Consider the following 49,391-nt stretch of genomic DNA (forward strand, 5'->3'; position numbering starts at 1 on the left):
TTCAGCTGGAGTTGTTGCAGGATTTGCGCGCCGGCCTCAAGCAGAATGATTTTTGCCTGTATTACCAGCCGAAGTTTGACGCCATCAGCGGCCTGCCGATTGGTGCCGAAGCGTTGGTGCGCTGGATGCATCCGCAAAAGGGTATTTTGTTGCCGGACAAGTTCATTGGTCTGGCGGAAAAGACTGGCCTGATCATTCCCATCGGCGAGTGGGTGCTGAACGAAGCCTGTCGACAGATGCGCGTGTGGTTTGAGATGGGTTACACCCATTGGCGTGTGGCGGTAAATCTGTCCGCGCTGCAGTTCTGTCATGCCAATCTGGTGGATATCGTTGCCCAGGCCCTGAGCCGTCATCAATTGCCGCCCAACAGCCTGACCCTGGAAATCACCGAATCCACCGCCATGAACGACGCCGACGCCAGCATGACGGTGTTGCAGCAGTTGTCGGACATGGGCGTCGATTTGTCCATCGACGACTTCGGCACCGGCTACTCAAGCCTGATGTACCTCAAGCGCTTGCCCGCCAACGAGCTTAAAATCGACCGTGGTTTTGTCCGGGATCTGGAGCATGACAGCGATGACGCGGCCATCGTGTCGGCCATTGTCGCCCTCGGCCAGGCGCTGAACCTGCGTATCGTGGCAGAAGGCGTCGAGACTGATCGGCAGCAGAATTTCCTGACCCGGCTGGGCTGCGATTCCCTGCAAGGTTTTTTGCTGGGGCATCCGCTGCCCGCTGCGCAGTTCATCGCCGATATCCACGCCGCCGAAGCGCGCAAGTTTCAGACGGTCCAGACTGAGAAGTAAGTACGTTGCTGGTGGTGGCGTTTATCGTTGATCGCTGGCAGGATCATGGTTTGCGCCTTCCTGCCGGGTTCGTCAGGGCAGCAGGCACTCATAATCGGTTGTTGGACACGTCACGAGAAGATAATGGACAAAATTCTGCTCATCACTGGAGCTTCACGGGGTATCGGTGCCGCCACGGCCTTGCTTGCCGCTGCTCAGGGTTACCGAATCTGCATTAATTACCTGTCCGATCACACGGCGGCCGATCGCATTTGCGGCCAGGTTCGGGAGTTGGGCGCGCAGGCAATCACGGTTCAGGCCGATGTCAGCAATGAAGATGAAATCATCCGTCTGTTCAGTCGCGTCGATGCGGATCTGGGGCGCGTCACGCATCTGGTCAACAACGCCGCAACCGTCGCCCATGCGTCTCGCGTCGAAGAGATGTCCGAGTTTCGCTTGCTGAAAATGATGATGACTAATGTGGTCGGGCCAATGCTGTGCAGCAAACATGCCTTGTTGCGCATGTCGCCGCGCCATGGCGGCAAGGGTGGCAGCATTGTTAATGTCTCATCGGCCGCGTCCCGCCTGGGTTCTGCGGGTGAATACGTTGACTACGCCGCGTCCAAGGGCGCACTGGACACCTTCACCATCGGTTTGTCCAAGGAAGTGGCGGGCGAGGGGATTCGGGTCAATGCCGTTCGACCGGGTTTCATCTTTACCGATTTTCACGCCCTCAGCGGCGACCCGTTTCGGGTCAGCAAGCTGGAGCCGGGTATTCCCATGGGCCGTGGCGGTGCCGCTGAAGAGGTCGCCGAGGCGATTGTCTGGCTGCTCTCGGAAAAAGCCTCCTATGCCACCGGCACCTTGATTGATCTGGCGGGTGGACGCTAAGCAGGATCAGTTGCCGAGCATCGAACGGATTATCCGGCCCAGGGTTTCCATGGCTTTTTCCGCTGCATCGTTCCACGGGCTGCCGTAGTTGAGGCGTATGCAATTCGCAAAGCGCTGGGTCGGCGAGAATATCGGTCCGGGTGCGATGCTGATGCCTTGGGCCAGCGCAACCTTGAAAACTTGCAGCGAGTCCACGGATTCGGGCAACTCAAGCCACAGAAAGTAACCGCCCACCGGCTGGCTGACCCGGGTTTGCGCCGGGAAATAACGGCCGATGGCCGCGAGCATGGCGCGTTGCTGATCTTCCAGGGCGTAACGCAGCTTACGCAGATGGCGATCGTAGCCGCCGTGTTCGAGATAATCGGCAATGGCCGCCTGCGCCGGCATCGAAGCGCACAGCGATGTCATCAATTTAAGCCTTTCGATTTTCTGCGCATACCGTCCCGCAGCGACCCAGCCGATTCTGTAGCCGGGGGCGAGGCTCTTGGCGAACGATCCGCAATGCATCACCAGCCCGTCGGTATCGAAGGCCTTGGCCGGTTTCGGCGCATGCGGCCCGTAATACAACTCGGCATACACGTCATCTTCAATCAGTGGCACCTGATGCTCGCGCAGCAGCTCGACCAAGTGCCGTTTGCGCGCCTCCGGCATCAAGGCGCCGCTGGGATTCTGGAAGCTGGTCATGCACCAGACGGCCTTGACCGGATAGCGTTCCAGGGTTTGCGCCAGAATGCCCAGGTCGATGCCGTCGCGGGGGTGCACCGCAATCTCCACAGCCTTGAGCTTCAAGCGTTCCAGCACTTGCAGGCAGGCGTAGAACGCTGGCGCTTCGATTGCCACCAGATCGCCTGGCTCGGTGACGGCTTGCAGGCACAGGTTCAGCGCCTCAAGTGCTCCGTTGGTGATCAGCAGCTCTTCCATGGGCAGCATCAGGCCGCCGACCGTACCGTTGACCAAATAGCGAAGGGCGATTTGCCGACGCAATTGCGGATGCCCCGGCGACATGTCGGTGACGACCATGCGGGGGTCCATATCCCGGCTGGCACTGGCCAGGGAGCGGGACAGGCGTTGCAGCGGAAACAGCAGCGGGCTGGGGAACGCCGAGCCGAACGGCACGGTGTTCGGGTCCTTGATGGAATCCAGCACCGAGAACACCAGTTCGCTGACGTCTACCTCCGTGGACTCGCTGACCTGCGGCTCCTTGAGCGTCTGCGCGGGCTGCACGAGCACGCTGGGATTGACGAAGTAACCCGAGCGCGGTCGGGCGCGAATCAGGCCCCGGCGCTCCAGCAGGTAATAGGCCTGGAACACCGTCGAGGGACTGATGCCGTGGGCCTGGCTGGCATAACGCACCGATGGCACCCGCGCACCGGGCGCGAGGACGCCGCTGCGAATCAACTCGGCAATATCGTCGGCGTACTTCTCGTAACGCTTCATGGTGTCTCGCGGGCTGGAAGGCGTGCAAAGCATACGCTACTCGATCAACGGTTCAGAGGTGCAACGAAGCGACTGGTCGCCAGGCTGCGGATTTCAGGCTGATCCTGATCGACCACCTCGAAGGCAAGGGGCTGGGAACTGCTGCTGGGGCGTTCGGCCAGCATGGCGACGGACACCGGCAAGTCGATGATTTCCCCGGCGGCCAGGCTCAGGTCGGTCTTGCCATGCAACTCGAAGCCCGGACTGTCGGCGAGCCCCAGCCGATAATGCTGCGTGTGCTGGGTCTTGTTGATGATCTTCAGGCTGTAGATATTCTCGATCTGGCCTTGGCTGTTTTCCCGAAACAGGCCGCGATCCTTGCTGACGTCCAGCGACACCATGGGCCGTTCAATCAGTGCCATGGCCAGGGCGCCGATCATCAGCAGCAGCGCCGCGCAATAACCCAGCAGCCGAGGGCGCAGCAGTCGAGTGGTGCCACCTTGCAACACTCGCTCGGAGGCGTAACGCACCAGGCCGCGCTCGTAGCCCATTTTGTCCATGATCGAATCGCAGGCGTCGATACACGCAGCACAGCCGATGCATTCCATCTGCAAGCCGTCGCGGATATCGATGCCAGTGGGGCAAACCTGAACGCAGACCTGACAATCGATGCAGTCGCCCAGACCCAGCGCCAGCGGATCGGTTTCGCGCTTGCGCGGTCCGCGCTGCTCGCCGCGCGCCGCATCATAGGCAACGGTCAACGTGTCCTGGTCGAACATCACGCTCTGAAAGCGCGCATAGGGACACATATGCAGACACACCGCTTCACGCAGCCAGCCTGCATTGATATAGGTGGCGGCCGCAAAGAACGCCACCCAGAACAGGCTGACCCCGCCGATTTCCAGGGTCAGCAATTGCTCTGCCAGCGGGCGGATCGGCGTGAAGTAGCCGACAAAAGTCAGGCCGGTCAGCACGCTGATCAGCAGCCACAGCGTGTGTTTGGCCGAGCGGCGCAGCAGCTTGTTGACGCCCCAGGGCGCAGCCTCAAGCTTGATCCGTTGGTGACGTTCGCCTTCGGTCAGCTTTTCGCACCACATGAAGATCCATGTCCAGGAACTCTGCGGACAGGTGTAACCACACCAGACCCGTCCGGCAAACACGGTGATCGCAAACAGGCCGAATGCACAGATGATCAGCAGCGCCGACAGCAGGATGAAATCCTGTGGCCAGAAGGTGGCGCCGAAGATATGAAACTTGCTCTCGGCCAGATCCCACAACACTGCCTGCCGATTACCCCATTGCAGCCAGACCGTGCCGAAGAACAGCAGGAAAAGCAGCCCCGTGCCACTCAAACGCAGGGAGCGGAACAGGCCGGTAAAGCTGCGGGTCTGAATCTGCTGGCTGGAGGGTGACCGGGATCTGGAATGAACCGGTTGGCCAGGCTCAATGCTCTGTACAGGGATTCTCTCGCTCATGCCGGGTGCTCATCTACCGTTAATCAGGTGACGAGACTATGGACGCTGCCCTGTAATCAAAACAGATTCAGCTCCTCAATAAAAAACCGTATCAGATGGCGTTTTGAGCAATGTTTACGGGATTGCCAGTAAAGCGACAGACAGCGTGATCTGGGTCAATCCGCCGACTGCCGCGCTGTGCTGGATCAAATGACGGTCGTGGGATCTTCAGTGTCGCGGTCGACAGTGTGGTGGCGCAGATCCTTGGCCTTGTAGATGGTCAGAGCATCTGCTTCAGCCTCGGTGATTGGCACTTTGACCCCCGCGATTTCGGCTTCGGACATATGTGTCGCGTCATTGGTGGTAATCGCGATATCGACCACCCGGCTGCTATGCCGAACGCCGTCGATTTCCGCAGAGCAGTGCTCGTTGGTGCTATCAAATTCCAGTGGCATGGTGAACTCCTTCGAAATGAGGCCTACTGGATTTACGACCACTGGCTGCAGGCAACGTTCTGAAAGCTGTGCCAGCACTCCGGGCGACGGTCGGTGTCTATTGGATTGCCAATTCGGCCGTTTTTCAGATACGGCACGCCCCTACAACTCGGCGCTGTCATGTTCACTACTAAATGCAGGAGCTCTAATGGATCACCCGTGGTGGCACGAAGTCGGCGTCACATTGCAGCAGGAATTCTCTGACATCACCGATGCGTCGCAGCTGACCCGGGTCACGGTCAGGTTGTTGATTGCCGCGTTGCTGGGCGGGATTCTCGGTTTTGAGCGCGAGCAGAAGGGCAAGGCCGCCGGGGTTCGCACGCATATGCTGGTGGCGATGGGGGCTGCGTTGTTTGTTTTGGCCCCGCGTCTGGCGGGTGCTGACGATGCGGCAATGAGCCGGATTATTCAGGGGATTGTGGCTGGCATTGGTTTTCTTGGCGCGGGCACGATTTTGAAGGGGCGCGAGCAAAGCGTGGCCCAGGTCAAAGGGCTGACCACCGCAGCGGGTCTGTGGATGACCGCCGCGATTGGCATCGCGGCGGGTATGGGACGTGAAGCCACTGCGGTGCTGAGCACCATATTGGCCTGGGGCATTCTCAGCCTGATGCCGGCGATTGTCGCCAGGCTCGACCCGCCGGAGAAAAATCCCGACAAGGATGACGGCTCGGAGAAACCCTGACAGCTGCTGTTCTACTCAGGAAAGTCTTCGCCCAGAATCGCCGGCGGCTCTTCTGCTGGCGGATCGCCCACAGGCGTCGGGATCACCGGTGGCATGGTGGGTGGCGGATCTTCATCGGGCTTGGGGACCGGCAGTGCAGGATCATCAATCATCGGATCGGGCGTTTCTGGCGGGATCGGAATGCTCATGGGCTTCACCTTCCTGTGGGATGCGCTGTGGAGTGTGGCGTGCACGACCGCCCCGTCAGGCGGTCGTGTCAGGCTCGAAGGTTTGGACAACGTGCTGTTGCCGATGACTCCACGTTTGTCTGCGTTGTGGCTACGCTCAAATGCGCCAGTGCTCGGTCCGCTTGAAAGCTCTTTGAACTTTTAACCTGCCGCACCGCTCGGAAACTAGGCGACCGGATCACACGAGTCAGTAAGAATTGCTCCGGTTGCCAAATTTTTGTCCAGCAGCCCGCTTCGGGCTGTACGCAACCTTTATTGCATGGATTCGCACAGGAGCGTCCCTGGGGCGTGAGGAGTGATGCTCGATGAATGTGACTGCCGATCAGCCATTTGGTCCGGATTCCCTGGCCACCGATACCCAACACCCGGCTCGACCTATTACCCTGACCCAAGCCTTGCAATTGCCGCGCATCGTGATCGAAAACACGACGCCGGTGATCGACGGTGGGCAGTTCGCCGCCAAAGCAATCGCTGGCCAGCCAGTTCCCGTCACCAGCAAGGTATTCGCTGACGGGCACGACAAGCTGGCGGTTAAAATTCGCTGGCGCGCGGCCGATGAAGTGCAATGGCACACCGCGTCAATGCGCGAGTTGGTCAATGACAACTGGGTCGGTGAGTTCACCCCGACCTCTGTCAAAACCCATGTCTTCCGCCTGGAAGCCTGGATCGACCAGTTCGGCAGCTATCGCTACGAGCTGGAGAAGAAATTCAGCGCGGGCGTTTCAATCGAACTTGAGTTGATTGAAGGCAGAATTCATCTGGAACACGCTGCTGAGCGCAGCACCGGCGAGCTGCAAAAGCAGCTGCACGCTACGTTGGGCGAGCTGGAAAAGGCCGAAGCGGAAGAAAAGGTCGCGGTGCTGCTGCACAGTGAAACCGCAGCGCTGATGAACCAGGCGGATAATCAGACCTTTCTGAGTCGCAGCGTCGAGTATCCGCTGGATGTGGAGCGTGAGCTGGCACAGTTTGCCAGTTGGTACGAACTGTTTCCGCGCTCGATCACTGATAGCCCCGAGCGCCACGGCACGTTCAACGATGTTCACTCGCGCTTGCCTACCATCCGCGACATGGGCTTCGACGTGCTGTATTTCCCACCGATCCATCCGATTGGCCGGGCGCATCGCAAGGGTCCGAACAATTCGCTGACTGCCGGGCCGGATGATCCGGGCAGCCCGTATGCGATTGGTAGCGAGGAGGGCGGTCACGACGCCATTCACCCGCAACTGGGTACTCGTGAAGATTTCCGCAACCTGGTTGCAGCTGCTGCCGAGCACGGCCTGGAGATCGCGCTGGACTTCGCCATCCAGTGTTCCCAGGATCACCCGTGGCTCAAGCAACATCCGGGCTGGTTCACCTGGCGTCCGGACGGCACGATCCGTTATGCGGAAAACCCGCCGAAAAAATATCAGGACATCGTCAACGTTGATTTCTATGCGCCTGACGCGATCCCAAGCTTGTGGCTGGAGCTGCGTGACGTGGTTCTGGGCTGGGTCAAGGAAGGGGTGAAGATCTTCCGTGTCGACAATCCGCACACCAAACCGCTGCCGTTCTGGCAATGGATGATTGCCGACATTCGCAGTCAGCATCCGGAAGTCATGTTCCTCGCCGAGGCGTTTACCAAGCCGGGCATGATGGCGCGCCTGGGCAAGGTCGGTTATTCGCAGAGTTACACCTATTTCACCTGGCGCAACACCAAGGCGGAATTGACTGAGTACCTGACCGAGCTCAACGAGTCGCCCTGGCGCGAATGCTATCGTCCGAACTTCTTCGTCAATACGCCGGACATCAACCCGCCGTTCCTGCAGCAATCGGGACGTGCCGGCTTTCTGATCAGGGCGGCGCTGGCGACCATGGGCTCCGGTTTGTGGGGCATGTATTCCGGTTTCGAGCTGTGCGAAGCCGCGCCGGTGCCGGGCAAGGAAGAGTATCTGGACTCGGAGAAATATCAGCTGCGTCCGCGAGACTTCACTGCGCCGGGCAATATCATCCCCGAAATTGCCCAGCTCAATCGTATCCGCCGCCAGAATCCAGCGTTGCAGACCCACTTGGGCCTGAAGATCTACAACGTCTGGAACGACAATATTCTGTATTTCGGCAAGCGCAGCGCTGATGGCAGCAACTTCATTCTGGTTGCCATCAACCTTGATCCGTTCAATGTCCAGGAAGGCCAATTCGAACTGCCGCTGTGGGAAATGGGCCTGCCCGACGATGCCGCGACCTCCGGTGAAGATTTGATGACCGGGCATCGCTGGACCTGGTACGGCAAAAACCAGTTCACGCGTCTTGACCCGGCCTACCAGCCTTTCGGCATCTGGCGTATCCAGTCAACGAATTAAGCAGCAGGGACACATCCATGGCGAAGAAACCCAAGAGCGCGGCGTTTATCAATGACCCGCTCTGGTACAAGGACGCAGTGATCTACCAGGTTCACGTGAAGTCTTTTTTCGATTCGAACGACGACGGGATTGGCGACTTTCCCGGCCTGATCGCCAAGCTTGATTACATTGCCGAGCTTGGGGTCAACACCATCTGGCTGCTGCCCTTCTATCCGTCGCCACGCCGCGACGATGGTTACGACATTGCCGATTATCGTGGTGTGCACAGCGATTACGGCACGATGGCCGACGCCAGGAAGTTCATCGCCGAGGCTCACAAACGCGGCTTGCGGGTGATCACCGAGCTGGTCATCAACCACACTTCCGACCAGCATCCATGGTTCCAGAAGGCCCGTGCAGCCAAGCCGGGCTCCAAGGCCCGGGACTTTTACGTGTGGTCCGACAGCGATCAGAAGTACGACGGCACGCGCATCATCTTTCTGGATACCGAGAAGTCCAACTGGACCTGGGATCCGGTAGCGGGGCAGTATTTCTGGCACCGTTTCTACTCCCACCAGCCGGACTTGAACTTCGATAATCCGGCGGTCATGGAGGCGGTGCTGGAAGTCATGCGTTATTGGCTGGACATGGGCATTGATGGCCTGCGTCTGGATGCGATTCCGTACCTGATCGAACGTGACGGCACCAACAACGAAAACCTGCCTGAAACGCACACGGTATTGAAAAAGATCCGCGCCGAGATCGATGCCAATTATCCGGACCGGATGTTGCTGGCCGAGGCCAATCAATGGCCGGAAGACACCCAGCTGTATTTCGGTGATACCAAAGGCAAGGATGGCGATGAATGCCATATGGCCTTTCACTTCCCGTTGATGCCGCGCATGTACATGGCGCTGGCTCAGGAAGACCGCTTTCCGATCACCGACATCCTGCGTCAGACCCCGGAAATCCCGGCCAACTGTCAGTGGGCGATCTTCCTGCGCAACCACGATGAACTGACCCTGGAAATGGTCACTGATCGTGAGCGCGATTACCTGTGGAATTACTACGCCGCTGACCGACGTGCGCGGATCAACCTGGGGATTCGTCGACGTCTCGCGCCATTGGTCGAACGTGATCGCCGTCGTGTGGAATTGCTTAACAGCATGCTGCTGTCGATGCCGGGCACGCCGACCTTGTATTACGGCGATGAGATCGGCATGGGCGACAACATCTATCTCGGCGACCGCGACGGTGTGCGCACGCCGATGCAGTGGTCCATCGACCGCAATGGCGGCTTTTCCCGCGCCGATCCGGCAAGCCTGGTGCTGCCGCCGATCATGGACCCGTTGTACGGTTATCTGTCGGTCAACGTTGAAACCCAGAACAATGACAAGCATTCCCTATTGAACTGGAATCGGCGCATGCTGGCTGTGCGCAAGCAGCAAAAAGCCTTTGGTCGCGGCACGTTGAAAATGCTGTCGCCGAGCAATCGGCGGATCCTGGCGTACATTCGCGAATACACCGCACCGGATGGCAAGAACGAAATCATCCTGTGTGTGGCTAACGTTTCCAGTGCGTCGCAAGCCGCAGAATTGGAGTTGTCCAATTATGCAGGCACGGTGCCGGTCGAGATGTTGGGCGGCAGTGCGTTTCCGCCCATTGGCCAGCTCAACTATTTACTGACTTTGCCGCCCTATGGTTTTTACTGGTTTTTGTTGGCATCGGAGAACCAGATGCCAAGCTGGCACGTAGAGCCCGCGCAGAGCATTCCGGACTTTCCGACCATGGTTCTGAAAAAACGACTCGAAGAGCTGCTCGACGAACCGTTGCGCAGCACGATGGAAAACAACTCGCTGGCCGTTTACTTGCCTAAACGCCGCTGGTTTGCGGCCAAGGACAAGGCAATCGACAAGGTTCACATCGCCTATGCAGTGCGCTTTGGCGATGCATCGCATCCAGTGCTGCTCAGCGAAATCGAAGTCACCGCAGGCGATCATCAAGGTCGCTATCAGTTGCCGTTCGGCCTGTTGGCGGAAGACGACATCAGCAGCGCGTTGCCTCAGCAACTGGCGCTGGCCCGGGTTCGTCGCGGACGCCAGGTCGGTCTGATCACCGATGCCTTCACCCTGGAAACCTTCATTCGTGCGGTCATGCAAGGCATGCAGGCTGAAACCGTGCTGCACAGCAGCGAAGGTGAGTTGCGCTTCGAGCGCACCGCGTTGCTCGAACCGCTGGGCCTGAACAGCGAATCGGAAGTGCGTTACCTGTCCGCCGAACAGTCCAACAGTTCGGTCGTCGTGGGCGGCAGCGTGGTGCTGAAGATGATCCGTAAGGTCACGGCAGGGGTTCACCCGGAACTGGAAATGGGTGCGTACCTGACCAATGCGGGCTACAAACACATCTCGCCGTTGCTGGGTTCGGTGGTGCGGGTGGGCAACGATGGCGAACCTAACCTGCTGATGATTGCCCAGGGTTATCTGAGTAATCAGGGCGACGCGTGGGAATGGACGCAGAACAACCTGGAACGGGCGGTGCGCGATGAAATGGCGCACGGGGTTTCCGGACAGGAACAGCATTACAACGCATTGCTGGAACTGGCTGATTTTTCCCGAAACCTGGGTCAACGCCTTGGCGAAATGCACCAGGTGCTGGCGGCCAAAACCGACAATGCCGACTTTACTGCCGAAGTAACCACGGTCAAGGAAAGCCAGGCTTCGGGTAAAAGCGTCGCTGCGCAGATCGAGCGCGCCTTGCAATACCTGGAACAGCAGAAGTCGCACCTTGAGGCGGCTGATCAGAAACTGGTCACCGACCTGCTGGGCAAGCGCAAGCAAATCCTCAACCACGTACAGGCCCTGGCCAAGCGCTCGGTGGGCGGCTTGCGGATTCGCGTGCATGGCGACTTGCACCTCGGGCAGATCCTGGTGGTCAAGGGCGATGCCTATCTGATCGATTTCGAAGGCGAGCCAGCTCGTCCGATGCACGAACGACGCGCCAAGCACAGCCCGTACAAAGACGTCAGCGGTGTGCTGCGTTCCTTTGATTACGCCGCGGCCATGGCCGTGCGCAGTGCGCAAAGTGTCGATACCTCACCGGAGGCTGGCGCCGCGCGCCGTCGTGTCGCCGAGGCGTATCTGGGCCAGGCCCGTGAAGCTTTCATCGAAGGCTATCGCTCGACGACCACGAAACTGGCGCATGCCTGGAAAGATGCCAAGGGTGAAAGTGCCGCACTTGAGCTGTTCACCCTGGAAAAAACTGCTTATGAAGTGGTCTACGAAGCTGAAAACCGCCCGACCTGGTTGTCGGTGCCGTTGCAAGGCTTGCGTGGGCTGCTGAACCTGTCTGATGGAGAGTCTCAATGAATGCGCCTGATAAAACCGGCGCGGCTCCGCAGTTGATGCCCGCAGCCGCGGACATGGATGCGTTGATCCGTGCTGAACACCGTGACCCATTCTCGGTACTCGGCCCCCATGGCGATGGCGCCAACGGCCAGATCATCCGGGCTTACCTGCCGGACGCCCTGAGCGTCAGCGTATTGGCCCGTGATGGCCAGCGTGAGCTGGGTCCCCTGCAAATGAGCGAAGTGCCAGGGTTTTTCGTCGGGCAATTCGCCGACGCACAGCCGTACTTGCTGAAAATCAACTGGGCCGGCGGTGAGCAGATCACTGAAGACCCCTACAGCTTCGGCCCGTTGCTGGGCGAAATGGACCTTTACCTGTTTGCCGAAGGTAACCATCGCGACCTGAGCAGCTGTTTGGGTGCGCAGGTCAGGAATGTCGACGGCATTGATGGCGTGCGTTTCTCGGTCTGGGCGCCCAATGCACGGCGTGTCTCGGTGGTCGGCGGTTTCAACAATTGGGACGGGCGCCGTCACACCATGCGCCTGCGCCACCCGACGGGTGTCTGGGAGGTATTTGTACCGCGCCTGAAGCCCGGTGAAGTTTACAAGTACGAGATCCTGGGCGCCGATGGTATCCTGCCGCTGAAAGCCGACCCTATGGCGCTGGCGACCACCATGCCGCCGGATACGGCCTCGAAAGTCGCTGCGCCTCTGCAGTTCGACTGGAAAGATGACGCCTGGCTGGCCTCCCGCGCGGATCGTCACGCGGCCAATGCGCCTTTGTCGATCTACGAGCTGCACGCCGGTTCGTGGCAGAAAGAGCAGAACGAAGAGGGCGAGTGGCGCCAATATAACTGGCACGAGCTGGGTGATCGGCTGATCCCGTACGTCAAGGAATTGGGCTTCACCCATATCGAGCTGATGCCGATCATGGAACACCCGTTTGGTGGCTCGTGGGGTTATCAACTGTTGGCGCAATTTGCGCCGACTGCGCGCTACGGCTCGCCGGAAGACTTCGCGGCCTTCGTCAACGCCTGCCACGAGGCGGAAATCGGCGTGATTCTGGACTGGGTGCCGGCGCATTTCCCGACCGACACGCACGGTCTGGCGCAGTTCGACGGCACCGCGCTGTACGAATATGCCAACCCACAGGAAGGCTTCCACCAGGACTGGGACACGCTGATCTACAACCTGGGCCGTACCGAAGTGCATGGTTTCATGCTGGCCTCCGGGCTGCACTGGCTCAAGCACTTCCACGTCGATGGCCTGCGCGTGGATGCTGTGGCATCGATGCTGTACCGCGACTATTCGCGTAAAGCCGGGGAGTGGGTGCCAAACCGTTTTGGCGGTCGCGAGAACCTGGAGGCCATCGATTTCCTGCGCCACCTCAATGACGTGGTGAATCTCGAAGTGCCCGGCGCATTGGTGATTGCCGAAGAATCCACGGCCTGGCCGGGCGTGAGTCAGACCACGCAACAAGGTGGTTTGGGCTTTGCCTACAAATGGAACATGGGCTGGATGCACGACACGCTGCATTACATGCAGCAGGATCCGATCCATCGCGCTCATCACCACAGCGAGCTGAGCTTCGGGCTGATGTATGCCTGGTCGGAGAAATTCATCCTGCCGATCTCCCACGATGAAGTGGTGCACGGCAAGCATTCGCTGATCGACAAGATGCCTGGCGACCGCTGGCAGAAATTTGCCAACCTGCGTGCTTACCTGACGTTCATGTGGACCCATCCGGGCAAGAAGCTGCTGTTCATGGGCTGCGAGTTCGGCCAATGGCGCGAGTGGAACCACGACGAACAGCTGGACTGGTATCTGCTGCAATACGCAGAGCACATCGGCGTGAAAACCCTGGTCAGCGACCTGAACCGGATTTATCGCGAAGAGAAAGCGCTGCACGAGCGCGATACCGAGCCAATGGGCTTCCAGTGGTTGATCGGCGACGATGCCGCCAACAGCGTCTTTGCCTGGCTGCGCTGGAGCAAGGAAGGCGAGCCGCTGCTGGTGGTCGCCAACCTGACGCCTGTGCCGCGCGTGAACTATCGCGTCGGCGTACCGTTCGCTGGCAAGTGGAGCGAGCTGCTCAACAGTGATGCGGAAACCTATGCCGGTTCCAACTTCGGCAATGGCGGCGCAGTCCAGACCCAAGACAGCAAAAGCCATGGCATGCCGGCTTCGCTGGAACTGAACCTGCCTCCGCTGGCAGTGTTGATTCTCAAGCCTTACGCTGAGTAACCGACAGACAACGCGGCCCTCGATATGAGCGCCGCGTTGTAGTTCTGCCCCATTACCAGCTGATCCTCAGCCCCAGATTGCCCATCACGCCTTGCAGATTGTCATCGTCTACGTTGCCGCTGTAATCGGCGCTGACATACAGACTCACTTCTTTCGACACTTTCGCCACCAATCCCACACCCAGATCAGCCGTGGTGGACTTGTGCTCGGTCTTGATTCTGTCGACGTGATCAAAGGTCACTGTGTCCGATCCGCCGAAGGTGTGCCATAGATTGCCGCGCACATAGGGTTCCAGTGGCATGCCGCTGACCCTGTACCGACCTTTCAAACGCGCACCGACACGACCTGTGTTGTAGGACTGGGAATCAAACGACACGTGAGAAATCCCGTCATTCTGGCTATCCAGATCGATGTGCTGGTTGATCACTTGTGCCTGAGGTTCGACCACCCAGTTCGCGGACACCGGAATCGGATACCCGGCTTCCAATGACAGGCTAAGCGCCCGGCCTTCGGTGTCGATCCGGATGCCCCGGTCCGAGCGGCTGTAACCGTCCAGGCGCGTGCCCATCGCCACGGCATCGACGTACCAGCCTTTCGGATCGACCAATGTCCAGTAAATGCCCAGGCTGTCGCCCTCGATTTTGACTTTGCCTGTGCGGTTATCTTTGAAGCCACCGGCGAAGCCGTCCACATGCCCATCCAGCTGACTGCGGCCGACGAAAAAACCGGTGCGCTGGGAACGGCCACCCGCGGTTTCGGACGCGTACAGGTCATGGCCGACCTGATAGCCCTTGAGCGATGCGTCCAGACTCGGGTCGACGGTGCCCGACCAACTGCGTTTGAAGTTATTGCCGAACACTCGCGCCCATCCTGCTGGCACGAAGCCGGACTCGCCCAGCAGGCTTTGCTCCCCCTGACGATCATGGAAAGTGCCCAGTGACAGCTGAGTCAGCATGGCAGCCGCTGGCGGCACGACCGCGTAGTTGGGCACTTCCATGCGATACAGCGTAATCGGTGCCGCGCCCCGGATGGGAGCGGGCAGCGGCGGGGTGCCGATGGCCGCGACCGGAGCCGTCACCGCTGGCTGCACGGGAGGCGTGGTTGGGGTCGTCGGAGTCGTGGGAGTCGTGGGCGTAGTCGGAACAGTAGGTTCGGTTGGCGTTGTCGGGTCAGTTGGCGTAACCGGTGGTTCAGGCGTGGTAGGCGGTACCGCCAGTGCCAAGGGTTGTGAGAGTACAGTCGAGCGCAGGAACCAGCTGTTTTCAGATCCCGCTGTCGCGCCGCCCTTGAACAAATAGTATTGATAGGCCCCGACCGACAACGAGTTACTCAGCGTGAATGCACTGTTATCGCTGATCGCTCCCTCGCTGGCCTGCACCACCTGAATGCCGTTTTGTCGCGTGACCGCGCCCAGTCCGCCAAGGTTGGCGACGTTGATCTGCGTGGTCCCGCTGATCGCACCCTGAGCCACGACCAGCTTGTCGCTGGCTGAAGAGTCGTCGCCCAATACCGATTGCAGCAACAACTGGCCACTGTTGCCGATGTAGTTGCCGCGCACGGTGAGGGTGTCGGTGGCCTGGCTGCTGCCGGTGGTCATGTCCAGGGTTCCGGCGTTGCTCATGGTTGCCAGTTGGCCAGCGGTAAACGGGCGCAAGGTGCCGACACTGGAGGAAACCATGCTGCTGGCGTCGATATTCAGTGTGCCGGTTCCGCTGTTAGCATCACCGACGACCAGTTCACCAGCCAGGTCCATGTGCGAGCCATTGCTGAGGTTGACGGTTTCCCAATTGGCGTAGCGCCCTGGAACAGCGGTCGTCGATGCGTCGAAGGTCAAGATGTCGGCACCGGCGCCGCCGTCCAGCAGCGGGTTCGAGCCCAGGAAGCTCTCGTCGAGGTTGTTGAGGAGGGCGGTGTCATTGCCATCGGCCATCAGGATCGACCCGCGCAGCAGGCCCGTGTTGCTCCAGTTAAAGGTATCGTTGCCGAAACTGGCCCTGATCTCACCACGCACCTCGCCGCCGCTGATAGCGATGCTGTCGTCGCCACCGCTGACACTGATGTTACCGCCGACAGTGCCGCCGGAAATGATGATGGTGTCCTTGCCGAAGCCGGTCACCAGGTTGCCCATGATGTTGCCCGCAGACATATCGAAAAGATTGTCATCGAGTTTCATGTCGACCCGGCCGATTGTGCCTCCGGTCATCTTCGCGCTGTCGCCATCCTCGAAGGCGCTGCTGATGACGCCGCCGGACATCAGGAAAGTATCCAGTCCATCGCCCTGTGCAAGCGAGCGCAGGGTCCCACCGGACATGACGAAATCATCCCGTCCGGAGCCTTGGTTGACATCCAGCGAGATCGCGCCCGCAGTCATCGCAAAGCTGTCCGGACCATCGCCCTGGATGACGCTGCCAGTGATAGTGCCGGAATCCATCTGCAGGCGATCATTGCCAGGGCCGAACGTCACGTTACCGATAATTGCACCGGTGCCACCCGCAGGGAAAATCAATGTGTTATTGCCGGAAGGTTTGCTCAGCGCGCCACTGCTGCCGCTGTCACACGTCTGCACGGGTTGGGCGAGGGTGGTAGTCAGATCACAGGCCGCACGCGTCGGATTGCACCACATGCCAAAGATTGCGACGGGCAGGACGGCCAAGCGCCATGGGCAAGGCTTGCCACGGGGGTGGTTCATGATGTCTCTCCCTGAGTAGCGTAGTCAGGGAGGCGGTCAGCTCGTGCCTGCGGGCCACGCTAAAACGCACGGCATGTCAGATCAGCGACATTGCGTTTTTCCATGTGTAATAGGTAGTTGCATCTCAAGTACAGAAGCGAACCAGCCCCCCGTCAAGTAAATGACCGACGGATGGTTTGCGCAGAACGCCAGCTTTTGCGGGGTATTAGAGGTGAACTTCCACCGCAAGCGGCAGGTGATCAGACAAATGCGTCCAAGGGCGGCTGCCGAGGATTTGCGGCGAGTGGCTGCTGGCATTGCGCAAATAGACGCGATCCAGACGCAGCATTGGAAAGCGCGCGGGATAGGTCTTGGCCAATAACCCATGATGGCGCTCAAAGGCTTCGTGCAGATAATCACACCGCGCCAACGTCGCGTTACCCCGCAACTGCCAGTCGTTGAAATCCCCGGCAATAATGACCGGCGCGTGGCTGGGCAGGGAGTCCAGCAGTTTGCACAGCAGATCCAGCTGCAATTGCCGATGACTTTCCAGCAGGCTCAAATGGACGCAGATCGCATGCACCTCATCGTGTCCCGGCACCTGTAATACGCAGTGCAGCAGCCCGCGCCGTTCCGGGCCGGTGATGGAAATGTCGAGATTGCGATGGCTCAGAATCGGGTACTTGGAGAGCAGGGCGTTACCGTGATGGCCGTCGGGGTAAACCGCATTGCGGCCGTAGGCAAAATCGCTCCACATGCTGTCGGCGAGAAATTCGTAATGGGAAGTAACGGGCCAGTCATGATGGCGTGAGGCGTGACCGTCGTGGCTACCCAGCACTTCTTGCAGGAATACCAGATCGGCGCCGGTACTGCGTACGGCTTCGCGCAGTTCCGGAAGGATGAAGCGCCGGTTGAACGCCGTGAATCCCTTGTGGGTATTGACGGTCAGGACACGCAGCTTGTGAACATCCGGGCTGTTGCTCATGTCCACTGCATTACCATTCAAACCAGCAGGATCAGGGGGCACACGAACGCTCCTAAGTACGGCAAATGTCTAAATGGGACTGATGCGTACGCTGGCAGTTCATCTTTTTTGGCCGCCGATGCCTCGTCAAATCCTGGGGCGGCGTGACAGCATCACCGTAAGCATCAACCCGCCAATCGACAGCAGCGATGCGAAGAAAAAGATCGAGGCGTATCCCATTCCCAGAGCGATAGCGCCCATCACCGGTCCGGCAATCGCCAGGGCAAGATCGAAGAACACCGCGTAGGCACTCAAGCCGGCACTGCGACTGGAAATCGGCACTTGCTTGATTGCTTCAACGCCCAATGCCGGGTAGACCAGGGACAACCCAAGCCCCGTCAAACCGGCACCCGCCAGGGCAAAACCGGTATTGGGCGAAAGCCACAACAGCACCAGCCCCAGTGTTTCCACACCCATGCAGACGATGGCCGAGGTGAAGCCCCCAAGGCGGTTGATTGCACCGATGAACAGCAGGCGGGCAAGAATGAAACAAATCCCGAACACGCTCAGGCAATACGCGGCGCCTTCCCATCCGCGGCTGACGTAGAACAGCGTGATGAACGTGGTCATCGTGCCATAGCCGATTGATGCCAGCGTCAGGCTGACGCCATACGGTGCGATGCGTCCGAACACCGACCAGAACGGCAGGCGTTCACCCTTGATTACCGGGATCGAAGGTTTGTTGCGGATGATTATCAAGGCCACTATCGCCATAGCCGTCAAGGCAAGGCCGATACTGAAGAAGCCGACATCGCGCGTCATCACATAACCCAATGGCGCGCCGATGGCGATAGCCCCGTAGGAAGCGATGCCGTTCCAGGAAATCGCCCGGGCTGTATGGTCCGGCCCGACCTTGCCAATACACCAACTGATGCTGCCGACGCCGATAAGGCCTTGGGAGACGCCGATGAACAGCCGCGCAATGATCAGGACCGTCAGGCTCACCACCGGCGCGCTTTCCAGCAACGTCGCAACCGAGGTCAGCACGCCGCTGATGGCAATCCCGGACATGCCGTAAACAATCGCCAGTTTGGTGCCGATGGTGTCGCAGACCCTGCCGGCCAGTGGACGGCTGAGCAGTGTGGCCAGATATTGCGAACCAATCGTCAGACCTGCGATGACTGCGCTGAATCCCAGCTGGTCGTGCACGTAGCTGGGCATTACAGCAATCGGCAAACCGATGCACAGAAACGCGATAAAGGTGTAGAGCACGATGGAGACGATCTGCAAGGTGATCGTCATGGAACTGACTTCAACTGGAGGTGGTGGCGTGAAGGCGGAGGACATGGGCTCGTTCGCTGGCAAGCGTTAGGGAGTGCCACATCATGGCTTGAGATTCCGGCAAAAGGAAGCATGCTAACGATGTAGTTTATTTATTTGTAAACAAATATTGCCGGCGCTCCTTGTCAGTCATAGGATGACTGACCACAACCATAAAAATAAAGGATCTCTCGTGAGTAAACCCCTTCTTCTGGCTGCTGCGGTGGCCTGCGGTCTCAGCTTTCAAGCCCATAGCGCAACATTCGCCTATATCTCGAGCCCCGGCGACGGCTTCATTTCCCAATACGGTCTTGATGAAAAAACCGGCGCGCTCAATTTGATCGAGCAGACTCCGGCTGGAAGTCAGGTCAATCCCATGGCGCTCACCCCGGATGGCAAAGTGTTGTTTGCAGCATTGCGGGTCAAACCTTATCAGGTCGTGGGTTTCAGCATTGATCCCAAGACCGGCCATCTGAGCCAGATTTCCAAAGGGCCACTGGCCGAGAGCCTGGCCTATCTGTCGACGGATCGATCCGGGAAGTTCCTGTTGGGCGCCTCTTATGGCGGGAATCTGCTCAGCGTGCAGGCCATCGACAAGAATCATCAGCCCAGCGACACCATTCAGACCATCAAGACCGGTCCCCACGCGCACTCGGTGCGTACCGACCCGAGCAACCGCTTTGCCTATGCGGGCAATCTGGGTTCGGACCACGTCTTGCAGTTTCGTCTTGATGACAAGGCCGGCACGCTGACCCCGATTGGCGACGGCTATGTCAGCGTTCCGACCAAGACCGGCCCACGGCATCTGGCGTTCTCGGCAGACGGCAAGTTCGTTTACGTTGTTGGGGAAATGAGCGGTACGGTCACCGCGTTCTCCATCGACGCGCAGAGCGGGGCGTTGACGCAGATTTCTTCGGTAAATGGCATTCCGCCGCGCCTGAATCTGGTCCACGGGGAAGTGCGCGACGCCAGCAACAATGACTTGAAAGACGACCCGACCCCACGCATCTGGGCAGCGGACCTGCGTATGTCTCCCGATGGCAAGCTGCTGCTGATGACCGAACGCACCACCAGCTCGGTCTCGGCATTTTCGGTCGATGCCAGCACTGGCGCGCTGACCTTTCTCGATAACTACCCGGTCGAGGAGAAGCAACCGCGCAATATCGCTTTTTCACCCAATGGCAAATGGCTGTTGGTAACCGGCGAGAAAAGCGCCACAGTCGGCGCGTATGCCGTTGGCGGCGATGGCGCGTTGAAGCGTGTCAGCGAAGCGCCATCCGGCAAGGGCGCCTTGTGGATCGAAGTCCTGCAACAGACCGCTGAATAAGCTCCACACCTGAACGCAAAAGCCCCGTCACGATGGACGGGGCTTTTGCTTGTAAGCGCTCTGAAAAAACTAAATCAGAACACCACGCCCTGGCTGCGCAGGTAATCGTCGTAGGTGCCGCTGAAGTCGACCACGCCGCTTGGGCTCAGCTCGATAATGCGGGTTGCCAGCGAGGAAACGAATTCACGGTCGTGGCTGACGAAAATCAGCGTGCCCGGATAGTTTTCCAGCGCCAGGTTCAGCGCTTCGATGGATTCCATGTCCAAGTGGTTGGTCGGTTCGTCCATGATCAGCACGTTCGGCTTTTGCAGGATCAGCTTGCCGAACAGCATGCGACCTTGCTCACCACCGGAAATCACTTTGACCGATTTCAGGATGTCGTCGTTGGAGAACAGCATGCGGCCCAAAGTACCGCGAACGACTTGCTCGCCACCTTGAGTCCAGCGACCCATCCAGTCGAACAGGTTGGATTCATCTTCGAAGTCAGAAGCGTGATCCTGGGCGTAGTAGCCCAGCTCAGCCGCGTCGGTCCATTTAACCGTACCGGCATCCGGCGACAGCTCGTTGACCAGCGTGCGCAGCAAGGTGGTTTTACCGATGCCGTTCGGGCCGATGATCGCGACGCGCTCGCCGGCTTCAACGGTAAAGCTGAAGTCCTTGAACAGCGCTTTGCCGTCAAAGCCTTTAGCCATGTTCTCGACGATGACTGCCTGACGGTGCAGCTTTTTGGTCTGCTCGAAACGAATGAACGGGCTGACACGGCTCGAAGGCTTGACCTCGGCCAGGTGGATCTTGTCGATCTGCTTGGCGCGGGAGCTGGCCTGCTTGGATTTCGAGGCGTTGGCTGAGAAGCGGCTGACGAACGCTTGCAGTTCGTTGATCTGCGCTTTCTTCTTGGCGTTGTCCGACAGCAGTTGCTCGCGGGACTGGGTCGCCACGGTCATGTACTCGTCGTAGTTGCCCGGGAACAGACGCAGCTCGCCGTAATCCAGGTCGGCCATGTGCGTGCAGACGCTGTTCAGGAAGTGCCTATCGTGGGAGATGATGATCATCAGGCTGTTGCGCTGGGTCAGAATGTTTTCCAGCCAGCGAATCGTGTTGATGTCCAAGTGGTTGGTCGGTTCATCGAGCAACAGCACTTCAGGATCGGAGAACAACGCCTGAGCCAGCAACACTCGCAGTTTCCAGCCCGGCGATACTTCGCTCATCGGCCCGCTGTGCTGCTCGATGCCGATACCCAGGCCCAACAGCAGCTCACCGGCACGGGATTCGGCGGTGTAACCGTCCATTTCCGCGAACTCGGTTTCCAGCTCGGCAACGGCCATGCCGTCGTCTTCGGTCATTTCCGGCAGCGAATAGATGCGATCACGCTCGGCCTTGACCTTCCACAGCTCTTCGTGACCCATGATCACGGTATCAAGCACGGAAAACTCTTCGTAAGCGAACTGGTCCTGGCGCAACTTACCCAGACGCACGTTCGGCTCCAGCATCACCTGCCCACCCGAAGGCTCCAGATCATCGCCGAGGATCTTCATGAAGGTGGATTTACCGCAGCCGTTGGCGCCGATCAGGCCATAACGGTTACCGGCACCAAACTTGACCGAGACGTTCTCGAACAAGGGTTTTGCGCCGAACTGCATCGTGATGTTTGCTGTGGAGATCAATTACCTTACCTTCAATGACTTGGAGTTGGCTGAATGCAGCCGATACCGATTTGATACCCGTTTCCGTCTTTTCTCAGGGCGTTTGACCCGAGTCTGAGGCCTTTCTTTGGGCCATATCTATTCAGCAATCTGCGACCTGTGTGTCGGACTGCTGCAAATGAATGCGGGATTCATGCCGAATTTGGCGCGCATTGTCGCACAGACTGGATGGCAGTTGTATGGCGGGGGAAATAAGAGGGCAAGATGCGGCGGAAATCGTCGCGCTGCGCTTCCGGTTTAGCGCTTTGCAGGCTTGATCAGGCTTTCTGCTGAAATTCCAAACATCTCGTGCAGTCTCCAGATCATTGGCAAGGTCAGCGATCTGGTCCCATTTAAAATCTCATAGACCCGGTTTGGCCGGCCAATAGCAGGTACTAGATCAGCCACCGACAGCCCAGATTGCTCCATGCGAAATCTGATGGCGTCGACTGCATCAGGTAGATCCATCGGGAAGTGCTTTGCCTCATAGGCCTCAATTAACGTAATCATCACGTCAAACCAGTCACCTTCTGAGGAACCGGGCTCAGGTTCTTTATCAAACAAGGGGGAGACCGCTTTGAGGGCTGCGCGATAGTCCTCGTCGTTGTGGATAGGTCTAATTTCCATGGGTTACTCCATCTCAACAGTGTCAGCATCTATTGCGTCGTATTGCCTGTGGGTGCCGACGAATTTGATGTAAATAGCGCCGTAGCGGTACGCCACGGCAGCTACCAATCGGTAGTCGTTGCCTTTGATGTTGAACACGACGCGCCGACTTTTCAGAATGCTCGCACTACGATACTGAGCTTTGACGTCCGCAGGACTTGACCAACTCGCGTTTTTTGCTTCATCGATCCAGGCAAGAAAGGACTGCTCCGAATCCGGGTATTTTTCCCAGAAGGCTTTCAGGTGGCTGGTGGCGATAATTCTCATGGGCGAGATTTTAGTCCCGCAATGGGACTAAGGGCAAGCCGTTGTTGGCCACGCGTGCTGTAAGACGCTTCGTCTTGCATTCGATAAGGGCAGCAAAGGAACTGAACCCGCTCGCCGCGGCCTCATTAATACCTGTCATTCAAAGAGGATCCGCTGATGAGCGAGCAAAAGAAAGACGCGCCCAAAGACTCTCCCAAAGACGCTCCGAAACAGCACACGCCGGCGCACTCGACGCCCGAAGAAAAAGAACGGCTCAAGGACTTCAACAAGGACGGAATTCCGCCTGGCGTTTATTGATGGGTGGCCGTGGCGGGTGGAACGCTGATCTTGCGTGGCGGTCTAGTGCATATCGCTTCCACCCTTGGGAAGCCAGTCTGGAGTAGCGCCGTTGAATATTTTCGAAGCCTTGCGTGAAAGTCATGATCGCCAGCGTGGTTATGCAGAAAATCTGGTTCGCACCAGTGGCGACAGCCAGGAACGCGTGGATGCCTACAAACAGCTCAAGGCCGAGCTGCAGGCCCATGAAACCGCGGAAGAGCGCTTCTTTTATATCCCGCTGATGGCCCATGACAATGGTGTGGACCTGAGTCGACACGCGATTTCCGAGCATCATGAGATGGATGAAATGATGGAAGAGCTCGACGAAACGGAGATGTCCAGTCCGAGCTGGCTTGCCACGGCCAAGAAGCTGTCCGAGAAAGTGCATCACCATTTGAAGGAAGAAGAGCAGAAGTTCTTCCAGATGGCGGGCAAACTTCTGGATGAAAAGCAGAAGGAGTCACTGGCCGGTCAGTATGTGAAAGAGTACGAAGAGCAACTGGCTGAAGCCTGATAGCGTCTTCAGGCTCGCCGGACAAGCGATGCACGGACGGCGAACGTGTAGAATCGGCTTTTTTCGCCTTCAAGGATTGCCATGAAGCTGTTGATTGGGGCTGTTGCGGCGGTGCTGCTGGTTGGCTGTACCTCACCGTCAAATCAGGCCCGCGCTGTCGGGCCTTACAAGGTTTACGCCACGCAGAAGGCCGCGAACGTTGTTGCGCAGTGCGTGGAATATGCCTGGCAGGACGCAGCCATGGTGGGACTGGACCCTGAAGCGTTCATGCGCTCCAGTGCTGACGGCTTCACGGTCTACACGACCGGCGCCGAGTACTTTGTCGATGTGAAGCCGCAAAGCGGCAAGACCGTCCTCAACTTCTACGCCGCACCAGACACCATGCCGGCTGATCGACGCGGCGCGGCCTTGGCGACTTGCCTGTAATACGCAGCATGCAACGCACAAAAAAATGGCCCGGGATTATCCCGGGCCATTTTTTGTTGCAAGGCTGTTAGTTGTCGTCAGAACCTGACGCACCACCCCCGGTGCCGTTGGGGCCGTTCTTGTTCGGGCCGCCGGTCTTGCCAACGCCACTGCCGGTATCACCGCCATCAGCGGATTTACCTGCGCCGGTCCCCGTGCCACGGCCATAGGCATCGGCATCTGTGCTGCCGCTCGGGGCGCTCGGATGGGTGCCAGGCGGCATGGCTGAACCGCTTTGGGTAGCGCCACCGGTTTCAGGTTTGACAGGCCCGGTACTCGACTCGCCTGCCGCGAAGGCGGACATGCTAGAGATGGAAAGCAGGCCGGTCAGAACAAGGCTAGTCATCTTTGACTTCATCATGGGTACGTCTCCTGGTTATGAGCGTTACCTGATATTGGTCAATTCTGACGGCCCCATCGTGCCCTGATCTGCGACGAACGGTCATACGCCTTGCATCGCTTCAGGGCGCAATCCCGTGCAGTTCGCAGTACTGCGTCCATTCCATGCCGGCCATTTCGGCAACTTCCTTGTGGACTTCGCGTCGCTGATTTTCAAACTCTTCGGGCGACTCGGCAGTGAGTTGCAAGGTCAATTCCCAGGCGAAAAAACCCAGGCGTTGCGCTTCTTCCTCGAAGGCTTCGTGCAGGCGTTCTTCACGATATTGCTGCGCGGTGACACCCGCTGCTTGAGCGGCAAGAGGATTGAGGTGTTCGAGTTCATCCTGAAGTTGCGGATGAGCCGCGAGGAAGCGGGTCAGGGCGATCTGGTGTGGATGTTCGGTTTGAGTCATGCAGGCTCCAAGAGACACATCGAGGATCAATCGAGTGCGCGGTTGTAGCGCAGACCGCACTCGATTGAGGCCTTGCTACCCGGCCGTTGCCTTCAGTAGCAAATCAGTCGTGCATGGTAGCTGCATCCCTCTGCTTAATCACGAAGCTATCTCTATGATCTCGATGGAATTTCCCTACCCATGTTTTTTCAACGCCAGCCGTGGCACACTTCCTGCTGTCCATTCCGTTGTTACATACTATGTTCCGTTATAGCGGAACTAACTCATTCTTCGGTGGAGTTCATGTCATGGGTAGCGGACTTTTCTCTTTAAAAACGTGTGCAGGTGTCGTTGCGGCGATGGCTGTGCTGATCGGCGCGGCGCATGCAGCGGACGCCAGCAAGCTGGACAGCGTGTTGCAGCGCGGCAAGCTGGTCGTCGGTACGGGCAGCACCAATGCGCCTTGGCACTTTCAGGGCGCGGACGGCAAGTTGCAGGGCTTTGATATCGACATCGGCCGCATCATTGCCAAAGGTTTGTTCAATGACCCGAGCAAAGTCGAATTCGTGGTGCAGTCCTCGGACGCGCGCATTCCCAACCTGTTGACCGACAAAGTCGATATCAGCTGCCAGTTCATCACGGTCACCGCCAGTCGCGCCCAGCAAGTGGCTTTCACCTTGCCGTATTACCGCGAAGGCGTGGCGTTGCTGCTGCCGGCCAACAGCAAGTACAAGGAAATCGATGACCTGAAAGCGGCCGGAACAGGCGTCATCGTCGCCGTGCTGCAAAACGTGTATGCCGAAGAACTGGTGCATCAGGCATTGCCGCAAGCCAAGGTCGATCAATACGACAGCGTCGATTTGATGTACCAGGCGATCAATTCCGGGCGTGCCGATGCCGCCGCTACCGATCAGTCGTCGGTGAAATACCTGATGGTGCAAAACGCCGGTCGTTATCGCTCGCCAGCTTTTGCCTGGAGTCCGCAAACCTATGCCTGTGCGGTCAAACGCGGCGACCAGGATTGGCTGAACTTCGTCAATACCGCCCTGCATGAAGCCATGACGGGCGTTGAGTTCCCGACGTACGCAGCGTCGTTCAAACAGTGGTTCGGCGTGGACCTGCCAACCCCGTCGATTGGCTTCCCGATGGAATACAAGTAATCAGAACCTGACTGACGGGGCAGGGATGACAAGGCCGTCGTCCCGTTCCAGGTATTGCTGACCATGAATTATCAATTGAATTTTGCCGCGGTCTGGCGTGACTTTCCCAGCCTGCTGGCGGGGCTGGGATTGGGGCTGGAACTGGCCCTGATTTCCATCGCGATCGGTTGCGTGATCGGCCTGATGACGGCGTTTGCGCTGCTGTCCCGGCATCGCGTGCTGCGCTTTGTTGCGTCGGTGTATGTGACCGTGATCCGCAACACCCCAATTCTGGTGTTGATCCTGTTGATCTACTTCGCGTTGCCAGGCCTGGGTATTCGTCTGGACAAACTGGCGTCGTTCATCGTGACCCTGTCGCTGTATGCCGGGGCTTACTTGACCGAAGTGTTCCGCGCGGGATTGTTGAGCATTCACAAGGGCCAGCGCGAAGCCGGCCTGGCGATCGGGCTTGGGGAATGGCAGGTCAAGGCTTACATCGTGGTGCCGGTCATGCTGCGCAATGTATTGCCAGCCTTGTCCAATAATTTCATTTCGCTGTTCAAGGACACGTCGCTGGCAGCTGCCATTGCGGTGCCGGAACTGACCTATTACGCGCGCAAGATCAATGTCGAGAGCTATCGGGTCATTGAGACCTGGCTGGTGACCACCGGATTGTATGTGGTGGCCTGCTATGTGATCGCCATGCTGCTGCGCTACCTCGAACAACGCTTGGCCATTCGCCGCTAGGAGGCCTGACTTATGTACGAACAACCTTCCTGGCTGCATGAGCTGTGGATTGCCAGGGAAACCTTGTGGGCAGGCTTTTTGACCAGTGTGCAATGCTCGGCTCTGGCCATCGTCTGCGGCACCCTGATCGGGGTGTTCGCGGGGTTGGTCCTGACGTACGGCAATGTCTGGGCGCGGCTGCCGTTTCGCATCTATGTCGATCTGATTCGCGGCACGCCGGTCTTCGTCCTGGTGCTGGCGGTGTTTTACATGGCGCCTGCACTGGGCTGGCCGATTACCGCATTCCAGGCCGGAGCCTTGGGCCTGACGCTGTTTTGCGGTTCCCACGTCGCGGAAATCGTGCGCGGCGCGTTGCAAGCCATTGCGCGCGGGCAACTGGAAGCCGGCAAGGCCATCGGCCTGACATTTCCCCAATCCTTGATGTACGTGCTGTTGCCTCAAGCGTTGCGGCAGATTTTGCCGACCTGGGTCAACTCGTCCACCGAGATCGTCAAGGCGTCGACGCTGCTGTCGGTGATCGGCGTGGCTGAGTTGCTGCTCAGTACCCAACAGGTGATCGCCCGGACCTTCATGACCCTGGAGTTCTATCTGTTTGCCGGGTTTCTTTTCTTCGTCATCAACTACGCCATCGAGCTTCTTGGGCGGCAAATCGAAAAACGGGTGGCCTTGCCATGACACAGTCTCAAACCGTGATGACCGAGCCAGCATTGCTGAGCATCGAAGGGCTGCATAAATCCTACGGCGCCGTGGAAGTACTCAAAGGCGTGGATCTGCGCATGCAAAAGGGCAACGTGGTGACGCTGATCGGCTCCAGCGGCTCGGGTAAAACCACGCTGCTGCGTTGCGTCAATCTGCTCGAAGAGTTTCAGGGCGGACATATTCGTCTGGAAGGCCAGGACATCGGCTACAGCGATATCGACGGCAAGCGGGTGCGCCATCCGGAAAAAGTCATCGCCAGCCATCGGGCCATGACTGGCATGGCGTTCCAGCAGTTCAATCTGTTCCCGCACCTGAGCGCATTGCAGAACGTGACGTTGGGCCTGCTCAAGGTCAAGAAGCTGCCCAAGGATCAGGCAGTGGCGCTGGCCGAGAAATGGCTGGATCGCGTGGGGCTGCTGGAGCGGCGCAATCACTTTCCGGGGCAGCTTTCCGGCGGTCAACAGCAGCGCGTGGCGATTGCCCGCGCCATCGCGATGAACCCCAGCCTGATGCTGTTCGATGAAGTGACGTCGGCATTGGACCCGGAACTCGTCGGCGAAGTGTTGAGTGTCATCAAGGGCCTGGCGGAAGACGGCATGACCATGCTGCTGGTGACCCATGAAATGCGCTTTGCCTATGAGGTGTCGGACCAGATCGTGTTCATGAATCAGGGACGCATCGAGGAACAAGGTCCACCCAAGCAATTGTTCGAGCAGCCAAAGTCGGCGCGCCTGGGCGAATTTTTGAAGAACATCCGTTTTTGAGTATTAACTGCCTTTTAGAGGAGAAACATCATGAGCATTACTCGTTATGGCGCAGGCAGCGTCGCCGGTGGCGGTCAACCGCGTCCTTTTGCCCGCGCCGTCGAGGCCGATGGCTGGTTGCATGTGTCCGGCCAGGTGCCAGCTGAAAATGGCGAGATCATCGTCGGCGGCATCGTTGAACAAACCCGCAAGACCATGGACAACCTGGTCGCCATTCTCACTGAAGCCGGTTATGGCCTCGAAGATGTGGTCCGCGTTGGGGTGTGGCTGGAAGATCCGCGCGACTTCTGGAGTTTCAATAAGGTATTCGGCGAATACTTCACCCCCGAACACGCCCCGGCCCGGGCCTGTGTGCAGGCCAACATGATGGTGGATTGCAAGGTCGAGATCGATTGCATTGCGTACAAGAAAAAGTGAAGTGGCAAGCGGCAGGCAGACGTTGCGATCCTTGCAGCTTGCCGCGCGTCGCTTGAAACTGCGTCACCTTTTACCGCGCTTGAGTGCGCCACGGACGAGCCAAACATGAGTGAAGATACGATCAAACGCAGGGCCCGCGGTCTGGACCGGGCGTTCGATATTCTCGATTTCCTCAAGGAAAAGGGCACGCCGCTGCGCCCCAATGAAATCGCCAGCGGCATCGGCAGCCCGAAATCAACAGTGTATGAACTGGTCGGCTCATTGCTTGAACGGCGAATTCTCGAAGCTGTCGGCAAGGATGGGCATGTCTATCTGGGTCGACAGCTGTACTTCCTTGGCCAGGCGCACCTGCGGCATTTCGATTTCACCCGGGAAGCGGAGAGTTGTCTGACTGACATCGTCAGCCAGACCCGGGAAACCGCGCAGATGTGTCTGCTCAACGGCCGCAAGTACACCGTGGCGCTGATGAAAGAAGGCGAGCGGCATTTTCGGATCTCGTCGGACATTGGTGAAAATGCGCCGATCCCCTGGACCGCTTCCGGGCGGCTGCTGTTGTGCCATCTGAGCGATCAGGAAATTGCCGACCTGATCGATCCGGAAGATTTCATCCTTCCGGACGGTGAGCGCCTGCCTATGGACAGGTTTCTGGCCGAGATCCGCCAGGCCGGGCAAGACGGTTTCTTTTCCTTCGACAGCGTCGCCGATACCTTCACCCATTGCTTTGCGGCACCGGTCAAAGACGACAAGGGTGTGTGCATTGCCACGCTGTGCATCGTCGCGCCTCGGGCCGACGCGAAAAACAATTACAACGACTATCGTCGAGTGCTGATCGCCAGTGCCAATGGCCTCGCTCGTCGAATCAACGAATAAACCCTGGAGAATTCTCATGGGCATTGCAGTGGTAGAAAAGGGCGCCGCCGCGCCAGGCGATCATCTGGTTCGCGACGTCAGCCTTCCTGCGCTGGTCATTCACCGCGAGGCGCTGGACCACAATATTCGCTGGATGCAGGCATTCGTCAGCAACAGCGGCGCAGAACTCGCGCCGCATGGCAAGACCAGCATGGTCCCGGCCTTGTTCCGGCGTCAACTGGAGGAGGGCGCGTGGGGCATGACGCTTGCCACTGCCGTGCAGACCCATGCTGCGTATGCCCATGGCGTGCGGCGGGTGCTGATGGCCAACCAACTGGTCGGCGCGCCGAATATGGCGCTGATCGCTGATCTGCTTGGCGACTCAATGTTCGATTTCCACTGCATGGTCGATCACCCGGACAACGTCACCGCGCTGGGCGAATTTTTCGCGTCGCGGGGTCTGCGCCTGAACGTGATGATCGAATACGGCGTGCCGGGCGGACGCTGCGGCTGTCGAACTGAACTGGAGGTTCTGAACCTCGCCGATGCTATCGCGGCGCAACCGTCTCTGGCGTTGACCGGCATCGAGGGTTACGAAGGCGTGATCCATGGCGACAAGGCGGTCAACGACATCCGCGCGTTTGCCGCGTCACTGGTGCGACTGGCCGTGGAGTTGCAGGACAAAGGCGCTTTTGCCCTGGATCGGCCGATTGTCACCGCATCCGGCTCGGCCTGGTACGACTTGATTGCCGAAGCGTTCGACGCGCGTCAGGTGCGCGAACGGTTTCTCGGCGTGCTGCGCCCCGGCAGTTACGTAGTACACGACCACGGTATCTATAAGGACGCCCAGTGTTGCGTGCTCGACCGGCGCAGCGAACTGACTGAAGGGCTGCGTCCGGCCCTGGAAGTCTGGGCGCATGTGCAATCGCTGCCTGAGCCGGGGTTTGCCGTGGTCGCGATGGGCAAGCGTGATGTGGCTTTTGACGCCGGCCTGCCCAATCCGATCAAGCGCTACAAAGCCGGCGAGCTGCCCGCCAAGGGCGATGACGTCAGCGCCTGCAAGGTCACGGCGGTCATGGACCAGCACGCGTTCATGACCATCGCGCCGGGTTGCGAGTTGAAGGTAGGCGACATTATCTCCTTTGGCACCTCACACCCGTGCCTGACTTTCGATAAGTGGCGCAACGGTTGTCTGGTCGATGAGCAACTGCAAGTCATCGAAACCTTCGAGACCTGCTTTTGATGGCCGGGAGAACCTGAACATGAGCGAACTGGTCAGCCACAGTCATCCGCGTATCGCCTTGATCGGCGAGTGCATGATCGAGTTGCAGCAGCACGCTAACGGTAGCCTGCAACAGAGTTTTGGCGGCGACACGCTGAACACGGCCGTATATATCGCCCGCTTGTTGGGGCGCACGGCTCAGGTGGACTATGTCACCGCGCTGGGCGACGACAGCTTCAGCGACGCCATGTGCCGCGTCTGGGAACAGGAAGGCATTGGCTTGAGTAAAGTGCAGCGCCTGCCGGGGCGTTTGCCCGGGTTGTATTGCATCCAGACCGATGCCAATGGCGAGAGACGCTTTCTGTATTGGCGAAAAGAAGCGGCGGTGCGTGATTGTTTCAACACGCCCGAGTCCGACGCCATTCTCGACGAGCTGCAAAACTATGACGTGGTGTACCTGAGCGGGATAACCCTGGCGGTGCTCGGCGAGCGTGGTCGCAAGCGGCTGCTGTCGCAGCTTGCGCACGTCCGGGCGCAGGGCGTGCGGGTGGTGTTCGACAATAACTATCGACCGCGCTTGTGGGACAGTGTCGAGCAGGCTCGTGAGGCGTATCGCGCCTGCATGGCCTGCGTCGATCTGGCGCTGTTGACCGAGGACGACGAACAGGCGCTGTTTGGTTATGCCGACAGCGAAGAGCTGCTGACGGCCTATCGCGAACGGGGCATCAGTGAAGTGGTGGTCAAGCGCGGCGCGCAGAGTTGTTTGGTGGAATCTGCCGGCGAACGCTTTGAAGTGGCCGCTCGGCCGGTAAACCTTGTGGTGGACACCACGGCGGCGGGTGATTCATTCAGTGCGGGTTATCTGTCGATGCGCCTGCGCGGCGCGAGTCCGGTGGAGGCGGCCAATGCTGGGCATCACTTGGCCAGTCTGGTGATTCAGCATCCTGGCGCGTTGATTCCGGCGAGTGTCATGCCGAATCTCTGATCCGCTCAGTCCCGATAAAACACTTGCACGAGGTGATAGCCGAACTTGCTTTTGATCGGACCATGCACGACTCGCAATGGTTTTTTGAATATGACCTGGTCGATGGCGCCAACCATCTGGCCGGGTCTGACTTCACCCAGATCGCCGCCGCGCTTGCCGGACGGGCAAGTCGAGTGTTTTTTTGCCAGCACATCGAAGGCTTCGCCTTTGGCGATACGCACCTTGAGTTGTTCGGCTTCTTCGGCGGTCTTCACCAGAATGTGGCGGGCTTGGGCTTTCATGTGACGGACGCCTGAAGAAAAAACGGCGGCCATTATCACACAACAAGCGCAGCGGTTTTTCAAAACCTGGCGCATCAGTGATTGCGTCCGGTAACCTTCTGCGGCCAAGCTACACGCCTTCTATCGATGAACTGTCGTTCGAGGCAAGCGTCGCATGCATGTGACCTATCCTCATTTACCTTATTTCGTGCGGTGCTGATTATGGATTTTCCGGCGTTGTTGAAGATTCTGGCCAGCCAGGATGGATCGGACCTTTATCTTTCCACCGGTGCGCCGCCGTGCGCCAAGTTCAACGGCGTACTCAAGCCGTTGGGCACTGAAACCCTGAAGCCGGGTGAAATTGCCGCTGTTGCGCAAGGCATCATGGATGCCGAGCAAAAGCTCGAATTCCATCGTGAGCTGGAGATGAACCTCGCGGTTTCCATGGCCGGCATCGGCCGATTCCGGATCAACATCTTCATGCAGCGCAATGAAGTGTCCATTGTGGCGCGCAACATCAAGCTGGACATTCCGCGCTTCGAAGACCTGTTCCTGCCGCCGGTGCTGCTTGATGTGATCATGGAAAAGCACGGGCTGGTGCTGTTTGTCGGTGGCACGGGTTCGGGCAAGTCCACGTCCCTGGCGGCGCTGATCGATTACCGCAATCGCCACGCCAGCGGCCATATCATCACCATTGAAGATCCGGTGGAGTTCATTCATCGGCACAAAAAATCGATCATCAATCAGCGCGAAGTGGGCGTCGACACGCGCAGTTTCCATTCCGCGTTGAAAAACACCCTGCGTCAGGCGCCGGACGTGATCCTGATCGGCGAAATCCGCGACCGGGAAACCATGGAACACGCCCTGGCATTCGCCGATACCGGCCATTTGGCGATTTCCACGCTGCACGCCAACAATGCCAACCAGGCGCTGGACCGCATCATCAACTTCTTCCCGGAAGAGCGTCGCAATCAGCTGCTGCACGATCTGGGCAATAACCTCAAGGCTTTCGTCTCCCAACGGCTGGTCAGGACTACCGACGGCAAGCGCCGTGCGGCAGTGGAAGTGATGATGGGCACGCCGACCATTCGCGACCTGATCCAGCGCAATGAACTCAACGAGCTTAAAGGCATCATGGAAAAATCCGGCGGCCTGGGCATGCAGACCTTTGATACCGCGCTTTACGAGTTGGCGATTGAGGGGGTCATCAGCGAAGAAGAGGCGCTCAAGCACGCCGACTCACTGAACAACGTGCGTCTGCGTCTCAAGCTGCATGGGGAAGGCGGCGTCACCGGTCAGCTGACCACGCCGCCACCGCCACCTATGCCCGCTGTGAGCGTGAAGGTAGCGGATTGGGGACTGGTGGATGAGCGTGATGAAGGCAAGCTGGACACCTGACTCAGCGTGCCAGCCAGCCACCGTCGACATTCCATGCCGCGCCGCGCACTTGAATAGCCGCGTCGCTGCACAGGAACAGCACCAGTTCACCGAGCTGTGAGGGTGTAACGAACTCCAGCGACGGTTGTTTTTCGGCCAGCAAATCGTGCCTGGCCTGCTGCGCGTCGCCGCTGGCCGCGGCGCGATCATCAATCTGCTGCTGCACCAGCGGGGTCAACACCCAGCCGGGGCAGATAGCGTTGCAGGTCACCTGAGTGGTCGCGGTCTCCAGCCCCACGACTTTGGTCAGGCCGATAACGCCATGTTTGGCGGCGACGTAGGCGGCTTTGCCGGTCGAGCCGACCAACCCATGCACCGACGCGATATTCACGATACGCCCCCAGTCCTTGTCACGCATGCCTGGCAGGCACAGCCGCGTGCTGTGGAACACTGACGACAAATTGATCGCAATGATCGAGTCCCAGCGTTCAATCGGGAAATCCTCCACCGAATCGACGTGTTGTATTCCGGCATTGTTGACGAGAATGTCGACGCCGCCGAATTCACGTTGCGCGTAGGCAACCATGTCCGCGATCTGTTCGGGTTGGCTGACGTCTGCCGGATGATGACCGACTTTGCCGCCGAATTGTTCGACCTCGGCGATCACCGCAGTGACATCGCCGAAACCATTGAGGATCAGGTTCGCGCCGGCCTTGGCCAGGGTCATGGCGATGCCCAGGCCAATGCCGCTGGTGGAACCGGTGACCAGTGCCGTTTTGCCTTGCAGACTCATGTTGTGTTCCTCAAACGATACCCGTGGCGTAGAACGTGCCGATGACGACGAACACGGCCAGGGTCTTGATAATGGTGATGCCGAAAATATCCCGATACGCCTCGCGGTGCGTGAGGCCGGTGACCGCCAGCAAGGTGATGACCGCGCCGTTGTGCGGCAGAGTGTCCATGCCGCCGCTGGCCATGGCGGCCACGCGGTGCAGCACTTCCAGCGGGATATTGGCGGCGTTGGCCGCACTGATGAAGGTGTTGGACATGGCCGCCAATGCGATGCTCATGCCACCCGACGCCGAGCCGGTTATGCCGGCGAGCAAGGTGACGGTGATTGCTTCGTTAACCAGTGGGTTGGGAATGTTCTTCAGCCAGTCCGCCAGCACCAGAAAGCCTGGCAACGAGGCGATGACCGCGCCGAAGCCGTATTCCGATGCGGTGTTCATGGCGGCGAGCAATGCGCCACTGACCGCGCTTTTGCTGCCTTCGGCCAGACGACTGCGGATCGCGGCGAAGCCGCACACCAACACCATCAGGATGCCCGCCAGCAACGCGGCTTCCACTGCCCAGATCGCGGTCAGCTTGGCGATCTCGGTCTGGATCGGCGTCGCCATGCCCGGCAGCGCGAGGGTGTGGGTTTTGCCATACAACTGGGGAATCCACCAGGTGAACAGCAGGTTCGCCAAGCCCACCAGAAGCAGTGGCGACAGAGCAATCAGCGGATGCGGCAGCTTGATGTCTTCGGCGGTTTCCGGCTCGTTGCGCAGTTCGGTTCCGTAACCTTCACCGGCCCTCTGCGCCTTGTTGCGCTGGCGCTGCAGATAGAGCATGCCGGCGCAAAACACGAAAATCGTACCGATCAGACCCAGCCACGGCGCAGCCCAGGCGGTGGTGTTGAAAAAGGTCGTGGGGATGATGTTCTGGATCTGCGGCGTGCCGGGCAGGGCGTCCATGGTGAAGGAAAACGCCCCGAGCGCGATGGTCGCCGGTATCAGACGTTTGGGAATATCGCTCTGGCGAAACATTTCCGCAGCAAACGGGTAGACCGCGAACACCACCACAAACAGCGAAACGCCGCCATAGGTGAGCAGCGCGCAGACCAGCACGATCACCAGCATGGCTTGCCGAGTACCGAGCACCCCGATGGCAGCGGCAACGATGGCCCGGGAAAACCCGGACAGCTCGATGAGCTTGCCGAACACGGCGCCTAACAGGAATACAGGGAAGTACAACTTGACGAAGCCGACCATCTTGTCCATGAACACCCCGGTAAACGCTGGGGCTACGGCCGAGGGGTCGGTGAGTAATACCGCACCCATGGCGGCGATGGGGGCGAAGAGGATAACGCTGTAACCACGGTACGCAGCAACCATCAACAGCGCGAGGGCTGCCAAGGCAATGATCACACTCATTGAGTGTCTCCTGGCCTGGGACTACAACGAACTCAGAGGCTGCCGAGGGCACTCTGCATGGATCGCTGAATCCGGTCGGCATATTGTTATTGTTTTCGGCAGCGGCGAGGGCCGCGTACTGGGTATAGCGGGTTTCATGCCATATCGCTAAGTGATTGTTTTATATTGATAATTTACAGTCCGGAACGACAAATTGCCGATCCGGGTCTCTTTATGGAGACAGATTGTCAGCAAATTTCAGCGTTGGCTGGCTCAGATGGCAGCAAATAGTGGCCAAAAGGATGGATCTGGGCCGAGTCTCAATAAAGAGATCTAGTCTCTCTATTGAGACTCGGCAATCCCCAACGCCGCCATCTTCTTGTACAGCGTCGAACGGCCCAGGCCCAACTGACTTGCAGCTTCAACCACGCTGCCCGAGCAATTTATCAAGGCCTGTTCGATCAGTTGCCGATCGAAACGCTGTCGCGCCTGGCTGAAGGTCTCGAAGACTGCGGGCTCTACGGTGCCAAAACAGGGCCCCAAGGGAATTATCTGTCCGATTGCCGCGCGAATGTCCCGGGCATTGAGCATCAGTTCATCGCTGAGCAGAGCGGCGCGTTCCAGCACATTGCGCAGTTCCCGGATATTTCCTGGCCACGCGTGCTGCCCGAGTAAGGTCAACGCGCCGCTGTCCAGTTCGTGCTGGCTGTGCAACTCCTCAAGAATCGCTTCACTGAGGGAGGGCAAATCGTCCAGGCGTTCGCGCAAGGGCGGAACCCGAATCGGCAGGACGCTCAGGCGGTAATACAGGTCGGCGCGAAACTCGCCACGTTTGATGGCCGCTTCGAGATCAATCGAGGTGGCGGCAATCAGGCGAATATCGCTCTGAATGACGTCATTGGAGCCTACAGGCTCGTATTCCTTTTCCTGCAATACCCTGAGCAGCTTGCTTTGCAGCGCAAGCGGCATATCGCCGATTTCATCGAGGAACAACGTGCCGCCCTGGGCGATTTGCAGTTTGCCCGGCCGCCCTTTGCGGTCCGCGCCGGTGAAGGCCCCCGGCGCGGTGCCGAAGAACTCGGCTTCCAGCAAGGTTTCCGGGATAGCCGCGCTGTTGATGCTGACAAAGGCTTTATGCGCCCGAGGCGACGCGCTGTGAATGGCATGGGCAAGCAACTCTTTGCCAGTGCCGGTCTCGCCGAGCAGCAACACCGGCGAGTCGGCACCGGCGCTACGCCGGGCTCGACGCTTGACCTCCAGGCTCGCCGCACTGGTGCCGATGAAATGAGCGAAACTGTATTTAGCCTGGCGCGCCCGCAGTAGCGAGCGAGTGGAGGCCAGTTCTTCCTGCATGCTCAGGTAGCGCTTGAGCAGCGGCGTGAGGGCGTGCAACTCATCGAACAAGGCGAAACCGATGGCGCCGATCAGATCGCCCGACACGTCGTGGATGGGTAAACGCATAACCACCAATGGGTCTTTGGCGGTGTCCATCATGTCCAGCAGGATCGGGCGACCGTTGGTGGCGACCTGGCGCAGCAGGCTGCCGGGGATGACTTTTTCACAGGGTTGGCCCAACGCCGCGCTGGGGTCTTCCAGGCCAAAACGCCGCGCGTAGCGCTCGTTGATCCAGACAATGCGCGCGTCCTTGTCGACGATCACAGTGCCTTCGCTGGATTGCTCGATGATTTCAAACAGCGAACGGATCGCCAGTTGTCGTACCCGCCGATAATCGTGGAGGCTGTCGCTGTCTTTCATGGGGTGTTCCGTTGTTTGTATCCGGCGTCTGGCCGCACAGAATGCCCGTTTTTAATTGAAACCCGGATGCGCCGCCGCCAGCAATTCCCTGGTGTAAGGATGCTGAGGCGCATCGAACACATCATGGCTGGCGCCACGTTCAACGACTTTGCCGTCCTTGACCACAATCAGGTCATGGGCAAGCGCCCTGACCACTGCAAGGTCATGACTGATAAACAGATAAGTCAGCCCGTGTTTTTCCTGCAATTGGCGCAATAGCGCCACCACCTGTTTCTGTACGGTTCGGTCCAGCGCCGAAGTCGGCTCGTCCAGCAGAATCAAGGCGGGCTTGAGCACCAGGGCACGGGCGATGGCAATTCGCTGCCGCTGCCCGCCGGAAAATTCGTGGGGGTAGCGATGACGGCTTTGCGGATCGATCCCGACCTCTTCCAGTACCCGTATCACCTCGACTTCACACTGCAGCGGATCAAGCTCGCTATGAACTTCGAGGCCTTCGCTGATGATCTGCGCCACCGACATGCGCGGGCTGAGACTGCCATAAGGGTCCTGAAACACTACCTGCATCTGTTTGCGCCAAGGCCGCATTTGCTTCTGCGTGAGGCCGTCCAGTGCCTGGCCCTGAAAACGAATACTGCCACGCGATTCCAGCAAGCGCAGGATTGCCTGACCAAGTGTCGATTTTCCCGAGCCGGATTCACCAACGATTCCAAGGGTTTTACCCCTTTCAATGCTCAAACTGACGTCATCCACCGCCTTGAGGTATTCCTTGTGGCGACGCAGGATGCCGCCGCCCAGGGAAAACCAGACGCGCAGGTTGTCGACTTCCAATACTTTTTCACGGCTATCACGTGGCAGTGGTTCGCCAGCAGGTTCGGCATCGAGCAACAGTTTGCTGTACGGATGTTGCGGTGCCTTGAACAGGGTCTGGCAATTGGACTGCTCGACGATTTCCCCGGCGCGCATCACACAGACACGCTGGGCGACGCTGTGCACGAGGTTCAAGTCATGGCTGATCAGCAACAGCGACATGTTCAGACGCTGCTGCAGTTCCTTGAGCAACAGCAGGATTTTGCGCTGCACCGTGACATCCAGCGCGGTGGTCGGTTCGTCGGCAATCAGCAACTCCGGCTCGCAGGCCAACGCCATGGCGATCATCACCCGTTGCCGCTGTCCGCCGGAAAGTTCGTGAGGATAAGCCTTGAGGCGTTTTTGCGGATGCTGGATGCCCACCAGTTCAAGCAATTCGAGGATGCGTTTTTGCGCCGCGCGACCACTCAAGCCTTTGTGTAGCAACAACGTCTCGCCGATCTGCTTGGACACCGTATGCAGCGGGTTCAGCGAGGTCATCGGTTCCTGAAAGATCATTGCGATCTGATTACCGCGCAATTGGCGCAGGGTTTTACTGTTGGCACCGAGCAGTTGCTGTCCACGATAAAGAATACTGCCGGTGCTGACCGTGCCGCTGGTGGGCAGTAATTGCAGGATGGAGTGCGCCGTTACCGATTTGCCCGAACCCGACTCGCCCACCAACGCCAGGCATTCACCGGCGCGGATATCCAGACACAGGTTCTTGACCACGGTCTGGCCGTTGAACGCGACGTTAAGGTCGCGGATTTCGATCAGGTTGTCCGTCATTTCAAGACCTCGGGTCGAAGGCGTCACGCAGCGCCTCGCCAATGAAAACCAACAGCGAGAGGATCAGCGCCAGGGTAAAGAACGCCGTCAGGCCCAACCACGGCGCTTGCAGATTCTGTTTGCCCTGGGCGATCAGCTCACCCAGAGATGCGCTCCCGGCGGGCATGCCGAAGCCGAGAAAGTCCAGAGCGGTCAAGGTCGAAATGGCCCCGGTCAGAATGAACGGCAAGTAGCTCAGCGTGGCATTCATGGCGTTGGGCAGAATGTGCCGCAGAATCACTTTGCGGTCGTTCAGGCCCAACGCCCGTGCGGCTTTGACATATTCCAGGTTGCGCCCGCGCAGGAACTCGGCGCGTACCACATCCACCAGGGCCAGCCACGAAAACAACGCCATGATGCCCAGCAGCCACCAGAAATTGGGTTCGACAAAACCCGACAGAATGATCAGCAGGTACAGCACCGGCAAGCCGGACCAGACCTCCAACAAGCGCTGCCCGATCAGATCCACCCAGCCGCCGTAATAACCTTGCAAGGCACCGGCGGCGATGCCGATCAGCGCACTGATGACGGTCAGTGCCAGGGCAAACAGAATCGACACCCGCGCGCCGAAGATCACCCGTGCCAGCACGTCTCTGGCCTGATCGTCGGTGCCCAGCCAGTTGGTTTCGCTGGGCGGGCTCGGGGCAGGGCGGTTCAGATCGTAGTTGGGTGTGTCATCGCTGAACGGGATCGGCGGAAAGACCATCCAGCCGTCGCCTTTTTTGATCAGCTCGCGCACGTAATCGCTGCGGTAGTCGGGCTGGAAGGGCAGCTGGCCGCCGAATTCCTGTTCGGTGTAGCGCTTGAAGGCCGGAAAATACAGGCTATGCTGATAGCTGAGCAGCAACGGTTTGTCGTTGGCGATGATTTCGCCCCCCAGGCTCAGCAGGAATAATCCGCAAAACAGCCACAACGACCACCAGCCGCGCCGGTTATTGCGAAAACGCTCCAGACGACGCTGGGCCAGCGGAGAAAGTCTGTTCATCAGGCATTCCTCGCGCTGAAGTCGATTCGCGGATCGACCACGGTGTAGCAGATATCTCCGACCAGTTTTATCAGCAGGCCAAACAAGGTGAAGATGAACAGCGAGCCGAAGACCACAGGATAATCCCGAGACACGGCGGCTTCGTAACTCATGCGTCCGAGGCCATCGAGGGAAAAAATCACCTCGATCAGCAGCGAACCGGCGAAAAACACGCTAATGAAGGCCTGCGGGATACCGGCCACCACCAATAACATCGCGTTGCGGAATACGTGGCCGTACAGCACCCGGCGTTCGCTGAGCCCCTTGGCGCGGGCGGTCACTACGTATTGGCGGGTGATCTCGTTGAGAAATGAGTTTTTGGTCAGAATCGTCAGGGTGGCGAATCCGCCGATAACCAGCGACGACACGGGCAGTACCAGATGCCAGAAGTAATCGGCGATCTTGCCCACGGTGCTCATCTCAGCAAAGTTTTCCGATACCAGCCCGCGTACCGGGAACCAGTTAAGCGACGTTCCGCCGGCGAAAACCACGACCAGTAGCATCGCAAACAGAAACGCCGGCATGGCGTAGCCGATGATGATTGCCGTGCTGCTCCAGATGTCGAACTGGCTGCCGTGCTTGACGGCCTTGCGGATACCCAGCGGGATGGAAATCAGATACGTCAGCAGCGTTGCCCATAACCCCAAAGAAATCGAAACCGGCATCTTCTGCAGAATCAGGTCAGTCACCTTGGCGCCACGGAAGAAACTGTCGCCGAAATCCAGCTGGGCATAGCTCTTGAGCATCAGCCACATGCGTTCATGCAATGGCTTGTCGAAACCGTACTGGCGTTCGATTTCCTTGATCAGCTTCGGGTCAAGTCCCCGCGAAGCGCGAGATTGGGATTGATTGGCGTTGATCGATTCGGCCGGTGCGCTGCCGACACTGGCGTTGGCGCCGCCAATGCCTTGCAGTCGGGCGATGGCTTGTTCAACCGGGCCGCCAGGGGCGGCCTGAACGATAAAGAAATTGACCAGCAGAATGCACAGCAAGGTGGGGATGATCAGCAACAGGCGTCGTAATAAATAGCCGAGCATTCACTTCATCTCCGAGGCAATGGCTGAAACACCGCGTTTTGCCGCGAATTGCTCGTTGGTCAGCGGGGTCGGGCTGATTTCCCACCAGGTGTCGATAGCTTCAGCGTTGCTGGCCTGGACTTTTGGAATGCCGAAGCGGTTCCACCAAAGGGTCGATGCGCCCGGCGGATAATAATTGGGAATCCAGTAATAGCCCCATTGCAGGACGCGATCCAGGCAGTGCGCGTAGTCGACCATCGTCGCTTTGTTATCGGCCTTGACCACGCCCTCGATCAAGCTGTCGATGGCCGGGTCCTGCAAGACCATGTAGTTGCTGGAGCCGGGATCGCGGGCGCCCTTGGAGCCGAAGTTGTTGTACAGCTCCATGCCCGGCGACGAAGACACGGAATAGCCGGTGACAATCATGTCGTAGTCCCGGGCCATGACCCGGTTCAGGTATTGCGCGGCATCGATGCGGCGGATCTCGAACGTGACGCCGATCTGCGCCAGGTTGCGCTTGTAAGGCAACAGGATTTTCTCGAAACCGGCCTGACCGTTGAGGAAGGTGAAACTGAGCGGTTCGCCTCTGGCGTTGACCAACTGATCGCCCTTGGGCATCCAGCCAGCTTCCTCCAGAAGCGCCAGCGCCTGAAGCTGTTTGTCCCGGATAAAACCCGTGCCATCGGTTTTCGGGGTGTGGAACACCTCATTGAATGCCTCAGGAGGAATCTTGCCGCGCAACGGTTCAAGAATCTTCAGCTCGGATTCGCTGGGCAATTGCGTCGCGGCCAGGGGCGAGTTGGAAAAGTAACTGTTCTGGCGGATGTACATGTTGCGCATCATCTGCCGGTTGGTCCACTCGAAGTCCCAGAGCATGGCCAGCGCCTGACGCACGCGACGGTCCTGAAACATCGGGCGATCCAGATTGAACACAAAGCCCTGGGAACTTTGTACGGCGCCTTTGGCCAGGTGCGCTTTCTGCAAACGGCCTTCATCCAGCGCCGGGCTGTCGTACAGAATCGAGTAAGCGGTGGCGGAATATTCACGGTTGTAATCGTAGGCACCGCCTTTGAGCACCTGGCGCGCGACGTCGGTGTCGCCGAAATACTCGACGCTGAACGAGTCAAAGTTGTAAAAGCCTTTATTGACCGGCAGGTCCTTGCCCCACCAGTCCGGGTCGCGGGCAAAGGTGATGCTGCGTCCCGGATCAACCTTGGCGACTTTGTAAGGTCCGCTGCCGAGCGGGATTTCAAAACCGCCGCCGCCCGCGAAGTCCCGGTTTTTCCACCAGTGCTCAGGGAAAACCGGCAGCGACGCCAGATCCAGAGGCAGGCTGCGGTTCTCGGCGCTTTTGAAATCGAAGCGAATCTGGGTCGGCGATTCCACCTCGACCGCTTTTACATCCTCAAATTCTGTGCGGTATGACAGGCTGCCCTGGGTCATCAGCAAATCGTAGGTGTAGCGCACATCTTCGGCGGTAATGGGCGTGCCGTCGGCGAAGCGGGCCTTGGGATTCAGAAAGAACCGCAAGGACAAGCCGTCGACGCCACGCTCCATTCTTTGTGCAACCAGGCCGTACACCGTATTGGGTTCGTCGAGCGACTTCACGGCCAGGGGCGAGTACACCATGCCGTTGAGCTGCGAAACGCCGGTGCCTTTGTCGAGATAAGGCATCAGGTGATCGAACTGGCCGATTTCCTGTGCCGAGCGGCGCATGCTGCCCCCTTTTGGCGCGTCTGGATTCACATAGTTGAAATGTTTGAAATCAGCAGGATAGCGCGGCGCCTCACCGTAGACGGTCAAGGCGTGCAGGGGAGCGGCGGACGAAACTTGAAAGCCGGACAGCAAGGTCAGCGTTGCAACGATCAGCGATGAAAAAACAAAACGCATTACTCGAATCCTGGACTGACCTCCGCATGCGGATATCAGAGTTAAGGGTCATGATCGACGAAATGTCTTACACGTTGTCCGACGCGGCACTGGTAGCTACAGGTAAAGACCGCTGCGCTCAAGGTACCGGATACCGGGCACCTTTGTAACCAGATGATGCGTCGATGGCAGCGGCAACATGATGTCACCGGCTGGAGCAGTCACACAAACGACTAAATGGCCAGCATTGAGCAACTGACAACGTTGTTAGCAATTTGCTTGCCGTAAAGCGGGGTCGGGGAAGGCGGGATTGACCCGCGAGAGGAAACAATGGACCAGGAGCAATCGGCGTAAATAAAAACGGCCCGCTTGGGGCGGGCCGTTTTTCAATCATCGCGCGACAGAACAATCAGTCCTGGCGGCTGGTCACTTCCAGCAAGTGATAGCCGAACTGGGTCTTCACCGGACCTTGGACGACGTTCACTGGAGCACTGAAAACTACGGTGTCGAATTCCTTGACCATCTGGCCAGGACCGAACGAACCCAGATCGCCGCCCTGACGGCTCGAAGGGCAGCTCGAGTTGGACTTTGCGACTTCCGCAAAATCAGCGCCGCCTTCGATTTGCGCCTTGAGTTCGTTGCATTTTGCTTCATCGGAAACAAGGATGTGGCGGGCAGTGGCTTTAGCCATGGGAAATTGCTCCTGTTAAAAAAGTGAAAGCCTACCGGATTAAGGGACGCTTTTCCTGAAAAAAGTTCCGGCCGCGTTACGCTGCACGTGACCATCGGCGTCAGGTTGCAGTGTCCCGCATGCCGGGGAAACCCCGTCCCTGCGCACTCGCGTCGTCGCGCCGCGCGGCAAAACCAGCCGTCAGATCATGGCTGTGATTTTTTCTACCTGTAACGCAGCCTGTCAACGGCGTCGCGTAGCAGTTGTTCGGTGTCGTCCCAGCCCAGGCAGCCGTCGGTGACCGAGACGCCGTAACGCAGGGATTCGCTCAACGGCTGGCAACCCTCGAACAAATGGCTTTCCAGCATCATGCCAATCAGCGATGTGTCGCCTTGCAGGCGTTGAGCCAGCACGTCGCGGAAAACATGAGGCTGGCGTAGTGGGTCCTTGCCACTGTTGGCGTGGCTGCAATCCACCATGATGCGGGCGCTGAGCGCATGTTTTTCAAGGCTACTGCGTATCCCGGCCACGCTCTGACGGTCGTAGTTCGGTCCGCCATGGCCGCCGCGCAAGACGATATGCGTGTCGCGATTGCCTTGGGTTTCGATAATCGCCGGATGGCCTTGGCGGTCCATGCCGAAATGGCGGTGTGGATGAGCCGCGGAGCGCATAGCGTCGCTGGCGACTGCAATGCCGCCATCAGTTCCGTTCTTGAAGCCCACAGGCATTGGCAAGCCACTGGCCATTTCCCGGTGAATCTGTGATTCGGTGGTGCGCGCGCCGATGGCGACCCAACCGAGCAAATCGTCGAAATAGCCGGCGGCCATGGGTTGCAGGACTTCCGTCGCAATGGGCAGCCCCAGACGCAACATTTCCCGCATCAAGTGCCGGGAAAGCATCAAACCGCCCGCCATATCATCGCTGCCATCCAGCTGCGGGTCGTAGGCCAGGCCTTTCCAGCCGACAGTCGTGCGCGGTTTTTCCACGTAGGCACGCATCACCAGCAGCATCTGGTCGCTGACTTGCGCGGCCAGATCGGCCAGGCGCTGCGCGTATTCCAGGGCTGAATGCGGGTCATGAATCGAGCAGGGACCAACGATCACCAGCAGGCGCGAATCATCGCCGTTGAGAATCGCGCGTATCGCCCGACGATGGGCGGCGACTTGCTCCGTCAGGGCAAGATCCAGCGGCAGTTGAGACTTGAGCTGCAAGGGGCTGGGCAGGCGCTGGGGCGCCGGGACGCTGTCGAGCACTGTGAGATTGCTGGGCGACAGGTCGGAGGATTTGACTGAGACAGAAGAGTTCATATAAGGCTTCCTGGACTGGCGGGTGCTCCCGCTCAGGTCCTACTGATGTGTTCGACAATTTGCCGTATTGGTTGCGTGCAACTGGCTGCCACCTGTCAGTGACCGATCGGAGGCGGCTGGCTGTCCCGAACGGAGGTTGCTAAATCGCCAGGCGAAGCGGCTGTCGTAACGGTAAGAGGTGCTGTAAGTCATGTCGTATTCCTCGATGGATTTAGTGTTCAGGGACAAAAGTTCAGGGGCTGAAAAAACAAAACCCCCGATCGGGTAGCCGACCGGGGGTAGAGATTTCTCTGGTTGGCGTCCCCGTTAGAGTGGGCGCCAGGTAGGTATCAGGCGCGCCAGTGGCTATACCAATACCCAAAATAAAAGCTGTTCGGGAGATCAATGTTGTCGAGCCCGCCGCACGCGATAACGCACGCCACCGAGCGACCTACGCCGGCAGAGTGGTGCATCGATGAGTTTGGCTGGGACATGGAACATCTCCGTTAAGGTGCTGCGAGCTTACTGCAGCCTGCGGTGCGGATTCAATCAGAAAATCCAATCGAGTTCAGAGGCGCGATCTATCAATAGCCGCTGACGTTCCGGCATCGCTGACGTGTGACGGCAATTTGCCGTCAATCAGCCATTTGCTGAGGTTGCGCTTCGGCAGTTGTCGGAATACTGCCGATCTTCATGCCGAGCAATACCGCGACTTTATGGGCTTCCCCTCGTCGGCCTTTCTTGCGTCCCGCCAGCACTTGATAGGTGGTCGCAGGGTCGATGCTGTTCTCGCGCGCAAACTCTTGAACAGATTTACCTTGTTGTTCTAGCCAGGCCTTGGCTTGTGCAGCGGTACGTATTCCGGGCATAGTTCAAAACCGTTCAAATCAGTTTAATTTATCTAGATTCTACCATTCGTAAGGATGGGGTCAACAGGATTATGCATTCAAATGAGTGGAATTGGTTACCGACTTAGAAAAGAAAGAGAACGACTGGGGCTTTCTCAGCGTGCCTTCGGAGAAATCGGTGGTGTCGAAGCGAACGCTCAAGGCAAATACGAAAGCGGCGATCGTGCCCCCAAGGCCGACTACCTCGCAGCCGTCGCGGCCAAAGGCGTTGATGTGCTTTACGTCCTGACCGGCACGCCGACACCCATCCCTGTCGATAATTTGAGCAATGCCGAGGAGAAGGTACTGGGAAGTTACAGATCGCTACTCAAGGAAGATCAGGATGCTATTCGACGTCTGACCACGACCATGGCCGAGCTGTCCGCGTCCTATGCAATTCATGGCAAACCCGGAAATCGTGATGGCAACTAAGCTTTCCCCCGTAATTGCGGGGTAAAGCCGGGAAATCACGTCGTTCAACGTAATAAGTAGCAAAAAGCTATATCTGCCTTTACCACCTCTATATGAGTCAGACCTCGCTTTAGGCTAGGTCTGACTCACTGTTTTTGCTATGGTGACGAGCATTCGTCATGACCGTTTCGCGAGGTGTCCGCTTGATTAAGGTGCTAGTTGTCGATGACCATGATCTTGTTCGGACGGGCATCACACGGATGCTGGCCGATATAGATGGTCTGCAGGTCGTCGGTCAGGCTGACTCTGGAGAAGAGTCGCTTAAGAAGGCGCGCGAGCTCAAACCCGATGTGGTCCTGATGGACGTGAAGATGCCTGGCATCGGAGGTCTCGAGGCCACTCGCAAAATGCTGCGCAGCCATCCGGAAATAAAAGTCGTTGCGGTGACCGTTTGTGAGGACGATCCATTCCCCACGCGTTTGCTGCAAGCCGGTGCCGCCGGTTACATGACCAAAGGCGCCGGACTGGCCGAAATGGTCCAGGCCATTCGTCTGGTATTTGCCGGGCAACGATACATCAGCCCGCAGATAGCCCAGCAGTTGGCGATCAAGTCATTCCAGCCGCAGGTCAACAATTCACCATTCGATTTGCTCTCTGAACGTGAAATACAGATCGCGTTGATGATCGTCGGTTGTCAGAAAGTCCAGGTGATCTCCGACAAGCTGTGTCTGTCGCCTAAAACCGTCAATACCTACCGTTACCGTATCTTTGAAAAGCTTTCGATCAGCAGCGATGTTGAGCTGGCTTTATTGGCAGTACGTCACGGCATGGTCGATGCCAGCGCCTGAAATGAATCAATCGTTCGATCCCAGTGCATTTCTTTCCACCTGCAGCGGCCGTCCTGGCGTGTATCGCATGTTCGATGCCGAGGCACGCCTGCTCTATGTGGGCAAGGCCAAGAATCTCAAAAACCGCCTCGCCAGTTACTTCCGCAAAACCGGCCACGCACCCAAGACCAGTGCGCTCGTTGCTCGTATCGCCCAGATCGAGACAACGATTACCGCCAATGAAACCGAGGCGTTGCTGCTTGAGCAGACACTCATCAAAGAGTGGCGGCCGCCCTATAACATCCTGCTGCGCGATGACAAATCCTATCCCTATGTGTACTTGTCGGACGGCGACTTTCCGCGCCTGAGCATCCACCGGGGTGCGAAAAAAACCAAAGGTCGCTATTTCGGTCCGTACCCCAGCGCGGGTGCCGTTCGCGAAAGCCTGAGCCTGATGCAGAAGACCTTTCTGGTCCGTCAGTGCGAAGACAGTTACTACAAGAACCGCACGCGTCCTTGCCTGCAATATCAGATCAAGCGCTGCAAGGGGCCATGTGTCGGCCTTGTTGAGCCGCAGGTCTACGCCGAAGACGTTCGTCACTCTGTCATGTTCCTCGAAGGCCGCAGCAATACGCTGACCGACGAACTGAACGCGTTGATGGAAAAGGCTGCCATGAGCCTGGACTTTGAGCGCGCAGCTGAGTTGCGCGATCAGATCGCACTGCTGCGGCGGGTGCAGGATCAGCAAAGCATGGACGGCGGCACGGGCGATGTGGATGTGGTCGCAGCTTTCGTCAATCCTGGCGGCGCCTGTGTGCATCTGATCAGCGTGCGCGGCGGACGCGTGCTGGGCAGCAAGAATTTCTTTCCTCAGGTGGGTATCGAGGAGGAGGTGGGCGAGGTCATGTCTGCGTTCCTTTCTCAATATTTTCTGGGCGGCGTGGATCGCGAGCTTCCAGGTGAAGTCATCGTCAACGTGCTTCACGATGATTTCCCGACGCTGATAGATGCCATCGAAGAGTCTCGTGGTCGCGAACTGATCATCAGCCATCGTGTTCGCGGAACGCGCGCGCGTTGGCAGCAAATGGCGGTTACCAACGCCGAGCAAGCCCTGTCGGCGCGGCTTGCCAACCGCCAGCATGTTGCGGCTCGCTTTGACGCACTGGCGAAGGTCTTGAAGCTCGATGAGCCGCCGCTGCGCCTTGAGTGTTACGACATCAGCCATTCAAGTGGCGAGGCCACGGTCGCTTCGTGTGTGGTGTTTGGTCCTGAAGGGCCGATCAAGTCGGATTATCGACGCTACAACATTGAAGGCATCACCGCCGGCGACGACTATGCCGCCATGCACCAGGCGCTGACCCGACGCTTCAGCAGGCTAAAGGACGGCGAGGGCAAGTTGCCGGACATCCTGCTGGTCGATGGCGGCAAGGGCCAGTTGTCCATGGCGCGGGACGTGCTCAATGAATTGGCGGTGCCTGATCTCATTCTTCTGGGCGTGGCCAAAGGTGCAACGCGTAAAGCCGGTTTCGAGACCTTGTACCTCAACGACGCTGCGCACGAGTTCACCTTGCCGGGAGATTCGCCGGCATTGCACCTGATTCAACAAATCCGGGATGAAGCACACCGTTTTGCAATTACCGGACACCGGGCGCGGCGCGGTAAAACCCGGCGCACTTCGACGCTTGAAGGCGTAGCCGGGGTTGGGCCTACGCGCCGTCGGGACCTGCTAAAACACTTTGGAGGGTTACAGGAATTGTCACGCGCGAGCATTGAAGAAATAGCTAAAGCGCCCGGAATCAGTAAAAAGCTCGCAGAGTCGATTTATGCAAACCTGCACAGCGAGTAGAATGCCCGCTCACCTCGTAGCCAGTTGTGCCGATGAATATTCCTAATCTGATCACCGTTCTACGTGTCCTCCTGATTCCAATCTTCATTTTGCTGTTTTATCTGCCTTATCACTGGAGCTACATGGCGGCCAGTTCGGTCTTCGCTTTTGCGGCGGCAACGGATTGGCTCGATGGATATCTGGCCCGGCGTCTTGAGCAAAGCACGCCGTTTGGTGCGTTTCTGGACCCCGTTGCCGATAAATTGATGGTCGCAGTCGCGCTGGTGTTGCTGGTTCAGGCGCACGCCAATCTTTGGCTGACGCTGCCTGCTGCGGTGATTATCGGTCGCGAGATCGTGATTTCTGCGCTGCGCGAGTGGATGGCTGAATTGGGGGCGAGGGCGCAGGTTGCGGTTTCCAACCTGGGCAAATGGAAAACCGCCGCGCAAATGCTGGCGTTGGTTATCCTGTTGGCGAATCCACCGGCGTTTACTTTTTGGGTGATCGTGGGCTACGTTCTGCTGTTGCTGGCAGCCGGCCTGACGTTATGGTCCATGGTGCAATACATGAGAGCGGCCTGGCCTCATCTGCGAACCACGACAGATAAAAAATAAGTTTTGAATCAAAGGGTTGACGCGGCTATTTGAATCTATAGAATGGCCCCGTCACCAAGATGCGGGAATAGCTCAGTTGGTAGAGCACGAC

46 protein-coding genes (1 of these 46 cut by a window edge) are annotated in these 49,391 nt (G+C 58.5%); 23 read left to right on the forward strand and 23 right to left on the reverse strand.

The genetic code is table 11. The features are described from left to right. Positions 1 to 803, forward strand: partial view of a bifunctional diguanylate cyclase/phosphodiesterase gene (locus CFII64_RS06695; RefSeq protein WP_020290024.1) — the 3' portion only. It extends 1,297 nt beyond the left edge of the window; only the last 803 of its 2,100 coding nucleotides appear in the window; its start codon lies beyond the left edge, outside the window; the stop codon is at positions 801 to 803. A 123-nt stretch (positions 804 to 926) separates the two neighbouring features. After that, positions 927 to 1,673, forward strand: a complete 747-nt coding sequence (locus tag CFII64_RS06700; RefSeq protein WP_020290025.1) for an SDR family oxidoreductase — start codon at positions 927 to 929, stop codon at positions 1,671 to 1,673. A gap of 6 nt (positions 1,674 to 1,679) precedes the next feature. Here CFII64_RS06700 and mapR read toward each other — a convergent pair whose 3' ends face one another. The 3 genes from mapR to CFII64_RS06715 all read right to left on the reverse strand — a co-directional run bounded on the left by mapR (position 1,680) and on the right by CFII64_RS06715 (position 4,998). Then, the gene (mapR, locus tag CFII64_RS06705; RefSeq protein WP_020290026.1) at positions 1,680 to 3,110 is read right to left on the reverse strand and encodes a GntR family transcriptional regulator MpaR; all 1,431 of its coding nucleotides are present in this window, start codon (positions 3,108 to 3,110) and stop codon (positions 1,680 to 1,682) included. 44 nt (positions 3,111 to 3,154) lie between these two features. Beyond that, positions 3,155 to 4,564 (reverse strand): cytochrome c oxidase accessory protein CcoG, encoded by a 1,410-nt coding sequence (ccoG, locus tag CFII64_RS06710; protein ID WP_020290027.1) that lies wholly within the window; start codon positions 4,562 to 4,564, stop codon positions 3,155 to 3,157. Between the two features lie 185 nt (positions 4,565 to 4,749). Beyond that, the gene (locus tag CFII64_RS06715) at positions 4,750 to 4,998 is read right to left on the reverse strand and encodes a DUF3203 family protein (protein ID WP_020290028.1); all 249 of its coding nucleotides are present in this window, start codon (positions 4,996 to 4,998) and stop codon (positions 4,750 to 4,752) included. A gap of 187 nt (positions 4,999 to 5,185) precedes the next feature. On the opposite strand from CFII64_RS06715, the gene CFII64_RS06720 reads away from it, so the two are divergent. Continuing rightward, on the forward strand, positions 5,186 to 5,719 hold the full coding sequence (locus tag CFII64_RS06720) for an MgtC/SapB family protein (RefSeq protein ID WP_020290029.1): 534 nt from the start codon (positions 5,186 to 5,188) through the stop codon (positions 5,717 to 5,719). Between the two features lie 11 nt (positions 5,720 to 5,730). Here CFII64_RS06720 and CFII64_RS30020 read toward each other — a convergent pair whose 3' ends face one another. After that, complete coding sequence (locus tag CFII64_RS30020) at positions 5,731 to 5,907, reverse strand: hypothetical protein (protein WP_020290030.1); 177 nt, start codon at positions 5,905 to 5,907, stop codon at positions 5,731 to 5,733. A 344-nt stretch (positions 5,908 to 6,251) separates the two neighbouring features. Between CFII64_RS30020 and CFII64_RS06730 the strand changes: the two genes are divergently transcribed. The 3 genes from CFII64_RS06730 to glgB are packed head-to-tail and all read left to right on the forward strand — an operon-like array spanning position 6,252 to position 13,848. Further along, the gene (locus tag CFII64_RS06730) at positions 6,252 to 8,282 is read left to right on the forward strand and encodes an alpha-1,4-glucan--maltose-1-phosphate maltosyltransferase (protein ID WP_020290032.1); all 2,031 of its coding nucleotides are present in this window, start codon (positions 6,252 to 6,254) and stop codon (positions 8,280 to 8,282) included. 17 nt (positions 8,283 to 8,299) lie between these two features. Further along, the gene (gene treS / locus CFII64_RS06735; protein WP_020290033.1) at positions 8,300 to 11,626 is read left to right on the forward strand and encodes a maltose alpha-D-glucosyltransferase; all 3,327 of its coding nucleotides are present in this window, start codon (positions 8,300 to 8,302) and stop codon (positions 11,624 to 11,626) included. Further along, positions 11,623 to 13,848 (forward strand): 1,4-alpha-glucan branching protein GlgB, encoded by a 2,226-nt coding sequence (glgB, locus tag CFII64_RS06740; protein WP_020290034.1) that lies wholly within the window; start codon positions 11,623 to 11,625, stop codon positions 13,846 to 13,848. The genes treS and glgB overlap by 4 nt, the downstream gene beginning before the upstream one ends. Positions 13,849 to 13,900: 52 nt before the next feature. Here the strand turns inward: glgB and CFII64_RS06745 are convergent, their stop codons facing one another. The 3 genes from CFII64_RS06745 to CFII64_RS06755 all read right to left on the reverse strand — a co-directional run bounded on the left by CFII64_RS06745 (position 13,901) and on the right by CFII64_RS06755 (position 18,827). After that, complete coding sequence (locus tag CFII64_RS06745; RefSeq protein WP_020290035.1) at positions 13,901 to 16,537, reverse strand: autotransporter outer membrane beta-barrel domain-containing protein; 2,637 nt, start codon at positions 16,535 to 16,537, stop codon at positions 13,901 to 13,903. Between the two features lie 205 nt (positions 16,538 to 16,742). After that, entirely contained in the window at positions 16,743 to 17,501 is a 759-nt protein-coding gene (locus CFII64_RS06750; protein WP_020290036.1) for an endonuclease/exonuclease/phosphatase family protein, read from the reverse strand. Positions 17,502 to 17,627: 126 nt separating this feature from the next. Next, complete coding sequence (locus CFII64_RS06755) at positions 17,628 to 18,827, reverse strand: MFS transporter (RefSeq protein WP_044901188.1); 1,200 nt, start codon at positions 18,825 to 18,827, stop codon at positions 17,628 to 17,630. 166 nt (positions 18,828 to 18,993) lie between these two features. Between CFII64_RS06755 and CFII64_RS06760 the strand changes: the two genes are divergently transcribed. After that, the gene (locus CFII64_RS06760) at positions 18,994 to 20,127 is read left to right on the forward strand and encodes a lactonase family protein (protein WP_020290038.1); all 1,134 of its coding nucleotides are present in this window, start codon (positions 18,994 to 18,996) and stop codon (positions 20,125 to 20,127) included. Positions 20,128 to 20,201: 74 nt separating this feature from the next. Here CFII64_RS06760 and CFII64_RS06765 read toward each other — a convergent pair whose 3' ends face one another. The 3 genes from CFII64_RS06765 to CFII64_RS06775 form a co-directional block, all read right to left on the reverse strand. Further along, positions 20,202 to 21,791 carry an ABC-F family ATPase gene (locus tag CFII64_RS06765; protein ID WP_080290802.1) on the reverse strand — a complete coding sequence of 530 codons (1,590 nt, stop codon included), beginning with the start codon at positions 21,789 to 21,791 and terminating at the stop codon, positions 20,202 to 20,204. 276 nt (positions 21,792 to 22,067) lie between these two features. Further along, complete coding sequence (locus CFII64_RS06770; protein ID WP_020290040.1) at positions 22,068 to 22,436, reverse strand: type II toxin-antitoxin system HigA family antitoxin; 369 nt, start codon at positions 22,434 to 22,436, stop codon at positions 22,068 to 22,070. A 3-nt stretch (positions 22,437 to 22,439) separates the two neighbouring features. After that, a complete protein-coding gene (locus CFII64_RS06775) occupies positions 22,440 to 22,742 on the reverse strand; it encodes a type II toxin-antitoxin system HigB family toxin (protein ID WP_020290041.1) in 303 nt (100 codons plus the stop codon). Positions 22,743 to 22,898: 156 nt separating this feature from the next. On the opposite strand from CFII64_RS06775, the gene CFII64_RS30025 reads away from it, so the two are divergent. From CFII64_RS30025 to CFII64_RS06785, 3 genes are all read left to right on the forward strand, one after another. After that, the gene (locus CFII64_RS30025; RefSeq protein WP_020290042.1) at positions 22,899 to 23,039 is read left to right on the forward strand and encodes a hypothetical protein; all 141 of its coding nucleotides are present in this window, start codon (positions 22,899 to 22,901) and stop codon (positions 23,037 to 23,039) included. A gap of 91 nt (positions 23,040 to 23,130) precedes the next feature. After that, positions 23,131 to 23,574 carry a hemerythrin domain-containing protein gene (locus CFII64_RS06780; RefSeq protein WP_020290043.1) on the forward strand — a complete coding sequence of 148 codons (444 nt, stop codon included), beginning with the start codon at positions 23,131 to 23,133 and terminating at the stop codon, positions 23,572 to 23,574. A gap of 81 nt (positions 23,575 to 23,655) precedes the next feature. Further along, complete coding sequence (locus CFII64_RS06785; RefSeq protein WP_020290044.1) at positions 23,656 to 24,000, forward strand: hypothetical protein; 345 nt, start codon at positions 23,656 to 23,658, stop codon at positions 23,998 to 24,000. Between the two features lie 67 nt (positions 24,001 to 24,067). Here the strand turns inward: CFII64_RS06785 and CFII64_RS06790 are convergent, their stop codons facing one another. Then, positions 24,068 to 24,385, reverse strand: coding sequence for a hypothetical protein (locus CFII64_RS06790; RefSeq protein ID WP_154232568.1), 318 nt, complete (start codon positions 24,383 to 24,385; stop codon positions 24,068 to 24,070). Positions 24,386 to 24,500: 115 nt separating this feature from the next. After that, positions 24,501 to 24,830: a DUF6388 family protein gene (locus CFII64_RS06795; RefSeq protein WP_020290046.1), complete on the reverse strand. Its 330-nt coding sequence runs from the start codon at positions 24,828 to 24,830 to the stop codon at positions 24,501 to 24,503. A 287-nt stretch (positions 24,831 to 25,117) separates the two neighbouring features. Here CFII64_RS06795 and CFII64_RS06800 point away from each other — a divergent pair, with 287 nt between their 5' ends. From CFII64_RS06800 to CFII64_RS06835, 8 genes are all read left to right on the forward strand, one after another. Further along, positions 25,118 to 25,969 (forward strand): transporter substrate-binding domain-containing protein, encoded by an 852-nt coding sequence (locus tag CFII64_RS06800; protein WP_044901189.1) that lies wholly within the window; start codon positions 25,118 to 25,120, stop codon positions 25,967 to 25,969. 63 nt (positions 25,970 to 26,032) lie between these two features. Then, positions 26,033 to 26,695, forward strand: coding sequence for an amino acid ABC transporter permease (locus CFII64_RS06805; RefSeq protein ID WP_020290049.1), 663 nt, complete (start codon positions 26,033 to 26,035; stop codon positions 26,693 to 26,695). A gap of 12 nt (positions 26,696 to 26,707) precedes the next feature. Beyond that, positions 26,708 to 27,370, forward strand: a complete 663-nt coding sequence (locus tag CFII64_RS06810) for an amino acid ABC transporter permease (protein ID WP_020290050.1) — start codon at positions 26,708 to 26,710, stop codon at positions 27,368 to 27,370. Continuing rightward, positions 27,367 to 28,158 (forward strand): amino acid ABC transporter ATP-binding protein, encoded by a 792-nt coding sequence (locus CFII64_RS06815; protein WP_020290051.1) that lies wholly within the window; start codon positions 27,367 to 27,369, stop codon positions 28,156 to 28,158. Before CFII64_RS06810 ends, CFII64_RS06815 begins: the two co-directional genes overlap by 4 nt. A gap of 30 nt (positions 28,159 to 28,188) precedes the next feature. Next, positions 28,189 to 28,575, forward strand: coding sequence for a RidA family protein (locus CFII64_RS06820; RefSeq protein ID WP_020290052.1), 387 nt, complete (start codon positions 28,189 to 28,191; stop codon positions 28,573 to 28,575). 105 nt (positions 28,576 to 28,680) lie between these two features. Then, positions 28,681 to 29,445 (forward strand): IclR family transcriptional regulator, encoded by a 765-nt coding sequence (locus tag CFII64_RS06825; RefSeq protein WP_020290053.1) that lies wholly within the window; start codon positions 28,681 to 28,683, stop codon positions 29,443 to 29,445. Between the two features lie 16 nt (positions 29,446 to 29,461). Then, on the forward strand, positions 29,462 to 30,667 hold the full coding sequence (locus CFII64_RS06830; protein ID WP_020290054.1) for an amino acid deaminase: 1,206 nt from the start codon (positions 29,462 to 29,464) through the stop codon (positions 30,665 to 30,667). A gap of 19 nt (positions 30,668 to 30,686) precedes the next feature. Further along, positions 30,687 to 31,631 (forward strand): sugar kinase, encoded by a 945-nt coding sequence (locus CFII64_RS06835; RefSeq protein ID WP_020290055.1) that lies wholly within the window; start codon positions 30,687 to 30,689, stop codon positions 31,629 to 31,631. Positions 31,632 to 31,636: 5 nt separating this feature from the next. Here CFII64_RS06835 and CFII64_RS06840 read toward each other — a convergent pair whose 3' ends face one another. Then, positions 31,637 to 31,912: a peptidylprolyl isomerase gene (locus CFII64_RS06840; RefSeq protein ID WP_020290056.1), complete on the reverse strand. Its 276-nt coding sequence runs from the start codon at positions 31,910 to 31,912 to the stop codon at positions 31,637 to 31,639. A 201-nt stretch (positions 31,913 to 32,113) separates the two neighbouring features. On the opposite strand from CFII64_RS06840, the gene CFII64_RS06845 reads away from it, so the two are divergent. Then, on the forward strand, positions 32,114 to 33,289 hold the full coding sequence (locus tag CFII64_RS06845) for a PilT/PilU family type 4a pilus ATPase (RefSeq protein ID WP_020290057.1): 1,176 nt from the start codon (positions 32,114 to 32,116) through the stop codon (positions 33,287 to 33,289). A 1-nt stretch (position 33,290) separates the two neighbouring features. On the opposite strand, the gene CFII64_RS06850 is transcribed toward CFII64_RS06845, so the two are convergent. The 10 genes from CFII64_RS06850 to CFII64_RS06895 all read right to left on the reverse strand — a co-directional run bounded on the left by CFII64_RS06850 (position 33,291) and on the right by CFII64_RS06895 (position 45,605). Continuing rightward, positions 33,291 to 34,061: a 3-hydroxybutyrate dehydrogenase gene (locus CFII64_RS06850; protein ID WP_020290058.1), complete on the reverse strand. Its 771-nt coding sequence runs from the start codon at positions 34,059 to 34,061 to the stop codon at positions 33,291 to 33,293. Between the two features lie 10 nt (positions 34,062 to 34,071). Continuing rightward, positions 34,072 to 35,463: a GntP family permease gene (locus tag CFII64_RS06855; RefSeq protein WP_020290059.1), complete on the reverse strand. Its 1,392-nt coding sequence runs from the start codon at positions 35,461 to 35,463 to the stop codon at positions 34,072 to 34,074. A gap of 321 nt (positions 35,464 to 35,784) precedes the next feature. Then, the gene (locus CFII64_RS06860) at positions 35,785 to 37,197 is read right to left on the reverse strand and encodes a sigma-54-dependent Fis family transcriptional regulator (protein WP_020290060.1); all 1,413 of its coding nucleotides are present in this window, start codon (positions 37,195 to 37,197) and stop codon (positions 35,785 to 35,787) included. 51 nt (positions 37,198 to 37,248) lie between these two features. Then, positions 37,249 to 38,832, reverse strand: coding sequence for an ABC transporter ATP-binding protein (locus tag CFII64_RS06865; RefSeq protein ID WP_020290061.1), 1,584 nt, complete (start codon positions 38,830 to 38,832; stop codon positions 37,249 to 37,251). A 1-nt stretch (position 38,833) separates the two neighbouring features. Then, entirely contained in the window at positions 38,834 to 39,856 is a 1,023-nt protein-coding gene (locus tag CFII64_RS06870; RefSeq protein ID WP_020290062.1) for an ABC transporter permease, read from the reverse strand. After that, positions 39,856 to 40,932, reverse strand: a complete 1,077-nt coding sequence (locus CFII64_RS06875) for a microcin C ABC transporter permease YejB (protein WP_020290063.1) — start codon at positions 40,930 to 40,932, stop codon at positions 39,856 to 39,858. The genes CFII64_RS06870 and CFII64_RS06875 overlap by 1 nt, the downstream gene beginning before the upstream one ends. Next, on the reverse strand, positions 40,933 to 42,801 hold the full coding sequence (locus CFII64_RS06880) for an extracellular solute-binding protein (protein WP_020290064.1): 1,869 nt from the start codon (positions 42,799 to 42,801) through the stop codon (positions 40,933 to 40,935). It lies immediately after the preceding gene. Between the two features lie 388 nt (positions 42,802 to 43,189). Further along, positions 43,190 to 43,471 carry a peptidylprolyl isomerase gene (locus tag CFII64_RS06885; protein WP_020290065.1) on the reverse strand — a complete coding sequence of 94 codons (282 nt, stop codon included), beginning with the start codon at positions 43,469 to 43,471 and terminating at the stop codon, positions 43,190 to 43,192. Positions 43,472 to 43,674: 203 nt separating this feature from the next. Continuing rightward, the gene (locus CFII64_RS06890) at positions 43,675 to 44,757 is read right to left on the reverse strand and encodes a 3-deoxy-7-phosphoheptulonate synthase (protein ID WP_020290066.1); all 1,083 of its coding nucleotides are present in this window, start codon (positions 44,755 to 44,757) and stop codon (positions 43,675 to 43,677) included. A 614-nt stretch (positions 44,758 to 45,371) separates the two neighbouring features. After that, entirely contained in the window at positions 45,372 to 45,605 is a 234-nt protein-coding gene (locus tag CFII64_RS06895; protein WP_020290067.1) for a DNA-binding protein, read from the reverse strand. Positions 45,606 to 45,686: 81 nt separating this feature from the next. Here CFII64_RS06895 and CFII64_RS06900 point away from each other — a divergent pair, with 81 nt between their 5' ends. The 4 genes from CFII64_RS06900 (at position 45,687) to pgsA (ending at position 49,300) form a co-directional block, all read left to right on the forward strand. After that, entirely contained in the window at positions 45,687 to 46,055 is a 369-nt protein-coding gene (locus CFII64_RS06900) for a helix-turn-helix domain-containing protein (protein ID WP_020290068.1), read from the forward strand. A 182-nt stretch (positions 46,056 to 46,237) separates the two neighbouring features. Next, positions 46,238 to 46,882: a UvrY/SirA/GacA family response regulator transcription factor gene (uvrY, locus tag CFII64_RS06905; protein ID WP_020290069.1), complete on the forward strand. Its 645-nt coding sequence runs from the start codon at positions 46,238 to 46,240 to the stop codon at positions 46,880 to 46,882. A gap of 1 nt (position 46,883) precedes the next feature. Continuing rightward, positions 46,884 to 48,707 (forward strand): excinuclease ABC subunit UvrC, encoded by a 1,824-nt coding sequence (gene uvrC / locus CFII64_RS06910; RefSeq protein WP_020290070.1) that lies wholly within the window; start codon positions 46,884 to 46,886, stop codon positions 48,705 to 48,707. A gap of 32 nt (positions 48,708 to 48,739) precedes the next feature. Beyond that, the gene (pgsA, locus tag CFII64_RS06915) at positions 48,740 to 49,300 is read left to right on the forward strand and encodes a CDP-diacylglycerol--glycerol-3-phosphate 3-phosphatidyltransferase (protein ID WP_020290071.1); all 561 of its coding nucleotides are present in this window, start codon (positions 48,740 to 48,742) and stop codon (positions 49,298 to 49,300) included. The last annotated feature ends 91 nt before the right edge of the window (positions 49,301 to 49,391 follow it).

Origin of the sequence: Pseudomonas sp. CFII64, from assembly GCF_000416235.1 — a bacterium.
Lineage (GTDB): Bacteria > Pseudomonadota > Gammaproteobacteria > Pseudomonadales > Pseudomonadaceae > Aquipseudomonas.

Excerpts from the sequence above, each read along its gene's own strand:
- CFII64_RS06825 (WP_020290053.1), top strand. The coding sequence starts at position 28,681 with ATGAGTGAAGATACGATCAAACGCAGGGCCCGCGGTCTGGACCGGGCG.
- CFII64_RS06795 (WP_020290046.1), bottom strand. The coding sequence starts at position 24,830 with ATGACTCAAACCGAACATCCACACCAGATCGCCCTGACCCGCTTCCTC.
- CFII64_RS06850 (WP_020290058.1), bottom strand. The coding sequence starts at position 34,061 with ATGAGTCTGCAAGGCAAAACGGCACTGGTCACCGGTTCCACCAGCGGC.
- CFII64_RS06900 (WP_020290068.1), top strand. The coding sequence starts at position 45,687 with ATGAGTGGAATTGGTTACCGACTTAGAAAAGAAAGAGAACGACTGGGG.
- CFII64_RS06840 (WP_020290056.1), bottom strand. The coding sequence starts at position 31,912 with ATGAAAGCCCAAGCCCGCCACATTCTGGTGAAGACCGCCGAAGAAGCC.
- CFII64_RS06700 (WP_020290025.1), top strand. The coding sequence starts at position 927 with ATGGACAAAATTCTGCTCATCACTGGAGCTTCACGGGGTATCGGTGCC.
- CFII64_RS06715 (WP_020290028.1), bottom strand. The coding sequence starts at position 4,998 with ATGCCACTGGAATTTGATAGCACCAACGAGCACTGCTCTGCGGAAATC.
- CFII64_RS06865 (WP_020290061.1), bottom strand. The coding sequence starts at position 38,832 with ATGACGGACAACCTGATCGAAATCCGCGACCTTAACGTCGCGTTCAAC.
- CFII64_RS06775 (WP_020290041.1), bottom strand. The coding sequence starts at position 22,742 with ATGAGAATTATCGCCACCAGCCACCTGAAAGCCTTCTGGGAAAAATAC.
- CFII64_RS06790 (WP_154232568.1), bottom strand. The coding sequence starts at position 24,385 with ATGACTAGCCTTGTTCTGACCGGCCTGCTTTCCATCTCTAGCATGTCC.
- treS (WP_020290033.1), top strand. The coding sequence starts at position 8,300 with ATGGCGAAGAAACCCAAGAGCGCGGCGTTTATCAATGACCCGCTCTGG.
- CFII64_RS06745 (WP_020290035.1), bottom strand. The coding sequence starts at position 16,537 with ATGAACCACCCCCGTGGCAAGCCTTGCCCATGGCGCTTGGCCGTCCTG.
- CFII64_RS06815 (WP_020290051.1), top strand. The coding sequence starts at position 27,367 with ATGACACAGTCTCAAACCGTGATGACCGAGCCAGCATTGCTGAGCATC.
- CFII64_RS06880 (WP_020290064.1), bottom strand. The coding sequence starts at position 42,801 with ATGCGTTTTGTTTTTTCATCGCTGATCGTTGCAACGCTGACCTTGCTG.
- CFII64_RS06835 (WP_020290055.1), top strand. The coding sequence starts at position 30,687 with ATGAGCGAACTGGTCAGCCACAGTCATCCGCGTATCGCCTTGATCGGC.
- pgsA (WP_020290071.1), top strand. The coding sequence starts at position 48,740 with ATGAATATTCCTAATCTGATCACCGTTCTACGTGTCCTCCTGATTCCA.
- CFII64_RS06810 (WP_020290050.1), top strand. The coding sequence starts at position 26,708 with ATGTACGAACAACCTTCCTGGCTGCATGAGCTGTGGATTGCCAGGGAA.
- CFII64_RS06720 (WP_020290029.1), top strand. The coding sequence starts at position 5,186 with ATGGATCACCCGTGGTGGCACGAAGTCGGCGTCACATTGCAGCAGGAA.
- uvrC (WP_020290070.1), top strand. The coding sequence starts at position 46,884 with ATGAATCAATCGTTCGATCCCAGTGCATTTCTTTCCACCTGCAGCGGC.
- CFII64_RS06750 (WP_020290036.1), bottom strand. The coding sequence starts at position 17,501 with ATGAGCAACAGCCCGGATGTTCACAAGCTGCGTGTCCTGACCGTCAAT.
- CFII64_RS06885 (WP_020290065.1), bottom strand. The coding sequence starts at position 43,471 with ATGGCTAAAGCCACTGCCCGCCACATCCTTGTTTCCGATGAAGCAAAA.
- CFII64_RS06820 (WP_020290052.1), top strand. The coding sequence starts at position 28,189 with ATGAGCATTACTCGTTATGGCGCAGGCAGCGTCGCCGGTGGCGGTCAA.
- CFII64_RS06830 (WP_020290054.1), top strand. The coding sequence starts at position 29,462 with ATGGGCATTGCAGTGGTAGAAAAGGGCGCCGCCGCGCCAGGCGATCAT.
- CFII64_RS06785 (WP_020290044.1), top strand. The coding sequence starts at position 23,656 with ATGAAGCTGTTGATTGGGGCTGTTGCGGCGGTGCTGCTGGTTGGCTGT.
- CFII64_RS30020 (WP_020290030.1), bottom strand. The coding sequence starts at position 5,907 with ATGAGCATTCCGATCCCGCCAGAAACGCCCGATCCGATGATTGATGAT.
- CFII64_RS06805 (WP_020290049.1), top strand. The coding sequence starts at position 26,033 with ATGAATTATCAATTGAATTTTGCCGCGGTCTGGCGTGACTTTCCCAGC.
- CFII64_RS06730 (WP_020290032.1), top strand. The coding sequence starts at position 6,252 with ATGAATGTGACTGCCGATCAGCCATTTGGTCCGGATTCCCTGGCCACC.
- CFII64_RS06855 (WP_020290059.1), bottom strand. The coding sequence starts at position 35,463 with ATGAGTGTGATCATTGCCTTGGCAGCCCTCGCGCTGTTGATGGTTGCT.
- glgB (WP_020290034.1), top strand. The coding sequence starts at position 11,623 with ATGAATGCGCCTGATAAAACCGGCGCGGCTCCGCAGTTGATGCCCGCA.
- CFII64_RS06800 (WP_044901189.1), top strand. The coding sequence starts at position 25,118 with ATGGGTAGCGGACTTTTCTCTTTAAAAACGTGTGCAGGTGTCGTTGCG.
- CFII64_RS06845 (WP_020290057.1), top strand. The coding sequence starts at position 32,114 with ATGGATTTTCCGGCGTTGTTGAAGATTCTGGCCAGCCAGGATGGATCG.
- CFII64_RS06860 (WP_020290060.1), bottom strand. The coding sequence starts at position 37,197 with ATGAAAGACAGCGACAGCCTCCACGATTATCGGCGGGTACGACAACTG.
- CFII64_RS06895 (WP_020290067.1), bottom strand. The coding sequence starts at position 45,605 with ATGCCCGGAATACGTACCGCTGCACAAGCCAAGGCCTGGCTAGAACAA.
- CFII64_RS06870 (WP_020290062.1), bottom strand. The coding sequence starts at position 39,856 with ATGAACAGACTTTCTCCGCTGGCCCAGCGTCGTCTGGAGCGTTTTCGC.
- CFII64_RS30025 (WP_020290042.1), top strand. The coding sequence starts at position 22,899 with ATGAGCGAGCAAAAGAAAGACGCGCCCAAAGACTCTCCCAAAGACGCT.
- mapR (WP_020290026.1), bottom strand. The coding sequence starts at position 3,110 with ATGAAGCGTTACGAGAAGTACGCCGACGATATTGCCGAGTTGATTCGC.
- CFII64_RS06875 (WP_020290063.1), bottom strand. The coding sequence starts at position 40,932 with ATGCTCGGCTATTTATTACGACGCCTGTTGCTGATCATCCCCACCTTG.
- CFII64_RS06755 (WP_044901188.1), bottom strand. The coding sequence starts at position 18,827 with ATGTCCTCCGCCTTCACGCCACCACCTCCAGTTGAAGTCAGTTCCATG.
- CFII64_RS06890 (WP_020290066.1), bottom strand. The coding sequence starts at position 44,757 with ATGAACTCTTCTGTCTCAGTCAAATCCTCCGACCTGTCGCCCAGCAAT.
- CFII64_RS06770 (WP_020290040.1), bottom strand. The coding sequence starts at position 22,436 with ATGGAAATTAGACCTATCCACAACGACGAGGACTATCGCGCAGCCCTC.
- ccoG (WP_020290027.1), bottom strand. The coding sequence starts at position 4,564 with ATGAGCGAGAGAATCCCTGTACAGAGCATTGAGCCTGGCCAACCGGTT.